This is a genomic window from Pseudomonas sp. M2 (assembly GCF_015751845.1).
In the GTDB taxonomy this organism is placed as follows: domain Bacteria; phylum Pseudomonadota; class Gammaproteobacteria; order Pseudomonadales; family Pseudomonadaceae; genus Aquipseudomonas; species Aquipseudomonas putida_E.
On the sequence record NZ_JADOUD010000001.1, the window covers coordinates 1,074,108 to 1,130,288 of the forward strand.

Consider the following 56,181-nt stretch of genomic DNA (forward strand, 5'->3'; position numbering starts at 1 on the left):
CCAACCCCTGCTCGTTGTACTCCTTGTAGGTACTCTCGAGCCCCTCGAACTGCGGCGCAAACCCGCAATAACTGGCCGTGTTGATCACCACCAGTGGCTTGCCGCCAAAACGCTGGCAAAGGTCGACCTGACCCTTGCCACGCAACTCCGGCAGGCTGCCCTGCAGCAATGCCGGGCAATCCGCCGCCCCGGCAGAACCGGCAGCGAACATAGCCAGCAACGGCATCATCAACCCATATGCACGCATCAAAAAACTCCCCTGCAAAACGATCCTCGAACTTGCAGAGTAGCGCTTAACAAACGCCCATGCCCAGTTGCATGAGGGCCATGCCGCCCCGATGCCAGCCCCACCACGCCAGCACCAGCAGCAGTGCGGCCCCCAGGGCCAGCAACCCGCAAGCAAGGTAGCGGTTCATGCCGCCTGAGCCTGCAGACGGGCGACCGGGCGTTCACTCACCGGCCAGTTGAGCGCCGCTGCCAGCAGACTGAGCAGAATCGAGATCTGCCAGACCAGGTCGTAGTTGCCGGTACGGTCATACACCACACCACCCAGCCAGCCGCCGAGGAAGGCACCCAACTGATGGAACAGGAAGACGATGCCACCCAGCATCGACAGGTTACGCACACCGAACACAGTAGCCACGGTGCCGTTGGTCAACGGTACGGTCGAAAGCCACAGCAGGCCCATGGCAATGCCGAACAGATAGGCACTGAACTGGGTCACCGGTGCCCAGAGGAACAGCACGATCACCACCGCGCGCAACAGGTACAGTGCCGTGAGCAGGCGCGGCTTGGACATGCGCCCACCCAGCCAGCCCGCCGTGTAGGTGCCTACGATGTTGAACAGCCCGACCAGCGCCAGCACGGTAGTACCGGTGGTTGCCGCCAGGTGCTGGTCGACCAGATAGGCCGGCAAGTGAACGCCGATGAACACCACCTGGAAGCCGCAGACGAAAAAGCCCAGCGCCAGCAGCCAGAAACCCGAGTGCGAGCAGGCTTCATGCAACGCCTGGCCAAGCGTCTGTTCGCCACCGTAGGCAGGCAATGGGCGGTCACGCAGCAGCCCGACAAAGGGCACGATCAATGCCACCAGCAGGCCGAGCACCAGCAGCGCTGCCGACCAGCCAAGCCACTCGATGAGGCCCAGCGTGCCGGGCAACATGGCAAACTGACCGAACGAGCCTGCTGCGCTGGCAATGCCCATGGCCATGCTGCGTTTTTCAGCCGGTACCGCCCGGCCGACCACGCCCAGAATGACCGAGAACGAGGTGCCGGACAGGCCGATACCAATCAGCAGACCGGCACTGAGTGACAGCGACCAGGCCGAGTCGGCCGTACTCATCAGCAGCAAACCGGCGGCATACAAAATGCCGCCGATGATGACCACCCGGGCCGCGCCCAAGCGGTCGGCCAACGCGCCGGCAAACGGCTGCGCCAAGCCCCAGATCAGGTTCTGCAGGGCGATGGCGAACGCGAAAACCTCACGCCCCCAACCAAAATCGGCGCTCATCGGCGCCAGGAACAAGCCGAAGCCGTGCCGGACACCAAGGGACAACGCCAAGATCAACGCCGCCCCCGCCAGTACCCACCCGCTGGTTCGCCAAACCGAAGTCATTGTCGTTATCTCCAGCACATCGCAAGGTTATGCGGGTATATACCCGCTTATGATCGTATGAATCAGGCCAGTTGGCCCAGCAAACGCACCAATTCGTCACGCTGCCCTTCGCCCAGTTGATCCACCAGCAGCCGCTGCGCGTGTTCCCAGGCAGGGTATGCCGCTTGCAAGCGCTCAGCACCCGCCGCAGTCAATAACACCACGCGGTTGCGCTGGTCGTCACCGTCGGCCAAGGCCACCAAGCCTTCGGCCTCCAACACTCGCACGTTGCGGCCCAGGGTGCTGCGCTCCAGGCCCATGGCTTCGGCCAAGGCAGTGATACTAGGACGGTCGAGGCGCTGCAGATGGCGCAGCAGGGAAAATTGGGCGACATTAATGCCAAAACCAACGAGGGCTTCGTCGTAATGCCGGCTCACCCCACGGGCGGCACGACGCAGGTGCGTGCAGATGCATTCACTGGTCAACATGATTACGTGTATATACCCGCACTATGGATGTTGCAAGAAGTTTCAATTGTGCCAAGCAGCCACTCAAGTCGCTAACGCCAGCCCCAACACCACGGTGAGCTCCAGCAACTCCAGCATCGCCCCGGCAGTATCGCCGGTTGTCCCGCCTAACCGCTGACACATCAATCGTCGCAACCACCAGAACACGCCAAGCGCCAGCGCCATCGGCCAGATCGCGCTCCAGCCGCCCAGCACCAGGCACAGCAGCAGACTGCCCAGCAGCACCCAGCCAGCAGCCTGGCGCGGCAGGTGCTCGGCCAGCGCCTGCCCAAGCCCGCCTGGGCGCACGTACGGCGTGCGCAGGAACAGCCCCAGCATCGCTGCCCGCCCGATCACAGGTGCCAGCACCAGCAGCGCACCGGCGCCGCGCTCGACAAGTACCCAAAGCGCACAAAACTTCAGCAACAACACCAGCACCAGGGTGACCACGGCAATCGGCCCGCTGCGCGGATCCTTCATGATCTTGAGCGTGCGCTCGCGATCGCCGAACCCACCCAGCCACGCGTCAGCACTGTCTGCCAGGCCGTCCAGGTGCAGCGCACCGCTGAGCAATACCCACAGCGTCAACAGCAACGCCGCGTGCAAAGGCGCCGGCGCGCCTTGCAACAGATGGCTGGCAAGCCACAGCAGCAGACCGAACAGCAAACCGACCAGCGGATAGCACAGCAGCGAGCGCCCCACCTCACGCGGTTCGGGCATACCGGGCAAGCTTACCGGCAGGCTGCTGAGAAACTGCAGGGCAATCCATAAAGGCAGCATCTCAGTGCACCTCGGCCAGTTGGCCGTCTTCGCCCAGGCTCAGACGTACAAGCGCGCCGTGGCCCACCTCCACCTGCAGCAACTGCTCCTTGGGCAAACCGCGCGCGCGCGCCAGCAGCAGGCGCATGACGCCGCCATGGGTGACCAGCAACACCCGCTTGCCGGCATGCTGCTGGTGCAGGCGGGCGACAGCACCCAGCACCCGCTCTGCGAAGGCACTGACGGCCTCACCGGCGGGCGGCGTGTAACTGTAAGGATCGGCCCAGAAACGCCCGAGCTCATCCGCTTGCGTCTGCATGATCTGCAAGGCGCTGCGCCCTTCCCACTCACCGAAATGCAACTCTTGCAGATCGGCCTCGCGCTGCACCGTCAAACCCAGCCGTTCACCCAGCTCATCGGCAAACCGCGCACAGCGCTGCAAGGGTGAGCTGACCAATACGTCCCAAGGGGCGCACTCACCCACGGCCCTGCGCATCTGCGCCCAGCCCAGCTCGGTGAGGGCATCGTCCAGGCTGCCGCGCAAGCCGCCACCCTGCTCGGTTTCACCGTGGCGCAGCAGGTCGAGGATCATGCCGGGCGGTCCGCTACGGCTGCTTCGGCAAAGGTCGCCATCTGCCCGTGCAGCACGCAGGCCAGGCGCAACAGTGGCACCGCCAGCGCCGCACCGCTGCCCTCGCCCAGGCGCAGGCCCAGGGCCAGCAGCGGCTCGGCCTGCAAGGCATCGAGCAACGCCTTGTGCCCTGGTTCGGCACCTTGGTGGGCAAACAGCAACCAAGCCCGGCATTGCGGGTTGAGGCGCACGGCTACCAGCGCGGCGACGCTGCAGATGAAACCGTCCACCAGCACCGCAATGCCCTGCTGTGCACAGGCCAGGTACGCGCCGGCCAGGGCGGCGATCTCAAAACCACCCACACAGGCCAGCGCCTGCAGCGGGTCGTCGGCACGCAGACCGTGCAGCACCAGGGCCCGCTCGATCACTTCAGCCTTGTGGCGTACGCCTGCGGTGTCCAGGCCAGTGCCCGGGCCACTCAGTTCGCGCGCCGGGCAGCCCAGCAGGGTGCTGGCCAGCGCCGCAGCAGCGGTGGTATTGCCGATGCCCATCTCGCCACCGATGAACAACTGCGCGCCGCTCTGGGCAGCGCGCAGGACGCTGTCACGGCCGGCTTGCAGGGCTGAGCGCAGCTGCACCTCGGTCATCGCCGGCTGGCGGGCGAAGTTGGCGGTACCGCCCCCCAGGCGCAGGTGGCGGACACCCGGCAATTCCAGATGCGGGTCGATGGTGCCGAGGTCGACCACTTCCAGGCTTGCCTGCAGTTGGCGCGCCAGCACGCTGATCGCCGCGCCGCCGCCGACGAAGTTGCGCAACATCTGCCCGGTCACCGCCTGCGGATAGGCCGAAATGCCCTCCTCGACCACGCCATGGTCACCGGCAAAAATAGTGATGGCCACCTGATCCAGGTTCGGCCGCTCAACCCCCTGCAGCCCGGCCAGGTGCACTGCCAGGGCTTCCAGCTGGCCGAGCGACCCGGCAGGTTTGGTCAGCTGCTGCTGACGGGCGCGGGCCTGATCCATGGCGGCGGTGTCGAGAGGTTGGCAGGCGTCACGCCACCAGGTCGGGTTCATAGAGCAGGTCCTTTGAGCATCAGGGGTAGGCCGGCGACGGTGAGTACCACGCGCTGGCAACGTTCGGCGACGGCCTGGTGCAGCCAACCGGCCAGATCGACATAGCGCCGGGTCAGCTCGCCCATGGGCACTACGCCCAGGCCGGTTTCATTGCTGACCAGAATGATCACGCCGGGCAATTGCACCAGGCAGTCGAGCAGTGCATCGCGCTCTTGAGCCAGGCGCTGATCGTCATCGAGCATCAGCAGGTTGGTCAGCCACAGGGTCAGGCAGTCCACCAGCAGGCAGCGCCCTTCGGCAGCTTCGGCGCGCAGCACGGCTGCCAGGGCGAGCGGCTCTTCGATCAGCGCCCAATCGCTTGGCCGGCGCTGGCGGTGCAGGCGTACCCGTTCGTTCATTTCGCCATCCAGGGGTTCGCTGGTGGCGATATAGGTCACCGGCAGGCCGCTGTCGGCTGCCAACTGCTCGGCCAGGCGGCTCTTGCCCGAACGGGCACCGCCGAGGATCAGGTTGCGCATGTCAGGCGACCCCACAAAGTTTTCGCAGCTGCGCGGTGTCCAGGTGCTTTTCCACCAGGTCGGCCAGGCGCTCGATATCCCGCTCGCGCAGGGCCTCATAATCGATCTGCTGCACGTGCGCCAGGCCCGCCCAGCGCAGCAGCGCTGCGCACGACTGGCGGCCTTCGAACAGGCCATGCAGGTACGTGGCGAGGATCTGCCCGTCGGCACTGATGGCGCCGTCGCTGCGGCCATCGGCCAGCTGTACGGCGGGGCGCTGCAGCGCAGGGCCTTGGGTGACGCCGGCATGGATCTCGTAACCGGTCACGGGCGACTGTTCGAGGCTCAAAGCCCCCGCCACGTTGCGCAGTTGCTTCTGGGCCTCAAGCACCGTGGCGTAATCGAGCAGGCCCAGCCCCGGGCTGGACCCGGCAGGCCCCTCGAGGCCGAGCGGATCATGCACCTCACGGCCCAGCATCTGCAGGCCGCCACAGATACCGATGAGCTTGCCGCCGTAGCGCAGGTGCCGGGCGATGGCGGTGTCCCAACCGCGCTCGCGCAGTTGCGCCAGGTCGCCACGCACGCTTTTGGAGCCAGGCAGGATGATCAGGTCGGCAGGCGGAATCGGCTGGCCAGGGCCGATGAACTGCAGGTCCACCTGGGGGTGCAGGCGCAACGGGTCGAAGTCGGTGTGGTTGCTGATGCGCGGCAGCACCGGCACGATCACCTTGAGCACGCGCTCATCCTTGGCCGCCTGGCGTACATCGATGCCGTCTTCGGCCTCAAGGTGCAGGTCGCTGACATAAGGCAGCACACCCAACACCGGCTTGCCCGTGCGCTGCTCCAGCCAGTCCAGGCCTGGCTGCAGCAGGGCGATGTCGCCACGGAAACGGTTGATGACGAAGCCCTTGACCCGGGCCTGCTCGGTCGGCGACAGCAGCTCCAGGGTACCGACCAGGTGGGCGAAGACGCCGCCGCGATTGATGTCGGCAACCAGAATCACCGGGCAGTCGACCGCTTCGGCAAAACCCATGTTGGCGATGTCACCGGCACGCAGGTTGATCTCGGCAGGCGAGCCCGCACCTTCGACCATCACCACCGGATACGCGCCACTGAGGCGCTGATGGGAGGCCAGCACCGCCTGCATGGCGATAGCCTTGTAGACGTGATAGGCCACCGCGTTCATGCTGGTGACCGCGCGGCCACGGATGATGACCTGGGCGCCGGTGTCACTGTTGGGCTTGAGCAGCACCGGGTTCATGTCGGTGTGCGGCGCCAGCCGGCAAGCCTGGGCCTGCACCGCCTGGGCGCGACCGATCTCACCGCCATCGGCAGTCACCGCGCTGTTGAGTGCCATGTTCTGCGGTTTGAACGGCACCACGGCCACCCCCTGGCGCAGCAGCCAACGGCACAGGGCGGTAACCAGCGTGCTCTTGCCGGCGTCGGAGGTGGTGCCTTGCACCATGAGGGTGGTCATGCCGTTTCCTTCTGATAATCGGCCAGGGCCTGGGCCAGGCGCTGCTCTTCAGCGGCGCTGGCGGGCAGGCCCAGGCGCACGGCAGGCGGCTGTTCGAACAGGCGCACCAGGATGCCGCGGCGGGCGAGAAAGTCATGCAGGTGCGCTGCGCGCTCGCAGCGTACGTACTGGAACAGGTCGCAACCACCCGCGGGCGCAAGGCCGGTGCTTTTCAGCAGCGTGGCAAGCCGTTGGCTGGCGTGGGCACAGCGCTCGATCTGCAGCGGGTGGGCTACCAGGTCGGCGAAACACGCCTGGGCCAGCACCCGGGTCGGGCCGCTGACGGTCCATGGGCCAAGCAGCTCGGCCAGGCGCTGCAACAACGGCAGTTCGGCCGCCACGCAGCCCAGCCGCACACCGGCCAGGCCGAAGAACTTGCCGAACGAGCGCAGCACAATCAGCCCGGGGCGGTCGGCACAACCGACCACGCTGTGCTCGGGCGTGTTGTCCATGAAGGCTTCATCGACCACCAACCAGCCGCCACGCTCGGCCAAGCGGGCATGCCATGCAAGCAGGCGGTTGGGGGGCACGCGATGACCGGTCGGGTTGTTCGGGTTGACCAGCACCAGCACATCGAGGCTGTCCAGATACGCCTCGACCTGGCTTTCATCCAGCTCGATCAGCTGATGCCCGGCCCGTTGCCAGGCCTGCGGATGCTCGGCATAACACGGCGACAGCACCCCCACGCGACCGCTCGGGCGCAGATGCGGCAGGGCCTGGATCGCTGCTTGCGAGCCCGCTACCGGCAGCAACTGGCCAACACCGTAATACTGGCGGGCCGCCTCTTCGAGGCCGTCTTCGGTCTCGGGCAGTCGCGCCCAGGCGTGCGCCGGGATCGCCGGCACAGGATAAGCCCACGGCGCAATACCGCTGGACAGGTCGAGCCAGGCCTCCCGTGCAATCCCGTATTGCCGTACTGCCCTGAGCAGTCGGCCGCCATGTTCAAGCATTGCAGTAGGCTCCCACGCAGATCACCAGCAACCACAACCACACGCCACGCTGTACCAGGGCCCAGCCGCGCTCGATGGCACCGGCATCGGCCATCGGCCCTTCGCCCAGGCGCGGGCGCTCGTGCAGCTCGCCGTGATACACCGCCGGGCCACCGAGTTCGACACCCAGCGCACCGGCACCGGCCGCCATCACCGGCCCGGCGTTGGGGCTGTCCCACAACGGGCCCTGCTTGCGCCAGCAGGCCAGGGCCAGGCGGGTCTTGCCGAGCAAGGCGTAGGTCAATGCCACCAGCCTTGCGGGAATATAGTTGAGTACATCGTCGATGCGCGCCGCGCACCACCCGAAGCGTTCAAAACGTTCATTGCGGTAGCCCCACATGGCATCCAGCGTATTGCTCAAGCGGTACAGGACCACGCCCGGCGCACCGGCCACGATGAACCAGAACAGCGCGGCGAACACTGCATCGCTGCCGTTCTCCAGCACCGATTCGGTTGCGGCCCTGGCCACGGCCGGCTCATCGAGTTCGCGGGTCTCGCGGCTGACCAGGTAACCGACGCGGCGCCTGGCCTCCTCCAGATCACCCTGGCGCAAGGCACTGGCCACCGGCAACACATGCTCGCCAAGGCTGCGCAGGCCCAGCGCGCAATACAGCGCCAGCACGTCAACCAGCCAGCCAATGCCGGGCAGCCAGGAGAGGATCAGCGCCACCAGGGTCAAGGGCACCACTGCCAGGAACCAGGCACTCACGCCGTGGCTGCGCCAACCGCGCCCGCCGGCATTCAGGCGCTGCTCCAGGCTCGACGCCAGGTTACCGAAGGCCACCAGCGGATGGCGCCGCTGCGGCTCGCCGAACAACGCATCCAGGGCCACGCCGGCCACGGTCAGCAAGGCGACGCTCATGGGCGCTCCCCCCATTGGTTTTCATACAGCATGTCGCTCAAGGGCCGTTCTTCGGCCCAGTTTTCCATCACCAGCATGGGTGCCGGATAGAATTCGGTGACAGGCCCCAGGCACAGCACCGCCACCGGTTTGGCGCCGGCTGGCATCCCCAGCAGCGCGGCCAGTGCCTGTGGGTCGAACAGCGAGACCCAGCCCAGCCCCAGCCCTTCGGCGCGGGCCGCCAGCCACAGGTTCTGAATGGCGCAGGCGAGCGAGGCGAGGTCCATTTCCGGCAAAGTCCGCCGGCCGAAAATGTGTGGCTCGCGGTTGTCCATCAACGCCGCCACCCACACTTCGGCGCAGTCGCTGATGCCTTCTACCTTGAGCTTCATGAATGCGTCGGAGCGCTCGCCCAAGGCGTGGGCCGTGCGCACCCGCTCCTGCTCCACCAGCGCCTGGATACGCCCGCGCAGCTCACCCTGGGTGATGCGAATGAAACGCCAAGGCTGCATCAGGCCAACGCTGGGGGCCTGGTGCGCGGCAGCGAGCAGGCGGCCGAGCACTTCAGGCGCAACGCTGCCGCCGGCGAAGTGGCGCATGTCGCGGCGCTCGCCGATTGCCCGGTAGACGGCCGCGCGTTCGGCATCACTGAAGGCGTGCTCGCTCATGGCCGCAACAGCGCCGCCGCCGCCTCAGGGTTGGAGGGAAAATAGAAGTGCACATAGGATGCCGTGAGCCGACCAAGGCGATAGACCGCCTCGTTGCCGCGCCCGCCGTTGGGGCTCTGGCCGCGGGCGATGGGCTGCAGTTCGGTGCTGGTCAGCGAGTGGTGGTAGGTGTGGCCGCGCAGGGTGCCTTCGGGCAGTTCCACAGCCTGCAGGGCCAGCGCCGCCAGGCGTTTCTGCATGGTCGCCTCGCCGGGCAGCAGGCCAAGCAGTGCGGCACGCTCGCCGGCCACATCGGTCAGGGCATCGAGCAGGTAAAGCATGCCACCGCACTCGGCCAGCAACGGCTTGCCTGCGCCGTGGTGCGCACGGATCGCGGCGCACATCGGTGCGTTGGCGGCCAGCGCATGGTGATGCAGCTCAGGGTAGCCGCCCGGCAGGTACAGGCTATCCACGGCGGGCAGCTCGCGGTCGTGCAGCGGCGAGAAGAACGCCAGCTGTGCGCCCAGGTTGCGCAGCAGGTCGAGGTTGGCGCCGTAGGTGAAGGCAAACGCTTCGTCCCGGGCGATGCCAATGCGCACACCCGCCAGCGAGGCGCTGCACGTCGGTACGTCCGGCGCGGCGAATGCTACCGGCGGCGGCAATGCGGCATCGCAGCTGCTGCCCAGTGCTTGGGCGGCGGCGTCCAGGCGCGCGTCCAGGTCATTCAGCTCGCTGGCCTGAACCAACCCCAGGTGGCGGCTGGGCAGCTCGATACCGCGCTCGCGCGACAGCCCGCCGTACCAGCGCAGGCCCTCGGTCAGGCTACCTTCGAGCAACTGCGCGTGGCGCAGGCTGCCGACACGGTTGGCGAGCACGCCAGCGAACGGCAGGTCGGCCTGGTAGCGCGCCAGCCCCAGGGCCAGTGCGCCAAAGGTCTGGGCCATGGCCGTACCATCGATCACGGCAAGAACCGGCACGCCGAAGTGGCGCGCCAGGTCGGCACTGGAAGGAGTGCCGTCGAACAGGCCCATGACGCCCTCGATCAGGATGAGGTCGGCCTCACCCGCCGCTTCCCACAGCAGGCGCCGGCTTTCCTGCGCACCGATCATCCACAGGTCGAGCTGGTACACCGGCGCCCCACTGGCACGCTCGAGGATCATCGGGTCGAGAAAATCAGGCCCGCATTTGAACACACGGACCTTGCGCCCCAGGTTGCGGTGCAGGCGGGCCAGGGCCGCAGTCACGGTGGTCTTGCCCTGGCCAGATGCCGGTGCTGCGATCAGAACGGCTGGGCAGTGGCGCGTCTGACTCACAGTTCGACGCCCTTCTGCGCGCGGATACCGGCCTGGAAGGCATGCTTGAGCATACCCATCTCGGTGACGGTGTCGGCCAGCTCGACCATTTCGGGCTTGGCCGCGCGGCCGGTGACGATCACATGCTGCATGGGGGGGCGCGCCTGGATATCGCCAAGCACCTGATCGAGGTCAAGGTAGCCGTGCTTGAGGGCGATGTTCAGCTCGTCGAGCACCACGAACTGGACGCTCGGGTCCTGCAGCAGCTGGCGCGAAACCGCCCAGGCTGCCTCAGCGGCGGCAATGTCGCGCTGGCGGTCCTGGGTTTCCCAGGTAAAGCCTTCGCCCATCACGTGGTAGCGCACCTGCTCGGGGAAGCGCCGGAAGAACAGCTCCTCGCCGGTGCTGTTGCGGCCCTTGATGAACTGCACCACACCACACTGCATGCCGTGGCCCAGGGCGCGTGCGAGCATGCCGAACGCCGAGCTGCTCTTGCCCTTGCCATTGCCGGTCAGCACCAGCAGCAAGCCGCACTCGTTAGGGGAATTGGCGATGCGCTCGTCGATGATCGCCTTCTTGCGCTGCATACGCGCCAGGTGACGTTCGTCGCGTTCGGTGGTTTCGCTCATGGGGGTCTCCGCAGGCTGTCGCCCCGCAAAATACGGTGACAGGTCGATAGGCGGGCAGACGGAGAACGCGCAGGAGCCGTGGCCAGATGCCACGGTGCACCGCGCATCACCCTCCGTGATGCCGTTGGCAGTGACAGGCCGGTCTCCGGGCTCGTGAGCGGGCGTTGGCCCGGGCCTGCGCGCCTTCCCGGATACTGGTATCCAGTGGCCGTGCGCGGCTTTTGACTCACCTACCGTTGCGGGGGCAGCGCCGGACTCGCACCTTGCAGGCGCACACCGGCTTCCCAGTTTCACCCTGCCCAGACGAGCTGGCAGGGCACCTGAAACACGCGCGAAGGTTAGAGTGTTGCACCGGGAGCGTCAATCGAAGGGCGGGGATTTCGCTTGAGGGTTCAGGCGCTCTTGATAGGGAGCGCGGCCCGCGCGGCGCGCATCGGCCACCTTGCGAGTGGCCGGTTTCGCCATCAGGGGTTCTGTGCCAGGTGCCCCTGGGTAATCACCCGTTTTGCCTGCAGGTAGGCTTTGGACCAGTAGCTGTTGGACAGGTAGTCCAGGCGCACGGTGCCACCGGTGGACGGAGCATGCACGAACCGCCCTTCGCCCACGTAGATGCCGGCGTGGCTCACCTGCGAGCCACCGCTGGTAGCGAAGAACACCAGGTCGCCCGATTGCAGTGAGTGAACGTCTACGGTCGGCGCACGCATGACGATCATTTCTCGCGTGGAGCGAGGCAGGCTGATGCCCGCCGCGTCCCGGTAGACGTAGTTGATCAAGCCACTGCAATCGAAACCGGAGTCGGGAGTGTTGCCGCCCCAACGATACGGCGTACCCACCAGGCCGATTGCGCGGATCAGCACGTCGTTGGCAACCGGGGACGCTATGGGTTGGCTGTACGGGACCTGTGGCTGTACCACAGGCGCCGGTGCCGGGGCACGGCCGGAGCAGGCGGCAAGCAATGCCACCAAGGAAAGGAATGCGAAGCGCGCCATCATCACCATGGCCAGAACATCCTGTCTGAGATCGCTGGGCTGCAACCGAAAAGTGTTGAGAATTTAGATTAGACGCATTCTGTAAATGCGCACGGCGACGAGCTTTTCAAGCATCGTCGCCGCGGCAGGGTACATCATTTTGACATCAGTTGCGTGCGATATTGCTCGCTGGCGCCATGGCCAAGGCGCGCTTGGCTTCGATGAAGGTCTTGCTCCAGTAGCGATCACCGAGGTTGTCGATGCGCACACCACCGCTGCGGCGGCTGCTGGAATGGATGAACTGGTTGTCGCCCAAGTAGATGCCGGCATGGCTGACACGGCCACGGCCATTGGTGCTGAAGAACAGCAGATCACCTGGCTTGAGCTTGTTGCGGGCAACTTTGGGCGCATCGACCTTGATCATTTCGCGGGTCGAGCGCGGCAGGTTCATGCCGGCCTCTTCGCGGAACAGATAGCCGATGAAACCGCTGCAATCGAAACCGGACGCCTGCGAGGTACCACCGAAGCGGTAACGGGTACCGATCAGGGACATGCCGCGCTCCAGGATGCTGTCGGCCAATACTGGCAACTGATAAGGCTTGCTGTTGCTGGAGAACGCCTGAAGGTCATCTTCAGTGGCCAGCTCTTGCTGCTCGCCGAATACGGACGATACCGAAGCCTTGGCCTCGGGCGCCGACTGGGAGGCGACCGGGGTGTGATCCTGGGGCTGGGAAACAGGGCCTTGGGCCGCGCAGCCAATCAGCAGGGTCACGAGTGCGAGGGGCACGAGGGGTGCGAAGCGCTTGAGCATGGGCACGACCGTGTCTGTAGTCCTTTAGAAGGGGGAAACTATGCCTTCTATCAGGACCATTTGCAAATTTTATCGAAAAAGATGTGACTTTTCCGTTTTGCCGCTCAAAGCCCCGTATTTAAGGGCTTACCAGCCGAGCGTTTCTTTCAGGAACGGGATGGTCAGCTTGCGCTGCGCCTGCAAAGAAGCCTGATCGAGCCGCTCGAGCAGGTCGAACAGCGCACTCATGCTGCGCGTACCACGGGTAAGGATGAAATGGCCGACTTCGTCGGTCAGGTGCAGGCCACGGCGCGAGGCGCGCAATTGCAGGGCGCGCAGCTTGTCTTCATCAGACAGGCCGCGCATCTGGAATACCAGCGCCAGGGTCAGGCGGGACTTGAGGTCGGGCAGCTTGATCGGCAGTTCGCGCGGCGAGGCCGAGGCCGCCAGCAGCAGGCGCCGGCCGCTGTCGCGCAGGCGGTTGAACAGATGGAACATCGCCTCTTCCCACTCCGCCTTGCCGGCAATCACATGCAAGTCATCGATGCACACCAGCTCGTACTGCGCCAGGTAATCGAGCAACCCGATGCCCCGGTCGAGCAACTGCGCCAGCGGCAGGTACACAGCGGCCTCGCCACGCTGCTGGAAGCGGTGTGTGGCAGCCTGCAACAGATGGCTACGGCCGACACCCTGCTTGCCCCACAGGTAGATGAGGCTCTCGGTCCAGCCGGCGTCGGCTTCGCACAGCCGCTCGACGTAGCCCAATGCCGCTGCATTGGCGCCCGGATAGTAGTTGATGAAGGTGGCGTCATCGCGCAGGCGCACACCCAGGGGCAACTGGATCGGTGGTTTCATGCTCGCGGGCGGTCGGGGGACCACAGGGGGCCTAGGGTGATCGGTGTGCAAAGTCTATACCCGCAATGCGGGGGGCACAATCGCGAAGGCACGTAGCACAAGCAAAATCAACGAGTTGCAAGGCAGTCTGGCTTATAGATCGGGGTCGACCTCCCCCGCGTACATGTCCGATTCCTTGTACAGGTCATGCACATGGCGCAGCAGCACCATGACCACTGCCGCCACCGGCAAGGCCAGCAGCACGCCGGTAAAGCCGAACAGTTCGCCCCCGGCCAGGATGGCGAAGATCACCGCCACCGGATGCAGGCCGATACGGTCACCCACCAGCAACGGTGTCAGCACCATGCCTTCCAGCGCCTGGCCGACCATGAACACTGCAACGATACCCAGCATCGGGTACAGATCGCCGCCAAACTGGAACAGCCCGGCCACCAGCGCCGCACCGATGCCAATGATGAAGCCCATGTAGGGCACGATGGCCGCCAGGCCGGCCAGCATGCCGATCAGCAGCCCCAGCTCCAGCCCCACCAGCATCAGCCCGGCGGAATAGATCACGCCGAGCGCCAGCATGACCATCAACTGGCCACGCACGAACGCCCCCAGCACCTCATGGCATTCTGCGGCCAGCCCGACCACCTGCGCCTCGCGCTGGCGCGGCAGCAGGCTGCGCAACTTGGCCATCATCAGGTCCCAGTCGCGCAACAGATAGAAGCCCACCACCGGGATCAGCACGAAGTTGGCCAGCCAGGCCAGCAGCGCCAGGCTCGACGCAGTGGCCTGGGACAGCAGCATGCCGACGATGTCGGTGGTCTGGCCCATGTGTTCACTGACGGCGGCCTTGATCTTGTCGAACTTCCAGAACCCGTCGGCCAGGCCCAGGCGGCTCTGTACCCAGGGCAGCGCCACATGTTGCAACCAGTCGAGCATCTGCGGCGTCAGTTCGTACAGGCGCACCAGCTGTTTGGCCAGCATCGGGATCAGGATGAGCAGCAGAACCAGCAGGATCAAGGTAAACAGGCTGAATACCACCACCACGCCCCAGGTCCGCGACAGCCCCATGCGCTCCAGGCGATCGACCAGCGGGTCGGCCAGATAAGCCAGCAGGATACCCACCAAAAAGGGTGAGAGGATGTTGTGCAGGCCATAAAGAAGCAGGGCAATCAGCAGGGCGGCACCCAGCCAGATCCAACGGCGCATATCAGTCATGGTCGCTCTTCCTTACCAGCGAAAACGCAGGCCGTCGAACGGTTTGGGGGCTACGGCAGCCGTTGCAGGTTGCCCTGCCGCAGCCTCGGTTGCGGGTGCAGGCGTTGCCGGGGACGGGACGGGAGGCGCCTGCTCAGCCGGGACTTCCTGCAACTTGGCCAGGCCCAGCTGCGCGCGCAACTGCTCAGCGTTGGCAGTGACGCCGTAGGTCAACGTCTTGCCATCGGCCATTTGCAGGCGCGGGCCGTAAGGTTCGAGAACGCGGTTCAGCTCAGCGTAACGCTGCAGGTTCGCGCCTTGCACCTGCACTTGCAACTGGCTGCTGGCACCTGGCCGGGTTACGTAACGTGGCGCCAGGCGGTTGCTGACGGCCAGCATCACGGCATCGGCCAATGCGGCCTGGTCAGCGCCTTCGGCACTACCTTCCTCGCGCTTGTCGCCCAGCCACAACTGCCATTTGCCCTGCCACTTGCCATCGGTTTCAAGCGCGTGCACTGCCAACAGGGCGTCGGCGCCATAACGCTCGGAAGCTTCGCGCAGTGGCGCCGGATCGCTGCCTTCGAGCTGCTTGGCGTTGGCCACCAGTTGTTCCTGCAGGTCGGCCAGCGGCAGGCGCAATGGCAGGCCGCGGTGCTGGGCGGCACGGCGCAGGGACTGGGCGCTGGCCTGGCCATCGCCAACCAGGCTGCTGCCCTCGACACTGTCGTTGAGCCACCAGCCGAGGATCGACGGCCGGTTGCTGCCCCACAGCGCCAGCCCGGCCTTGCGCAAGGCCCGCTCGGTGCTGCCCGGGTCGAACTCGACCATCACCGACTCAGGCGGGCCGGCCTCGGTACCGACCTGGTTGATGACCTGTTGCGGGTCCTTGCGCAGTTCGGCCAGCGCCGGTTTTTGCGGCGCCTTGGGGTCGCCGGTCAGGCGCAGCACCAATGTATCGAGTGCCTTGGTGGTGGCTGCGGCGCGGGCTTCAGCGCCCTGCCCTTCGAGCGGTTCGCGCACCTGATAGAGCCCGGCAACGTTTTCGGCCTGGGCGGCAATACTGACCAAGGCAAGGCAGCCGGCTGACAGATAATTGAGAAGACGCATTGAGGATTCCTGTCCAGTCGAGCTTCAAGCTGCAAGCTTCAAGCTGTAAGAAAAAGCAGTCAGAACCCCAACGCTTTCGCTTGCGGCTTGGGGCTCACTGCTTGCAGCTTATACAGAAGGAACTGCATCAACCACCCGCGAGCCTTTTTCAGCAATTTACTGCCCTGCCCGTCGGCCTGAGGATGGCCGCTGCACGGCAACCCTGATAAAATCGCGCGCCTTCACAGACCTCTGACGTTTCAGGCAGCCGCCGCTCCCCAGCCGGCCTTGGCCGTCACGGTCGTTTTTACGAATCCCTCCCTCTTAAAGGCCTGGATCAATGAGCAAGCAACCCTCCCTGAGCTACAAGGACGCCGGTGTAGACATCGACGCCGGCGAAGCACTGGTCGAACGCATCAAGGGCGTGGCAAAACGCACCGCACGCCCTGAAGTCATGGGTGGCCTGGGTGGCTTCGGCGCCCTCTGCGAGATCCCGGCCGGCTACAAGCAGCCGGTGCTGGTCTCCGGCACCGACGGCGTCGGCACCAAGCTGCGCCTGGCGCTGAACCTGAACAAGCACGACAGCATCGGCCAGGACCTGGTCGCCATGTGCGTCAACGACCTGGTGGTCTGCGGCGCCGAGCCGCTGTTCTTCCTCGACTATTACGCCACCGGCAAGCTCAACGTCGACGTCGCTGCGACCGTGGTTACCGGCATCGGCGCCGGCTGTGAACTGGCCGGCTGCTCCCTGGTTGGCGGCGAAACCGCCGAAATGCCGGGCATGTACGAAGGCGAAGACTACGACCTGGCCGGTTTCTGCGTCGGCGTGGTGGAAAAGGCCGAGATCATCGACGGCTCCAAGGTCGCTACCGGCGACGCGCTGATCGCCCTGCCGTCTTCGGGCCCGCACTCCAACGGCTACTCGCTGATCCGCAAGATCCTCGAAGTGTCGGCAACCGACATCGAGAACACCCAGCTCGACGGCAAGCCGCTGACCGACCTGCTGATGGCGCCGACCCGCATCTACGTCAAGCCACTGCTGCAACTGATCAAGCAGACCGGCGCCGTCAAGGCCATGGCCCACATCACCGGTGGCGGCCTGCTGGACAACATCCCGCGCGTTCTGCCGAAAAACGCCCAGGCCGTGGTTGACGTGGCCAGCTGGCAGCGCCCTGCGGTATTCGACTTCCTGCAGGAAAAAGGCAACGTCGACGAGCACGAGATGCACCGCGTACTGAACTGCGGCGTGGGCATGGTCATCTGCGTGGCGCAGGACCAGGTCGAAGCAGCACTGAATGTTCTGCGCGCAGAAGGCGAGCAGCCTTGGGTCATCGGCCGCATCGAACAAGCCGCTGAAGGCGCTGCCCAGGTCGAGCTGCAGAACCTCAAGGCACACTGATGCCGAGCAAGCCCTGTAATGTTGTGGTACTGCTGTCGGGTTCGGGCAGCAACCTGCAAGCCTTGATCGACAGCAGCCGTGGTGAACACAGCCCGGTACGCATCGCTGCGGTGATTTCCAACCGCGCTGACGCCTACGGCCTGCAACGCGCGGCGGCGGCGGGTATCGCCACCGCCGTACTGGACCACACCGGCTTCGACGGCCGTGAAGCCTTCGATGCGGCGCTGATGGCGCGCATCGACGGCTTCGCGCCCGACCTGGTGGTGCTGGCCGGCTTCATGCGTATCCTCAGTGGCGGCTTCGTGCGCCACTACCAGGGCCGCCTGCTCAACATCCACCCGTCGCTGCTGCCCAAATACAAGGGCCTGCATACTCACCGACGGGCCCTGGAGGCAGGCGACGCCGAGCACGGCTGCAGCGTACACTTCGTCACCGAGGAACTCGATGGCGGCCCTCTGGTCGTACAGGCTGTGGTACCGGTAGTGTCAGGCGATAGCGCCGAAAGCCTGGCCCAGCGGGTACACCAACAGGAACACCAGATCTACCCGCTGGCAGTGCACTGGTTTGCCGAAGGGCGCTTGCGCCTGGGCGAACAGGGTGCATTACTGGACGGCCAGCCACTGCCGGCCAGTGGTCATTTGATCCGACCCTAGGAGAATTTATGCGTCGCGCCCTGCTCTTGGCTCTCGCCGTGCTCGCCCTGCCCCTCCAGGCAGCCGACTTGAAACCCTTCTCGGCCAGCTACACCGCCGACTGGAAGCAACTCCCCATGAGCGGCACTGCCGAGCGCAGCCTGGTCAAGAATGCCAACGGTACCTGGGACCTTAATTTCAAGGCTTCCATGATGATCGCCAGCCTGACCGAGCAAAGCACCCTGCGCATGGACAACGACACCCTGCTGCCGCAGAAGTATCACTTCGAGCGTGGCGGCTTGGGCAAAGCCAAGAAAGTCGACCTCACCTTCGACTGGAACGGCAAGAAAGTCACCGGCAGCGATCGGGGCGATGCCGTCAGCCTGCCGCTCAACCGCGGCGTGCTGGACAAGTCCTCCTATCAGCTGGCGCTGCAGCATGATGTGGCCGCCGGCAAGAAAAGCATGACCTACCAGGTGGTCGATGGTGACGAGATCGACACCTACGATTTCCGCGTGCTGGGCACCGAGAAAGTCACCACCAAGACTGGCCAGGTCGAGGCGGTCAAGGTCGAGCGCGTGCGCGACCCGAGCCAGAGCAAGCGCATCACCGAGCTGTGGTTCGCCAAGGACTGGGACTACCTGCTGGTACAACTGCGCCAGGTCGAGACCGATGGCAAGGAGTATGTGATCGTGCTGCAGGATGGTACGGTCGACGGCAAGTCGGTCAAAGGCAACTAAGCCGCAGCCCGCAAGATCCGTAGCCCCGCCCTGTGCGGGGCTTCTTTTTGCCTGGGCCACATGAAACTTGTTTCATGGTCATTTTATTTACTTAGGCAGCTAACAAACTCTATAAAAGAAGTGCGCGACATTATGTCGCAACCAACTGAGCAGTGGAGTTTAACGATGACAGTCCAAGTAACCGAACGCGACGAATCGAAAATGTCCCACGAAGGCCTGGCCGCTGGCGTGCGGATCTGGGATGTGCACCAGCAAGGTGAATTGGTCGGGATGTTCCATAACGAACACGAAGCCCACCAATACCGGGCAGAGCTTGAAGTGCTGGAAAACCAGCGCGCTACGCAATGACCCACACAGTCTTTTGATTTGGGGCCGCTTTGCGGCCCATCGCCGGCAAGCCAGCTCCTACAGGTACCGCGCAGGCCTCAAGTACTGCGAAATTCCTGTGGAGCTGGCTTGCCGGCGATGGGCTGCGAAGCAGCCCCAATAGGGGTTACCGCTTAGGCGGGGGTTTTCATGCTTACCACATCAAGTCGTCAGGGATCTTGTACGCAGCGTACGGATCGTCCTCATCCGCTTCCTCGACATGGGTGTTGAGCAGCAGGATGCGATGGGGGTCGCGCTCCTGGATCTTCACCGCTGCCTCGCGAGGGATGACTTCGTACCCCCCACCAAACGACACGATCGCCAGCGCGCCATTGCTCAGCTTGCTGCGCATCAGGGCGTTCACCGCAATGCGCTTGACCTTCTTGTCGTCGACGAAGTTGTAGTAGTCCTCGGTGGTGAGCTTGGGCAGGCGAGTCGCCTCGATCAACTGCTTGATCTGCGCGGCACGGGCCTTCTGTTCGGCCTTTTCCTGCTGCTGACGGTTCAGTTCCTGGTCACGCTTGGCCTTCTCGGCCATGGCTTCCTTGGCCAGGCGCTGCTGGGTATCGTCGACTTCGACCTGGCCCTTGTGCTCCAGGCGTTTCTGTTTCTTTTGGGCCTTGTTGGCCTGAGAGACCTGCTTCTGGTTGACCAGACCGGCCTTGAGCAATTGATCGCGAAGGGAAAGACTCATGGATGTTCACTCACTTATTCAGCCACTCAGCCGCAGCTGGGCAGGTTCTTTTCCTGACGTTTGGCTTCCCCCCAAAGGGCGTCCAGTTCGTCAAGGTTACACGATTCGATGGGGCGACCGCTGTCGCGCAATGCCTGTTCGATAAAGCGAAAACGCCGTTCGAACTTGCGGTTGGCGCGACGCAGTGCGTTTTCCGGGTCTTGCTTGAGATGGCGGGCCAGGTTGACGGCGGCGAACAGCAGGTCGCCGACTTCATCCTCGAGGGCCTCGGCATCACCGTCGGCCATGGCCTGCAGCACTTCGTCGAGCTCCTCGCGGACCTTGTCCAGCACCGGCAAGGCGTCTGGCCAGTCGAAACCGACGGTGGCGGCACGCTTTTGCAGTTTGGCCGCCCGCGACAGGGCAGGCAGTGCAGCTGGCACATCATCGAGCAGCGACAGCTGTTCGGGCTCGCTTTTCTCGGCGCGCTCCTGGGCCTTGATTTCTTCCCAGCGTGACTTGACCTGGGCCTCGCTCAGGCTAGGCGTGTCCAGCGGTGCGTACAACTCACCGGTGGGAAATACATGGGGGTGACGGCGGATCAGCTTGCGGGTAATGGCATCGACCACACCGTCGAACTCGAAACGCCCCTCCTCCCGGGCCAGCTGGCTGTAGTAGACCACCTGGAACAGCAGATCACCGAGTTCGCCCTGCAGGTGCTCGAAATCCCCGCGCTCGATGGTGTCGGCAACCTCATAGGCCTCTTCGATGGTGTGCGCCACGATGCTGGCGTAGTTCTGCTTGAGGTCCCACGGGCAACCGTACTGCGGGTCGCGCAGCCGGGCCATGAGGTGCAGCAGGTCTTCGAGGGAATAGGTCATGTAAGCAGGTCCTTCGGCGGTGACTTCGTCGCGGGCAAGCCCACGAGAAGCCACCGCAGTTTCAAGGGGTACGATTACGCCGCGTCTCGATGATGTTCGGCAACTGCGAAATCCTGCCCAGCAGACGCCCCAGCGCATCCAGGCCCGGGATCTCGATGGTCAGCGACATCAGCGCGGTGTTGTCTTCCTTGTTCGAGCGGGTGTTGACCGCCAGCACGTTGATCTTCTCGTTGAGCAGCACCTGCGACACGTCACGCAGCAAACCTGGGCGGTCGTAGGCACGGATAACGATATCGACCGGGTAGGTCTGCACCGGTATCGGCCCCCAACTGACCTGGATCATGCGCTCCGGCTCACGCCCTGCCAACTGCAGCACCGAGGCACAGTCCTGGCGGTGAATGCTCACGCCGCGGCCCTGGGTGATGTAGCCGACGATGGCATCGCCCGGCAGCGGCTGGCAGCAGCCGGCCATCTGCGTGAGCAGGTTGCCGACGCCTTGGATCTGAATGTCGCCACGCTTGCCAGTGCGCGGGCCGGTAGGCTTGCGCGGTACCAGCTCGATCTGCTCGATACGCTCGGGTTCGAGCAACTGCTGGGCAGCGTTGACCAAATGCGCCAGGCGCAGGTCACCGGCACCGAGCGAGGCGAACATGTCCTCGGCGGTCTTGACGTTGGTCTTCTCGGCCAGGCGTTCGAAGTCTACCTGCGGCAGGCCCAGGCGGCTGAGCTCGCGCTCGAGCAACGTCTTGCCGGCGGCGACGTTCTGATCGCGGGCCTGCAGCTTGAACCAGTGGACGATCTTGGCCCGGGCCCGCGAAGTGGTGACGTACCCCAGGTTGGAGTTCAGCCAGTCACGGCTCGGGTTGCCGTGCTTGCTGGTGATGATCTCCACCTGCTCGCCGGTCTGCAGGCTGTAGTTGAGCGGCACGATGCGCCCGTTGATCTTGGCGCCACGGCAGTTGTGGCCGATCTCGGTGTGCACGCGGTAGGCGAAGTCCAGCGGCGTGGCGCCCTTGGGCAGGTCGATGGCATGGCCGTCGGGGGTGAATACATAGACCCGGTCCGGCTCGATATCGACCCGCAACTGCTCGGCCAGGCCACCGATGTCGCCCAGTTCCTCATGCCATTCGAGCACCTGACGCAGCCAGGAGATCTTTTCTTCGTAGTGGTTGGAGCTGGGCTTGACGTCGGTGCCCTTGTAGCGCCAGTGGGCGCAGACGCCAAGTTCGGCCTCTTCGTGCATGCCGTGGGTACGGATCTGCACTTCCAGTACCTTGCCCTCGGGGCCGATCACGGCGGTGTGAAGCGAGCGGTAGCCGTTCTCCTTGGGGTTGGCGATGTAGTCGTCAAACTCTTTGGGAATGTGCCGCCACAAGGTGTGGACGATACCCAGCGCGGTATAGCAGTCGCGCACTTCCGGTACCAGTACGCGCACCGCACGTACGTCGTAGATCTGGCTGAACTCCAGGCCTTTGCGCTGCATCTTGCGCCAGATCGAATAGATGTGTTTCGCCCGCCCACTGATGTCGGCGTTGACCCCGGTGGCCAGCAGTTCGTTTTGCAACTGGTTCATCACATCACTGATGAAGCGCTCACGGTCCAGACGGCGCTCGTGCAAAAGCTTGGCGATCTGCTTGTACTGATCGGGTTCCAGGTAGCGGAAGGACAGGTCTTCCAGCTCCCACTTGATGTGGCCGATGCCCAGACGATGGGCCAGCGGCGCATAGATGTCGAACACCTCACGCGCCACACGCAGACGCTTCTCGTCATCGGCGGACTTCACCGCACGGATCGCGCAGGTACGCTCGGCGAGCTTGATCAGCGCCACGCGCACATCGTCGACCATCGCCACCAGCATCTTGCGCAGGTTCTCGACCTGCGCCTGCGAGCCCAGCACCAGTGACTGGCGCGGGCTGAGGCTGGCACTGATGGCAGCCATGCGCAGCACGCCGTCGATCAGCTTGGACACTACCGGGCCAAAACGCTGCCCGACCTCGGCCAGGGTCACCTTGCCCTCGCGCACGGAGCGGTAGATCACCGCCGCCACCAGCGAATCCTGGTCGAGCTTGAGGTCGGCGAGGATTTCGGCGATTTCCAGGCCGGCCTGGAAACTGGAGGTACCATCGGCCCAGGAATGCTTGGCCGGGTTGCCCTTTTTCTCGATTTCCTGGGTGAACTCGCAGGCCTCTTCGAGTGCCGCGCGATCCAGTGCCGAATCGACGCTCACCACATGATCCAGCCATGCTTCGAGATTGATACTGCCGTCCGTATTGACCGGCTGGTGCACTCTCACCTGTACCATCTTTGTTTTACCTTTCCATACAGCGCACCACTCGGAGCGCTGGCTATCACCGTACGGCTCCCAGTCCATGGGAACCGCACCAAGGGGCCAGCCTGCTAGCCCGCTTCGAATAACGCCATGGCCTCGACATGCGCCGTCTGAGGAAACATGTCGAGAATCCCGGCCCTTTTTAACCGGTACCCTTGGCCGACCAGCACCTGGGCGTCTCGCGCCAGCGTGGCCGGGTTGCATGATACATAAACCAGCCGCTTGGCCTTGAGGCGTGCGATGCCTTGCACCACCTCGAAAGCACCGTCGCGCGGTGGATCCAAGAGTACCGCAGAAAAGCCCTCGGCGGCCCATCCGGCGCCTGCCAAAGGCTGGGATAAATCGGCCTGAAAAAACCGTGCGTTATGCACATTGTTGTCTCGGGCATTGGCCGCAGCCCGATCGACCATGGCCTGCACACCTTCGACCGCCACCACTTCCCGCGCCTGGCGGGCCAGCGGCAGGGCGAAATTGCCCAGGCCACAGAACAGGTCGAGCACTCGCTCGTCGGCCTGCGGAGCGAGCCAGGCCAGAGCCTGCTCGATCATTGCGGTATTGACCTGCGCGTTGACCTGAACGAAATCACCCGGGCGCCAGGCCAGCTCCAACTGCCAAGGCTGCAAGGTGAAGCCCAGCTTCGCGCCAGCATCCACCGGCACCGGTTCACCTTCACCCTGCAGCCACAGCTGCGCCTTGGCCTCGCTGCAGAATGCCTGCAGACGCGCCAGGTCATCGGCCGGCAGCGGCGCCACGTGGCGTACCAGCAGCGCTTCGGCCGTGCCGCTGAACAGCTCGACGTGGCCGATGGCCTGGGGCTTGCCCAACGAACGCAGCACGGTCGGCAGATGCCGCAGAATCGACTGCAAAGGCTGTACCAGCACGGCGCAGTCGTCGATGGCGACGATGTCCTGGCTGGCCTCGGCACGGAACCCTACCTCCAGCTGACGCGCTTTGACATCCCAGCGCACCGCCACACGCGCCCGCCGCCGATAGCCGAATTCCGGCCCGCTCAATGGCGCCGCCCATTCTTGCGGTTGCACACCGGCAACCCGTTGCAGCTGTTCGGCCAAGGTACGCTGCTTGAGCGCCAGCTGCGCCTCATGCGGCAGGTGCTGCAAGTTGCAGCCGCCACACCGCTCGTAATGGCGGCACGGCGCCTGGCGGCGCTCGGGGCTGGCCTGCAGCACACGCTCCAGGCGCGCCTCGACTACCTTGCCACGGGCATTGAGCACGCGTGCCTCGACCGCTTCACCGGCCAGGGCGCCGCTGACGAACCAGGTGCGCCCGTCGTAAAAAGCGATGCCACGGCCGTCACCGGCCAGGCGCTCGATCTCCAGGCGCTGCTTTTTGCCCACGGGGACCTGGGGCGTGCGGTTACCGCCGGCCGGCTGGAAGCGCAGGCCGCTGTTGGTTTTCTTTCTGGACATTTAGCTCGGGTCGAACAGGCCGGTGGACAGGTAACGGTCGCCACGGTCGCAAATGATCGCGACCATTACCGCGTTTTCCACTTCACGGGACAGGCGCAGCATGGCTGCCACTGCACCACCGGAAGACACGCCGCAGAAAATGCCCTCTTCACGGGCAAGGCGGCGCATGGTGTCCTCAGCTTCGTGCTGGGACATGTCCATGACGCGGTCAACGCGGGTGGCATCGAAGATTTTCGGCAGGTACTGCTCGGGCCAGCGGCGGATGCCCGGAATGGCCGAGCCTTCCATCGGTTGCAGGCCAACGATCTGCACCGCCGGGTTCTGCTCCTTGAGGTACTGCGAGCAGCCCATGATGGTGCCGGTGGTGCCCATGGAACTGACGAAATGGGTGATGGTGCCCTGGGTCTGCTGCCAGATTTCCGGGCCGGTGCTGTTGTAGTGGGCAATCGGGTTGTCGCCGTTGGCGAACTGGTCCAGAACCAGGCCGCGGCCTTCGGCCTGCAGCTTCTCGGCCAGGTCGCGGGCGCCTTCCATCCCCTCTTCCTTGGTCACAAGGATCAACTCGGCACCGTAGGCAGTCATCGCTGCCTTGCGCTCTGCGGTGGAGTTGTCGGGCATGATCAGGATCATCTTGTAGCCCTTGATCGCAGCCGCCATGGCCAGGGCAATACCGGTATTGCCGGAGGTGGCTTCGATCAGGGTGTCGCCGGGCTTGATCTGACCGCGCAGTTCGGCGCGGGCGATCATCGACAGGGCCGGGCGGTCCTTCACGGAGCCTGCCGGATTGTTACCTTCGAGCTTGAGCAGGAGGGTATTGCTGGTTTCTCCAGCGATGCGCTGCAGGCGAACCAGGGGCGTATTGCCGACGCAATCGGCGATGGTTGGGTACTGCAAGGTCATGGTGTATTTCACAATCCGGACGGCAGGGGCGCCTATCATACCGGCAAACCGTTCGCGGCCATATCACGCAATCTGTGGTGGGTATAGCTACAAGCTATAAGCGGCAAGCTTCAAGCTGTAGCTAGCGCCTGTGGCTGCGGGGGTTCCCGCGAGGGGGCGGGCAGGTGTAGCGGCAAGCGCATGCAGAGCTTCAAGCCGCGTTTGCCGTTTTCTGCCCACAGGGTTCCGCCCTGGCGCTGGATCGCACTGCGGGCGATGCTCAGGCCCAGGCCGAAACCGCCGTCACCGGGGCGCGAGCCATCGAGCCGGGTGAAGGGGGCAAAGATTCGCTCCAGATCCTCGTTAGCCACGCCACCGCCTTGATCTTCCAGCCACAGGTGCCAATAGCCACCTTCACGCTGCCCGGCCAAGTACACCAGGCCGTTTTCCGGGGAGTGGCGGATGGCGTTGCGCAGCATGTTTTCCAGGGCCTGGGCCAGATAATTCAGATTGCCCTGCACCCAGCAGTCGACTGGCAGCTCGCAGCGCAAACGCTCGGGCGACCAGCCGCTTTCGTAACTGGCATCCTCTGCCAGCAGGTCCCACAGGGCCTGCACCTGGATCGGCTCAAGGTTCATCGGCGCACGCTCGGCATCCTGCCAGGCAAGCTGCAAGGTGTCCTCGACCAACTGCTGCATGCAATCCACCTCGCGCCCCAGCCGCTCGCGCAGGCGCTGCAGGTCGGTTTCACCGTCGCAGGCCACGCGCAAGCGGCTCAACGGTGTGCGCATTTCATGGGACAAGTCCCGTAGCAACTGCTGTTGCATGGCCACCGTGCCCTGCAGCCGTTCGGCCATCTGGTCAAAGGCACGGGCCAGCTCGCCCAGTTCGTCATGCCGGGCGATGGTGCGCGAATCCAGCCGTGCCGACAGCTGGTCGGCACGCCAGGCATTGGCCTGCTCGCGCAACTGGTTGAGCGGCACGATCAGCATGCGGTACAGGCCGACGCACAGCAGCAAGGTGAACAACCCTGGAATGACACCGTTGGTCAACACCCGCCACAGCACTCGGTACTGGCCAGGGTTGAAACGCTCGGGCAACTCCATCACCAGCATGCCCTGCTCCGGCGCCCCCGGGAACGGTATGCGCAGCCAGGGCTGGTCGGTACTGCGCCGGCTCATGGGCCAGTCGACACCACGCAGGCGTGTGAGCCGGTGCATGACATCGGGGCCGAGCGTGGCGCTGGCGAGCGGTTGCAGATTGATGTCGAGCACGCCTATCCAGCCACGTTCACGCTGGTGCATGGCCGCAACCCAGTGGTCCAGCCCGCTGCGGCCACCGCTGCGCCACGCCTCCTCGGCCTCGCCGGCATAGCTGCGCAGCACTTGCCGGGCAGGCTCATCGAGAAAGGCATTCTGAGTTTCCATATGGCGGCCCCAGGTGTAACTCAGGCCGATCATCAGCAGGCAGAAGCCCACCAGCAGGATGGCCAGCTTCCAGAACAGCGAGTGGCGGTCCAGCATGGCCTACTCCGCTTCGCCGGCACTGAGCACGTAGCCCTTGCCCCACACGGTGCGGATCTGCCGGTCCTGGTAGCCGATGCCCTTGAGCTTGCGGCGGATCTGGCTGACATGCATGTCCAGGCTGCGGTCATGCCGCGAATAACCCCGTTGCAGCACCTGCTGGTAGAGAAAAGGCTTGCTCAGCACCTCGTCGACGTTGCGGTTGAGGATTTCGAACAGGCGATACTCGCTAGGGGTAAGGCCTGCCTGGCGGCCGCCGAAGCTGACATCGCAAAGGGTCTCGTCGAACCACAGCTCGCCACAGGCAACACCCGATGGCGGCTGGTGACGACGCTCGAGGGCAACGCGGCGCAGGATGGCCTCGATGCGCACCTGCAGCTCGACCATGCTGAAAGGCTTGGGCAGGTAGTCGTCGGCACCGCGCTGGAAGCCATTGATACGGTCGGCCTCAGCACCCAACGCCGACATCAGGATAACCGGCGTGGCGCTGCGTCGACGCAACTGGGCCAGGGCATCCAGGCCGTTGAGCCCAGGCAGCAGGATATCCATCAGGACCACGTCGAAGGCTTGGCGACCAGCGGTTTCCAAACCTTCCAGGCCGTTGCGGCACCAGGTCACCTCAAAGCCGCCTCGCTGCAGTTCTTCGTGCAGATAGGCACCCAACACCGGATCATCCTCGATGGCGAGGATGCTGGAAGCATTAATAGTTACGGGATTCATTGGCAACTGCCACATATTCTCAATTGCGCGATTATTGAGCATGCGTACGCCATAGGCAACCGTCCTGCGATCAACGCCCGCCGGCTGGGTGAAAACAGCCATATAAAGGGTGCATTAGGCAGGCAGGCGGAGTAACTTTCCGCTTTGGTCCGTTACCCCGGTAACGGCGTCCAGGCACATCACAGGAGGCGAGTGTGCTCGATCGTTTGGGAATCAGAAGCCGGGTACTGCTGCTGGCCGTGCTGCCTGCCAGCTTGATGGCTCTGGTGCTGGGCAGCTATTTCACGTGGCTGCAGCAAGACCAGTTGCGCACTCAACTGCTGCAACGCGGCAAGATGATTGCCGAACAACTGGCCCCCCTGGCCGCGCCCGCCATGGCCCGGCAGACGCCTGCGCAGCTGGAGCGGATTGCCGCGCAAACCCTTGAGCAAGCCGACGTCCGTGCAGTGGCCTTCCTCGCCCCGGACCGCTCCCGCCTGGCCCACGCCGGCCCCACCATGATCAACCGGCCACCCAGCGGCGGCACGGGCACTCAACTGTTGGAGCGCAGCGGCAACGATGCCACACGCTACCTGATGCCGGTGTTCGGCCACCACCGCGACCTGGCCACCGAGGCTGTCCCGGCCGAAGCCGAGCGCCTGCTGGGTTGGGTCGAGATCGAGCTGTCGCACGACGGCATGCTGCTGCGCGGCTACCGCAACCTGTTCACCAGCATGCTGCTGATACTCGCTTGCCTGGTGCTCAGCGGCCTGTTGGCGATGCGCATGAGCCGCACCATCAATGACCCGATCGCGCGCATCAAGCATGCAGTCAACCAGCTCAAGGACGGCCACCTCGAAGAACGTCTGCCGGCCATGGGCAGCCACGAGCTGGACGAACTGGCCCGGGGCATCAACCGCATGGCAGAAACCCTGCACAGTGCCCATGAAGAGCTGCAGCACAGTATCGATCAGGCCACCGAGGATGTCCGCCAGAACCTGGAAACCATCGAGATCCAGAACATCGAGCTGGACATGGCGCGCAAGGAGGCCCTGGAGGCGAGCCGCATCAAGTCTGAATTCCTGGCCAACATGAGCCACGAGATCCGCACCCCGCTCAACGGTATCCTCGGCTTCACCCACCTGCTGCAGAAAAGCGAGCTGACCCCGCGCCAGCTGGACTACCTGGGCACCATCGAAAAATCGGCCGACAACCTGTTGGGGATCATCAACGAGATCCTCGACTTTTCCAAGATCGAGGCCGGCAAGCTGGTGCTCGACAGCATTCCGTTCAACCTGCGCGACCTGGTCCAGGACACCCTCACCATCCTGGCGCCCGCCGCCCACGCCAAGCAGCTGGAACTGCTCAGCCTGATCTACCGCGACACCCCGTCATCGCTGGTTGGCGACCCGCTGCGGCTTAAGCAGATCCTCACCAACCTGGTGAGCAATGCCATCAAGTTCACCCGCGAGGGCACCATCGTCGTGCGGGCGATGCTCGAGGACGAGCAGCAAGACAGCGCGCAGCTGCGCATCAGCGTGCAGGACACCGGTATTGGCCTGTCGCCTCAGGATGTGCGCACGTTGTTCCAGGCGTTCAGCCAGGCCGACAATTCGCTGGCCCGCCAGCCGGGCGGCACCGGCCTGGGGCTGGTGATCTCCAAGCGCCTGATCGAGCAGATGGGCGGCGAGATCGGGGTCGACAGCACACCGGGCGAGGGTTCGCAGTTCTGGATCAGCCTGAGCCTGCCCAAGGCCCACGACGACAGCGAGGCGCAGTCGTCGCAGCCGCTGCTGGGGCGGCGCGCGGCGATCGTCGACGGGCATGACCTGGCACGCCAGGCCCTGGAGCACCAGTTGCAGGATTGCGGCCTGAGCGTCAGCCTGTTCGCGTCCTATGAGCAACTGCTGCAGGGTGTACAGGCTGGCTTGCAGGCTGGGATGCCCTTCGATTTCGCGGTGCTGGGTGCCAACCTGGGCAATCTCACGCCCGAACAGCTGGGCCAATACCACCAGCAACTGGAGCGCTACCACTGCCATTGCGTGGTACTTTGCCCGACTACCGAGCAAGCGCTGTACCACCCTCACCTGCCTAACGGCCACGGCCAACTGCTGTCCAAACCGACCTGCACGCGCAAGCTGCGCCGCCTGCTGCTGGAGCTGCTGCAACCGCGCCGCACGCGGGGCGAACCGGCCCCGCCAACGCGCGGCCAGCGCCAGCCGAAAATCCTCTGCGTCGACGACAATGCGGCCAACCTGCTGCTGGTACAGACCCTGCTGGAAGATCTCGGCGCCGATGTGCTGGCGCTCGACAACGGCCATGCTGCGGTGCAGGCGGTGCAGAGCGAACACTTCGACCTGGTGCTGATGGACGTGCAGATGCCAGGCATGGATGGCCGTGCCTGCACCGAGCAGATCCGCTTGTGGGAAAACACCCAGAGCGGCAGCCCGCTGCCGATCGTCGCCCTTACCGCTCACGCCATGGCCAACGAGAAACGTGCACTGCTGCACAGCGGCATGGACGACTACCTGACCAAACCGATCAGCGAGCGCCAGCTGGCCCAGGTGGTGATGAAATGGACCGGCCTGAGCCTGGGTGTCGGGCCACTGGAGCGCCTGGACGAACAGCAGGCCGAGGGCCAGGATCTACCGGTGCTCGACCCTGAGGAAGGCTTGCGCCTGGCGGCAGGCAAGCCGGATCTGGCGGCAGACATGCTGACCATGCTGCTGGCATCGCTGGCATCGGACCGTGAAGCCATTCGTGCTGCACGGGAGGGCGACGATCACGGCGCACTGATCGAGCAGGTGCATCGGCTCAACGGTGCCTCGCGCTATTGCGGCGTGCCGCAGTTGCGTGCAGCCTGCCAGCGCAGCGAGACCTTGCTTAAACAGGAGCATCCGCAAGCCCAGCAGGCGCTCGACGAGCTGGATGGCGCAATTGTCCGGCTGGCGGAGCAGGCACGCCAGAACGCCTGACCTTCAGGGCCTCATCGCCGGCAAGCCGGCTCCCACAGGGTTCAGCAGCGCTGCGAATTGGGAGCCGGCAAGCCTCGATGAGGCCGGTGCAGATCAACTTCCCTGCACGCCCGGGTGGCTACAATCCCCCAACCACGATAAAGGAAGCCCGACCATGCGCGCCCTGTTGTTCAGCAGCCAGCACTATGACCAGGAAAGCTTCACGCGGGCCACTTGCGATAGCGCTCTGGAGCTGCATTTCCAGCCCGCCCGCCTGACCCTCGACACCGCAGCCCTGGCTCAAGGTTTCGAGGTGGTCTGCGCGTTCATCAACGATGAGCTCGACGCGCAGGTACTGCAACGCCTGGCCGCTGGCGGGACGCGCCTGATCGCCCTGCGTTCGGCCGGCTACAACCATGTGGACCTGGCCGCCGCCCAAGCCCTGGGCCTGGCAGTGGTGCGCGTGCCCGCGTATTCACCGCATGCCGTGGCCGAACATGCCGTGGCGCTGATCCTGGCGCTCAACCGGCGCCTGCACCGGGCCTACAACCGTACCCGCGAAGGTGACTTCACCCTGCATGGCCTGACCGGCTTCGACCTGCACGGCAAGACCGTCGGCGTGGTCGGTACCGGCCAGATCGGCGCCGCCTTCGCCCGGATCATGGCTGGCTTCGGTTGCCAGTTGCTGGCTTACGACCCCTACCCCAACCCTGAGCTGCTGGCGCTGGGTGCGCGTTATGTGGAGCTGCCCGAACTGCTGCGTGAGGCGCGGATCATCAGCCTGCATTGCCCGCTCACCGAGCACACCCGGCACTTGATCAACCCGCAAAGCCTGGCCCAGTTGCAGCCCGGCGCCATGCTGATCAACACCGGTCGTGGTGCGCTGGTCGACACTCCGGCACTGATCGACGCCTTGAAAAGCGGCCAGCTCGGGTACCTGGGCCTGGACGTTTATGAAGAAGAAGCCCAACTGTTCTTCGAGGACCGTTCCGACCTGCCGTTGCAGGATGATGTGCTGGCGCGGCTGCTGACGTTCCCCAACGTGATCGTCACTGCGCACCAGGCGTTCCTGACCCGCGAAGCGCTGGACGCCATTGCCGCGACCACGCTGGACAACATCAACCGCTGGGCGGCGGGTAATGCGCAGAATCTGGTCACAGGTTGATGCTAGGATACGCGGCATTTCTGGAGGACCCATGGTCGAGCACGATTTCCGCTACACCCTTTTCAACCCGCAACACACCTTGATCGAGTGCCGCGCCCTGGTACCGGGCCGCTACCAGGTGACCGGCAACGGTGGCTCGATGCACAAGGGCGACACCCTGCTGGTCACCCTCAAGGGCAGCAAGGATTTGTCCATGCGCCTGACCGTCGAGAGCGTGCGCCACCTGATCAACCCGCGTGGCCAGTGGGTGGCCGTGGCCAGCGGCCCGCTGTTCAACGAGCTGGAAATCCTTAACTGGCAGGCTGAATGCGACAGCTGCGATGCCGTGCTGGACTTCGAGTTCGCCGTGGACGCAAAGCTTGGCAAGAAAGCCCGCCAGCCGGCTGCTACTGCGCGCATCGCCGAGCTGGGCTGGGCCAGCCGTGGCGACAAGCACGTGTGCCCGCGTTGCCAGGAGAGCGCCGAGTGAAGAATCTGCTGACCGGCGCCCTGATTGCCACCGGCCTGCTCGGTTGCGCTGCCGAACCCTCGAAGCTGCAACTGGAACGCAGCTATGTGCTGGAGTGGATCGGCGAGCGGCCGCTGATCGACTACAGCCACCTGACACTGACGCTGGCCAGCGATGGCCGGGCCTATGGCAATGCGGGCTGCAACCATTGGTTTGCACCGTACACGCTGGACGGTGAGCACCTGAGCTTCGGCAAGGTCGGCAAAACCCGCAAGCTGTGCGCGCCGGCGTTGATGGAGCAGGAAAAGCGCTTCCTGCAGGCGCTGGAGACGGTGCAGCGCTGGGATGTATCGCCCATCGAGCAGATGCGCTTCTGGCCGGCCGAGGGCAAGCCGCTGCGGTTCTGGCCTGAGGAGGGCTAGCTTCAAGCCGCAAGCTGCAAGAAAGGGCGGATCGGTGCACGGCCAGCTTTTTCTTGTAGCTTGCAGCTTGCAGCTTTCAAGCCCCCTTGAGCGCCTTGATCTTGGCTTGCAGCCCTTCCAGGGTCTGCTCACCCAGCAGCTGCTCGCGCACCTTGCCCTTGTCATCGATGATGTAGGTCACCGGCAACGCTTCGCTGCGTGGCAGGTCATAGCGCTCGGCCGGATCTTGCGCCAGCACGGTAAAGCCGATGCCCAAGGTATCGGCCGCCTGCTTCAGCTCCTGCCCCTGCAGGCCATCGAAGTTCACCCCCACCACCTTGATGCCATCGGCCGCCCACTGCTTGGCCGCAGTGTTCAGTTCAGGCACCTCGGTACGGCAAGGGCCGCACCATTCAGCCCAATAGTTGAGCACCAGCCAGTGCCCGTCGATCTGCTCGGCCTTCACCGTGTTGCCGTGCTGGTCCACGCCGTAGTCGGCACCGCAGCCACCTAGCAAAAGGCCTGCAGTAATGGCCAATGCTGCTGCCAAACGCCTTGCCATGGGTCAATCCTTCTCGAAGTTTCAAGCGAATGGGTCAGTTCCTGCGGTTAGAATAGCCGCCACACCCAGCTGGATGCGACCCGACATGACTGACTTGACGCTCTATCATAACCCGCGCTGCTCGAAATCCCGCGGCGCACTGGAACTGCTCGAACAGCGCGGCCTGGCACCGACCATCGTGCGCTACCTCGAAACCCCGCCCGACGCTGCCACCCTCAAGGCTCTGCTCGGCAAGCTGGGCATCGGCCCGCGCCAACTGCTGCGCACCGGTGAAGACGAGTACAAGGCACTCGAGCTGGCCAACCCGGCCTTGAGCGATGCGCAACTGATCGACGCCATGGCGCAGCACCCTAAGCTCATCGAGCGCCCGATCCTGGTTGCCGGTGACAAGGCGGTGATTGGCCGGCCACCTGAGAAAGTGCTGGAGATCCTGCCGTGAGCGCGCCCTATATCCTGGTGCTGTATTACAGCCGCCATGGCTCGACCAGCGAAATGGCCCGGCATATCGCCCGCGGCATCGAGCTGGCCGGCATGGAAGCGCGCCTGCGCACGGTGCCGGCGATTTCCACCGAGTGCGAAGCCGTGGCGCCGGACATTCCGGCCAGCGGCGCGCTGTACGCCACCCTGGACGACTTGCGCCACTGCGCAGGCCTGGTGCTGGGCAGCCCGACCCGCTTCGGCAACATGGCCGCACCGCTCAAGTACTTCCTCGATGGCACCAGCAGTTTGTGGCTGGGTGGTGAACTGGTCGGCAAGCCGGCTGGCGTTTTCACCTCCACCGCCAGCCTGCATGGCGGCCAGGAAACCACCCTGCTGTCGATGATGCTGCCACTGATGCACCACGGCATGCTGGTGATGGGCCTGCCCTACAGCGAATCGGCGCTGCTCGAAACCTGCGGCGGCGGCACGCCTTACGGCGCCAGCCACCATGCCGGCGCAGACGGCAAGCGCGAGCTGGATCAACACGAGATCACCCTGTGCCGCGCCCTGGGCCAACGCCTGGCAACCACGGCCAAGGCCCTGGAGGCCTCGCGTGGCTAAGAAGCCGAAGGTGTTGCCACAACTGGAGTGGCTGGCACCGCGCCTGCGCCTCACACGCGCCCTGAGCCTGGCGTTCTTTTTTGGCCTGATCGCATTGCTGGTGGTGAACAACCTGTGGTTCGCCAACCTGCACGGGGCGCGGGTCGAAGTGATCCTGGCGATCGAGCTTGTGCCACTGCTGTTGCTGCTGCCAGGCATGTTGCTGGGCAGCGCCCGGGCGCATGCCTGGACCTGCTTTGTGGTGAATATCTATTTCATCAAAGGGGTGCTGGCAGCGTTCGACCCGGCGCGGGCAGTGTTCGGCTGGGTTGAGGTGCTGCTGAGCCTTGGGCTGTTCGTCAGCGGGCTGCTGTTCGTGCGCTGGAAATTCCAGCATGAACGGCGCATGGCGGGCGAAGGGCTTTGATTCCGGGGGCTGCTATCGCAGCCCCGGGCTTTTCAATGGTTGACGGTATGCGCCAGCATCACCGACAACTGGCACAGCGGCCGCCCGCTTTCGGCATGCCACTGGTTGAACGCCTGCTGTACCAGCGCCAGGTCGCGCTGGCTGGTCGGCTGCTTGTCGATCACCTTCTGGGCAATCAGCGCAGCGGCCATGTCATCGGTGGGGATGAACGTGTCCTTGCCAACCATGCGCAAAAAGCGCGGCGCTGACAGCCCGCCCAGCTGGTTGCCATGCTTGGCCAGGTATTTCCACAACCCGACGATATCGGTCACCGGCCAATCGGCGATGAACGCACCAAAGCTGCCCTTCTCCTTCGCCACATCCAGGATCATCTGCGCATTGCGCGGCACGCTCTTGAGCTTGCCCAGGTGGCGGATGATGCGCTCGTCCTGCATCAACCGCTCCAGGTGCTCTGCGCCCATCAGTACGACCTTCTCCGGGTCGAAGCCGAAGAACACCTGCTCGAACGCCGGCCATTTGGCATCTACCAGGCTGTGCTTGAGCCCGGCGCGGAACACGCGCAAGGCCAGGGTCGACAGGTAGCGGTCGTTGCGGATGTCGCGCAGCTGCGCCGGCGTGCGCGGCTGCGGCAGGAAGGCCTCCAGGGCCTGGGCCGAGCCGAAGCGGTTCAGGCAGTACTCATGCAACCACTGGTAATCGCGCATGGGCTCAGATGTTCAGTACATCGAGAAAACGCGGGGTGGCGCTTTCGTCGATCTTGAGGCTGGTGAAGTCGAACAGGTTGCGGTCGGCCAGCTGCGACGGGGCAACGTTCTGCAGGGCGCGGAAGATGCTCTCGGTACGGCCTGGGTGCTTGCGCTCCCACTCCACCAGCATGTCCTTGACCACCTGGCGCTGCAGGTTCTCCTGCGAACCGCACAGGTTGCACGGGATGATCGGGAATTCCTTCATGTCCGAGTAGGCCTGGATGTCCTTCTCGTTGCAGTACGCCAGCGGGCGGATCACCACGTTACGGCCGTCGTCGGCGCGCAGCTTGGGCGGCATGCCCTTGAGCGAGCCGTTGAAGAACATGTTGAGGAAGAAGGTCTCGACGATATCGTCGCGATGGTGCCCAAGGGCCATCTTGGTCGCGCCGATTTCGTCAGCGAAGGTGTACAGGGTGCCACGGCGCAGGCGCGAGCACAGCGAACAGGTGGTCTTGCCCTCGGGCACCAGCTCCTTGACCACCGAGTAGGTGTCCTTCTCGACGATGTGGTACTCGACGCCCAGCTCTTTCAGGTAGGCCGGCAGCACATGCTCGGGGAAGCCCGGCTGCTTCTGGTCCATGTTCACCGCGACGATCTGGAACTTGATCGGTGCCACCTTCTGCAGGTGCAACAGAACGTCGAGCATGGTGTAGCTGTCCTTGCCGCCGGACAGGCAGACCATGACCTTGTCGCCATCCTCGATCATGTTGTAGTCGGTGATGGCTTCGCCGGCGAGACGACGCAGGCGTTTTTGCAGTTTGTTCTGGTTGACCGAGAGGGTGCCCATAGCGCTTGGATCCGCGAGGTGTGACAAAAGCCGGCTATTTTACGCACAAACCACGCGCACCTGTAGGGATTCCGATAAAGACTTCAAGGGAATCAGCAGCCCGCCTTACAGCGCAATTTGCTCTAAAAAGCACAGTTTGTGCAGGTAACGGCTTCCTATACTGCGACATAAGGCCACATTACCGCTTGCATCGGTGCCCTGGCCTCGGGCCGCTTGCGCTCCATCTGGGGGGCGATTGGCAACAACGAGAGGAGTGACCGGCATGATTCATCACGTTGTGGGGCTGTTTACCCACCCTGACCAGGAATGGCGGGAGATACGCGGGGAAGACGAAAGCATCAGCCACATGTACCTGACGCACACGCTGATCCTGGCGGCGATACCCGCCGTTTCGGCGTTCATTGGCACTACCCAGGTCGGCTGGGTGATCGGCGACCGGCCAGCGGTAATGTTGACGATGGAAAGCGCACTATGGATGAGCATCATGTCCTACCTGGCGATGCTCGCCGGGGTCGCGGTAATGGGCGCTTTCATTCACTGGATGGCACGTACCTACGACGCCAACCCGTCCATGGCGCAATGCATCGCCTTTGCCACCTACACCGCCACCCCGCTGTTCCTCGGCGGCCTGGCAGCGCTTTACCCGCACCTGTGGCTGGGCATGCTGGTGGGGACTGCGGCCATTTGCTACACCGTTTACCTGCTGTACGTCGGTTTGCCGACATTCATGAACATACCGACCGATGAAGGCTTCCTGTTCTCCAGCTCGGTGCTGGCAGTGGGCCTGGTGGTACTGGTAGCGATCATGGCTGCGACCGTGATCATCTGGGGACTGGGCGTGGGGCCCGTCTATACCAACTAGCTTGGAAAACACCTAGATCCAACACTGGGGCATCAAACCGGAGGCCGCCGCAAGGCGGCTTTTGGCTGTGTGCTGACCGGTGGGCTCGGCAGCCTGCCGGTGCTTGCGGCATAATGCCCGGTCAGGAGAATTACCCCGCCATGCCCGAGCTGCTCAAACAACGCGTCGAAACCTGTTACCAGCAAGCCGAAACCTTTTTCAAGCGCCCCTTCCCGCGCCCGGAAGTCAGCTTCAAGCTGCGCGGGCAGAAGGCGGGCGTCGCCCACCTGCACGAGAACCTGCTGCGCTTCAACCTGCAGCTGTACCGCGAAAACCAGGAAGACTTCCTGCGCCAGACCGTGGCCCATGAAGTGGCGCACCTGGTGGCTCACCAACTGTTCGGGGACCGCATCCAGGCCCATGGCGAAGAGTGGCAGTTGATCATGCGCGGGGTGTATGAACTGCCGCCCAATCGCTGCCACAACTATGAAGTGCAGCGGCGGGTCGCGACGCGGTACATCTATCGCTGCCCATGCCCACAGGGTGAGTTTGCGTTTACCGCGCAGCGGCACAAGCTGGTGAGGCAGGGGCGGCGGTATCTGTGCAAGCGGTGCAGGGAGACGCTGGTGTACAGCGGTGAGACTCGGGTCGAATGACAGCCAGCGCACTGATAGACCAGGCACAAAAAAGGCGACCCGAAGGTCGCCTTTTGCTTTACTGCAGCAGGCTCAACGAGCCACGCCTTCAGCCACGCCCAGGTCGTCGGTCGGGCGGGTGTCAGCCAGCGGCGCACCACCGGAGGCCAGCTCCGACGCCAGCTTGTCGTTGTCCATCTCCTTGACCCACTTGGCCACCACCACGGTAGCAACGGCGTTGCCCACCAGGTTGGTCAGGGCGCGGGCTTCGGACATGAAGCGGTCGATACCCAGGATCAGCGCCAGGCCGGCAACCGGCAGGTGGCCGACAGCCGACAGGGTGGCGGCGAGGACGATGAAGCCCGAACCGGTAACGCCGGCAGCACCTTTGGAAGCCACCAGCAGCACCAGCAGCAGGGTGATCTGGTGGGTGATGTCCATGGTGGTGTCGGTGGCCTGGGCGATGAACACCGCGGCCATGGTCAGGTAGATCGAGGTACCGTCCAGGTTGAACGAGTAACCGGTCGGGATCACCAGGCCAACCACCGACTTCTTGGCACCCAGGCGCTCCATCTTGGCCAGCATGCGTGGCAGCGCAGATTCCGAGGACGAGGTACCCAGTACGATCAGCAGCTCTTCACGGATGTAGCGGATCAGCTTGAGCACGCTGAAGCCGTGGGCGCGGCAGATACCGCCCAGCACCACCAGCACGAACAGCAGGCAGGTGATATAGAAGCAGGCCATCAGGTAGCCCAGCTGTACCAGCGAGCCAACGCCGTACTGGCCGATGGTGAAGGCCATGGCACCGAAGGCACCGACGGGGGCCAGCTTCATGATCATGTTGATGATGTTGAACATGACATGGGCAAAGCGATCGATCAGGTCCAGCAATGGCTTGCCGTAGCTGCCCAGGCGATGCAGGGCGAAGCCGAAGACCACCGAGAACATCAGTACCTGCAGGATGTCGCCATTAGCGAAGGCACCTACCACGGTATTGGGGATGATGTTGAGCAGGAAGCCGATGGTGGTCTGCTGCGCACCTGCGGCGGCGTAAGCGGCCACGCTGCTGGCGTTCAGGGTGCTGACGTCGATGTGCATGCCAGCGCCCGGCTTGACCACGTTGACGACGACAAGGCCGATGATCAGGGCGATGGTGGAAACGATTTCGAAGTACAGAAGCGCGTAGCCGCCGGTCTTGCCGACCGACTTCATGCTCTGCATGCCGGCAATGCCGCTGACCACGGTACAGAAGATGATGGGCGCGATGACCATCTTGATCAGTTTGACGAAACCATCACCCAAGGGTTTGAGGGCGACGCCGGTTTCTGGATAGAAGTGGCCGAGCAGGATGCCGATGGTGATGGCAACGATCACCTGGACATACAGGGACTTGTACAGCGGCTGACGTGTCGTCATGGCTAATTTTTCCTCAAGTGTGCCGGCTTCACCCTTCCCAGGATGTCGGGGCACCTGAATCGCTAACCCTCCTGCACCCGGAGGGATTTGTCGTTGTGTTCGAGCTGCCTGGGCAGGCCTCTGCCAAGTCAGATAGCAAGGGCGATGCCAAAACGCCCATGAAGGGTGCAAAGGCCGTATTTGCTGGAGGAAAATGCCCAACGACAGGGCGAATTGCCTGAGAAAGGATGGCGGATTTCCGCCCGATGGCGGGATTTGTACAGGCACCTTGGCGGGAATCCGCCCTGCTTGTTGCGAGCGATGAGGCAGGGGCTGCCTGAACATCAATCAAGATAAAAGGTGATCCGGAATGCCGCCCCGCCCAGCGGCGAATCACCCAGGCTCAGTTCAGCGTCATAGCTGTCGACGATATCTTTGACCACCGCAAGGCCAATCCCCTGCCCCGGATGCTGGCGGTCCAGGCGCTCGCCCCGTTCGAGAATCCGCTCACGCTGATCCGCCGGCACACCCGGCCCGTCATCTTCGATGCACAACGTCTGCCGCCCGGGAGCTTCCTGCAAGCTCACCCGCACCAGCCCCAGGCTAAGCCGGAAGGCGTTTTCCAGGAGGTTGCCCAGCAACTCGAGCAGCGCGCTCTGCTCCATCGGCACTTGTGCCTGCGCCGGCACCTCAAGCAGCACTTCGACGCGCTTGTCGCGGTACACCTTGGCCAGGGTGCTGCACAGGCTGTCCAGCACCGCAAGCAACTGTACGCTGTGGCGCACCAGGCCGCTCTTGCGCAGGCTGGCGCGCTGCAACTGGTAGTCGATCTGCTGGCTCATGCGCTCGATCTGGCTCTGCAGTACCCGCGCCTGCTCGCGCTCGGTGACGCGCTGCTGCATGCTCTCCCCCACGCCTTGCAGCACCGCCAACGGCGTCTTGAGGCTGTGTGCCAGGTCACCCAGCGAGTCACGGTAACGCTGGCGCTGTTCCCGCTCGCTGCGCAGCAGGCGGTTGAGCGAGCCGGTCAGGCGTAACAGCTCACGCGGGTGCTCGGCACTTAGCCCATCGCGCGCACCGGCCTCCACCTCGTCCAGCTCGCGGCTCAGCCGGCGCAACGAACGCAGGCCCCAGGTCAGGCCGGCCCAGAGCAATGCCAGCAACGCCAGCAGGGCCGCACCAAAACCTAAGTAGAGCTTTTCACGCAGGCCATCGAGGGTTTGCTGGTACTCGCGCACCGGCTGCAGGGCAACGATGCTGTAGGCGGCGCTCTGGCCACCCAACAGCTTGATTTCGACGTCATAGACGAAGAATTCCTCGCCGTCATCCTGGTGCATGCGGGCGAATTCATTGCCGCGCCCATCGTAGCGCGGCTGGTAGTTGATGTGCTGGTCGGCGGTGGCGCGGGAGCGCCAGACCAGCTTACCTTCGCGGTCGAAGATGTAACCGAGCAAACCGGTATAAGGCAGGTTGTAACGCTCGTCCGGCAGCAGTGCGGGCATCTGCAACTGGCCATGCTCGATGCGCGCCGAAGAAATCAGCGAGGTCACGTCCGAAGCCAGGCGCTGTTCGATCGATTCCTGCAAGGCCAGGCTGAAGGCCTTCTGCAGGGCGGGCAGCAGCGCCAGCATGAACAGCACTGCCAGCACCGCTGCCGCGAGCATCAAGCGCACCCGCAGCGAACGAATCATCGGCAGCGCTCGGTGAACAGGTAGCCGAGCCCACGCACAGTGTCGATCGGCTTGAACCCGCGCTCACCTTCGAGCTTGCGACGCAGACGGCCGACCAGCACCTCGATGACGTTGGGGTCACGCTCCTCATCGCCCGGATACAACTGTTCCATCAGGCGCTCCTTGGCCACCACCTGCTGGTGATGACGCATCAGATACTCAAGGATGCGGTACTCGTAGGCGGTCAGCGCCAGCGGCTGCTCATCGAGGGTCGCCTGCTTGCGGTTGAGGTCCAGCACCAAAGGGCCTGCGGCGATGGTCGACTGGGTGAAGCCGCTGGAGCGGCGCAGCAGGGCATTGAGGCGTGCCTCAAGCTCTTCGAACTGGAAGGGCTTGACCAGGTAATCGTCGGCACCGGCGGCCAGGCCTTCGACCTTGTCCTGCCAGTTGCCGCGGGCGGTGAGAATCAGGATGGGAAAGGTCTTGGCCTGGGTACGCAGGCGGCCGATCAGCTCCAGGCCGCTCATGCCGGGCAGGCCGAGGTCGATCACGGCCAGGTCGAAGTGGAATTGCTCGGCCTGGTACAGCGCTTCTTCGGCGTCAGCCACGGCCTGGACCACATGGCCGCTTTCGCCCAGGCGTGTATAGAGGTGGTGCCTTAACAGGGCTTCGTCCTCTACCACCAGCAGTTTCATGTGACGCTCCTTTCAATTATTGCCTGGGCCGGCCTCGTCGCCGGCAAGCCGGCTCCTACAGGAAGCTCCACACGCCTGAAAGCAGTGGTGAACCCGGGGGAGCCGGCTTGCCGGCGACGAGGCCAGTAGAGGATAACTCGGCTCGCAGATCAGAACTTGTAGTTCGCCGACAGGTAAGTCTGAGCACTGCTGGTCAGGCGCAGGGTACCCTCTTTCGGCCCGCCGCTCGCCCCCACCTCGGTCGCTGCATTGGTGCGCAGATAACGGTAACCCAGCTCAACCGAAGCTCGGTCGGTGATCTCCTGGATTACGCCGGCCTGCAGGCCGACTGCGTAGCCATAGTCGGTATCACGGCTGGCCCCTGGCGAGTCCTGGGTCAGCTTGGTCATGCCCAGGCTGCCACCACCGAACAGTTTGGTGGTATCGCCTACCGGCAGGAACAGGTCGTAGCTGCCCAGCAGGTTCTCCTGGCGCAGCTTCAGGCCGCTGTGGTCGCCCGAGACATTGTCGTAGGTCATGTAGTAGCGACCCTGATCATTGATCTTGCCCAGGCGCACGCCCCAGGTGTCATCCTTGCCGATGATGCCGTCGGCGTTCAGGTGGTCGGTGTTGCGTTGCAGCAGCCCGGACTTGCGTACCTTGTCGCTGGTCTGGCCGTAGGTCAGGCTGGCGAAGTTGTCGTCGGCGGCCTGGGCGGTGGTGATGCCAGCGGCACAGACGGCCATGGCGGCCAGCAGGGTATTGAAGGTTTTCATGGCGTTATACTCCAGTTGAATGCGCTGTTTCGGTCTGGAAGCTAGAGTAAGCAGAACGCCCTGAACCGCGGCTGAACCCTGGCTGAACCTGGGCTGAACGATACGTTTGCAAAACAAGGAGTAGTGAACATGCGTGCCCTGCTGGTTTTGACCCTGATGTGCAGCGCCGCTCTTGCCCAGGCGGCAGTAGTGACCCGCGAGATCCCCTACCAGGACGACGATGGCAACCGCCTGGTCGGCTACTACGCCTATGACGATGCACTGGAGGGCAAACGCCCGGGCATTGTCGTGGTGCATGAATGGTGGGGGCTTAACGACTACGCCAAGCGCCGTGCCCGTGACCTGGCGGCACTGGGCTACAAAGCGCTGGCCATCGACATGTACGGCGACGGCAAGCACACCGAGCACCCGCAGGATGCCCAGGCATTCATGGCCCAAGCGCTGAAGGACCCGGCCGCGGCGGCCGCACGCTTCGACGCAGGCCTTGAATTGCTGAAAAAGCAGCCGAACGTCAACAAGCACAAACTGGGTGCCGTAGGTTACTGCTTCGGCGGCAAGGTGGTACTGGACGCGGCACGGCGCGGCGAAAAGCTGGACGGCGTGGTGAGCTTCCATGGTGCGCTGGCCACCCAGACGCCGGCCAAGCCTGGCGTGGTAAGGGCTGACATCCTGGTGGAGCACGGTGCGGCGGACAGCATGGTCACTGATGAGCAGGTCGCCGCGTTCAAGGCTGAAATGGATGCGGCCAAGGTCAATTATCAGTTCGTCAGCATTGCCGGCGCCAAGCATGGCTTCACCAACCCGGATGCCGACCGCTTGAGCCACGGCGCCCATGGTGGGCCGGATATTGGCTACAACAAGGCCGCAGACGAGCGTTCGTGGGCGGACATGCAGGCGTTCTTCAAGAAAGCATTCGACTGAAGATTGCCGGGGCCGCTTCGCGGCCCATCTCCCACACAGCCACATCGGCTGGCACAATACCGCCATGAACAGATTGCCTTCCTGCTGCGCCCCGCTCCAGCACCACTGGCCCCTGCCCCGCCCGTTGCCTGGCGCGGTGCTGGTCAGTTGCGCCTTCGACCCCGGCCGCCTGGCCGCCGATGACTTCCAGCGTGCCGGTATCGAACCCAGCCCCAGCCTGCAACGCTCGGTGGCCAAGCGCCAGGCCGAGTATCTGGCCGGCCGGGTGTGCGCGCGCGCCGCGCTGCAACGCCTGGATGGCCGCGACCATGTGCCCGGCACCCATGAGGACCGCTCACCGATCTGGCCCGCTGGCATTCACGGTTCGATCACCCACGGCAAAGGCTGGGCTGCGGCCGTGGTTGCCGCGCAAGACAGCTGCCGCGGCCTGGGGCTGGACCAGGAAGCATTGCTGGACGACGAGCGTGCCGAACGGCTGATGGGCGAAATCCTCACCCAGGCAGAGCTCGAGCGCCTGGACCGCAGCCAGCTGGGGCTGGCGGTTACCCTGACTTTTTCGCTCAAGGAAAGCCTGTTCAAGACCCTCTACCCACTGACCCGCCAGCGCTTCTACTTCGAGCACGCCGAGGTGCTGCAGTGGTCACCTGAAGGCCTGGCACGCCTGCGCCTGCTCATCGACCTGTCGCCAGAATGGCGCCATGGCGTCGAGCTGGAAGGCCAGTTCTGCCTGCAGGACGGCCATCTGCTCAGCCTGGTCAGCGTCTAAGCCTTACAGCGGCGCCTGCTCGCGTGGCCAGTTGAGGCTGAAGCAGGCACCGCCCAGCGCTTCACTGCGCCCTACCGTGGCCCGGCCGGCGTGCCAGTAGATGATCCGCCGCACGATCGACAGGCCCAGGCCATGCCCTCCCGAAGCCCGGGTACGGCTGTCGTCGAGCCGGGTGAAAGGCGTGAAGATACGGTCCCAGTAACCTTCGGGGATGCCCGGCCCGTCATCTTCCACTTCGATGCGGCAGCGCTGCTGGCCCAACTGATAGCTCAACCGTACTTCAGCCCGGGCATGGCGCAGGGCATTGCTGACCAGGTTCTGCAGCGCCCGATGCAGATAGCGCGGCTCGGCCTCGACCCAGGCGTCTTCGCCATCCTGAAGCTGACAGGCACCACGCACCAGCCTGACGCCGGCATTGAGCGGGGCCAGCTCGTCGATCACCCGGTCAAGCAAGGCATCCAGGTCGACGCGCTGGAACTTCAGGGCCGGCGCGCCCTGCTCCAGGCGGGCGTAGGTCAGCATCTCGTCGACCAGCTTGTCCAGGTCCTGGATATCGCCGTCCATGCCCGCCAGGTGCTTGGCCCGGGCCTGTTCGGTCGGTGCGCTTTCAATCATTTCCAGGCCAAAGCGCAAACGCGCCACCGGCGTGCGCAACTCATGGGACACCGCCCGCACCAGCTCGCGCTGCATGTTCAACGAACGCTGCAGGTGTTCGGCCATGCCGTTGAACGCCGCCGCCAGGCGCCCGACCGAATCGGCATCGCCGGCGGGCACACGGGTTTCCAGGCTGCCCTGGGCGATGCGCGTGGCGGCCATTTCCAGGCCCGACACCCGCCGTTCCAGCTGGCGCACCAGCAGATAGACCACCAGGCCAATCAGGCACAGGCCGAGGAACGCGATCAACACCAGCAATTGCGGCGGATAGGGGTTGAGCTGATACAGCGGGCCAATCTCCAGCACCCAGGGCGAACCCGGCAAGCCTGCGAACACGCGGATCGAATCGCCATCCTTGCCCAGCGCCATGACCGTGTCGCCCTCCTCTACCCGGCGCCGCTGGTCATCATCCAGGCCGACCCGCTCCAGGCGCTGCAGGGCGATACCAAAACCGAACCCCTTGCTCTGCCTGATCTGCGCCAGGCGCTGTTGCTGTTCGGTGACCGGGAAGCGCACCAGTTCATCGGCGAGCAGATAGAGCGTGGCCCGCGCCAGCTGCTCGCTGACCTGCTTGACCTCGGCCACCAGCAGCAGGTCTTCCTGGCCCACCTTGCGCAGCACCTGGGCGGCGTGCGGGCCGGTTTTCTGCACCACCACCAGGGCGCGATTGAGCCGCGCGCGCTGGCCGCCATCAAGGGTGCGCGCCGACAGGGGTTGCAAGTCCAGCGGCACGCCCAGCAAGCGCTCCCACATCAACAACGAGCGTTTGCGTTCGGTTTCATTCTGCTGGGCCAGGTTGTCAGCCATCAGGCTGAAGGTGCCCTGGGCCAGGCGCTCGCGGTGCTGGGCGGCGCGCACCTCGTTGACCAGGTGCAGGCTGAGCACACCAAGCAGGGCCACCAGCACCAGCACCGCGAGCATGCCGCCATAAATACGCAGGAAGATCGAGTTGTTCATGGTGCATCGCCGACGAACAGGTAGCCCTTGCTGCGCAGGGTCTTGATAAGACGGGGGTGGATCGGGTCGTCGCCGATCTTGGGGCGGATCTTGGAAATGCGCACGTCGATGGAGCGGTCCTGGCCGTCGTAACCGACACCGCGCAAGGCGGTGAAGATCTGCTCACGCGACAGTACCCGCCCGGCATTGCTGGCCAGCAGCCAGAGCAGGTCGAACTCGGCACCGGTAAGTTCGATCAGCTGTTCGCCGAGCCGGGCTTCGCGCAGGCGGTTGTCGATGCGCAGGTCACCAAAGGCCAGCTCCTGGGTTTTGCCTTGTGCCGGCTCGCTGCGCCGCAGCAGGGCCTGGATGCGTGCCAACAGCAGGCGTGGGCGCACCGGCTTGCACACGTAATCGTCAGCACCAAGGTCCAGGCCCTGGACCTGGTCGAGCTCGTCGCTGCGGGCGGTGAGCATGAGGATGGGGCCTGCGTACTGGCCACGTACGCGGCGGCAGATGCTCAGGCCGTCTTCACCGGGCAGCATCAGGTCGAGGATGACCATGTCTGGCTGGCTGTCGACGATACGCCGGGCGGCGCGCGCACCATCGCCCTCCACTGCCACCTCGAAACCGTTGGCCTGCAGGTATTCAGCCGTGAGTTCGGCGAGGCGCTGGTCGTCTTCGACGATCAGGATGCGGGGTACGGGTTGGTCCATGGCGTTTGCCTTGATTGTTGTTTTTGCGTTGCCTGTTCCGGCCCCATCGCCGGCATTGCCACCTTAACCAAAAGGCAACATCCCCTGCCGATACTACGTCCCGCACCCGGCACTGCCAACCTCAGCGGAAACACCCCTGGACTGAACCGTTTTTTGTGCTAGGGTTCGCGCCCTGAAAAATCTGCACCGGGGCAACGAGCCGCAGAAAAATACTGCAAACCACTTGGTACAAGGCCTACAGCGAATACCCACTATTCACTCACAAAGTACGCACAACTTATCCACAGGCGCTCGCCTTGCAAAGCCCCCGATACCGCATTATCTTGTATCCCCAGCGCAGCGAACCACTAGATGTTGGGTTTCACACACCAACGCCAAGCATGAGTCAGCAGACAAATTCAAGCGATTTTTCTGCCTGAACTTATTGTGGTTTCAACAACCAAATCGCTCCAGCGGAGATGGAGAGCAACAGCTTTTGGGCTAGCCCCATAGCCTTTGACTTCGGCCAGGGAGCGGCATGTTCTTTGCCCCTTATTCCTGAGTCTGTCCCGAAGTCGGTACGCCCGAGCGGGCGGATGCGCGCGCATGACGCATCCCCGCCAGGGCCGTCGAACAAGTGGACAGAACGGTGGGCGCCCAAAAGGCGCCTGAACATATAGAAACTGTGGAGACACCCACCCATGCAAACCGACACAACTCGCGAGAACCCGCAGGCTTTGGCGCCGCAGGCCGCCGATTCCAACCAGGATCTGGCCGCGACCGCTCCCGGCCAGCTGCGCGTGATCAAGCGCAACGGCACTGTCGTCCCTTACACCGACGACAAGATCACCGTGGCCATCACCAAGGCGTTCCTCGCAGTTGAAGGCGGCACCGCCGCTGCCTCGTCGCGCATCCACGACACCGTCGCGCGCCTGACCGAGCAGGTCACCGCCACGTTCAAGCGTCGCATGCCATCGGGTGGCACCATCCACATCGAAGAAATCCAGGACCAGGTTGAACTGGCCCTGATGCGTGCCGGCGAGCAGAAAGTCGCCCGTGACTACGTGATCTACCGCGACCAGCGTGCCAAAGAGCGCGCTACCCGCGCCAACACCGACGCCGCAGTCGAGCCGCACCCAAGCATCCGCATCACCCTGGCCGACGGCAGCCTGGCGCCGCTGGACATGGCGCGCCTGAACACCATCATCAGCGAAGCCTGCGAAGGCCTGGCCGAAGTCGATGGCGACCTGATCCAGCGCGAAACCCTGAAGAACCTGTACGACGGCGTGGCCATCAAGGACGTCAACACCGCCCTGGTGATGACCGCACGTACCCTGGTAGAGCGCGAGCCGAACTACTCGTTCGTCACCGCCCGCCTGCTGATGGACACCCTGCGTGCCGAAGGCCTGGGCTTCCTGAACGTTGCCGACAGCGCCACCCACCACGAGATGGCCGACCTGTACGCCAAGGCACTGCCGGCCTACATCGCCAAGGGTGTCGAGTTCGAGCTGCTGAACCCGGCCCTGGCCGCCTTCGACCTGGAAAAACTGGGCAAGGCGATCAACCACGAGCGCGACCAGCAGTTCACCTACCTGGGCCTGCAGACCCTGTACGACCGCTACTTCATCCACAAGGATGGCGTACGCTTCGAGCTGCCGCAGGTGTTCTTCATGCGTGTGGCCATGGGCCTGGCGCTGGAAGAGAAAGACAAGGAAGCCCGTGCGATCGAGTTCTACAACCTGTTGTCGTCCTTCGACTACATGGCCTCGACCCCGACCCTGTTCAACGCCGGTACCCTGCGCCCGCAGCTGTCGAGCTGCTACCTGACCACCGTGCCGGACGACCTGTCGGGCATCTACCACGCGATCCACGACAACGCCATGCTGTCGAAATTCGCCGGTGGCCTGGGCAACGACTGGACTCCTGTGCGCGCACTGGGCTCCTACATCAAAGGCACCAACGGCAAATCCCAGGGCGTCGTACCCTTCCTGAAAGTGGTCAACGACACCGCCGTCGCCGTGAACCAGGGTGGCAAGCGCAAAGGCGCTGTGTGCGCCTACCTGGAAACCTGGCACCTGGACATCGAAGAATTCATCGAGCTGCGCAAGAACACCGGTGATGACCGTCGTCGTACCCACGACATGAACACCGCCAACTGGATCCCTGACCTGTTCATGAAGCGCGTCTTCGATGACGGCAAGTGGACCCTGTTCTCGCCCTCGGAAGTGCCAGACCTGCACGACCTGACCGGCAAGGCCTTCGAAGAGCGCTACGAGTACTACGAAGCCCTGACCGAGTACAACAAGATCAAGGTGTTCAAGACCATCCAGGCCAAAGACCTGTGGCGCAAGATGCTGTCGATGCTGTTCGAGACCGGCCACCCATGGCTGACCTTCAAAGACCCGTGCAACCTGCGCTCGCCGCAGCAGCACGTGGGCGTGGTGCACAGCTCGAACCTGTGCACCGAGATCACCCTGAACACCAACAAGGATGAGATCGCGGTCTGCAACCTGGGCTCGATCAACCTGCCGAACCACATTGTCGACGGCAAGCTGGACACCGCCAAGCTGCAACGCACCGTGAACACCGCCGTGCGCATGCTCGACAACGTGATCGACATCAACTACTACTCGGTGCCGCAAGCGCGCAATTCGAACTTCAAGCACCGCCCGGTCGGCCTGGGCATCATGGGCTTCCAGGACGCACTGTACCTGCAGCACATCCCTTACGGCTCCGACGCTGCCGTGGAGTTCGCCGACAAGTCGATGGAAGCGGTCAGCTACTTCGCGATCCAGGCGTCCTGCGACCTGGCCGATGAGCGCGGCGCGTACGAGACCTTCCAGGGTTCGCTGTGGTCCAAAGGCATCCTGCCGCTGGATTCGCAACAGATCCTGATCGAGGCCCGTGGCCAGAAGTACATCGACGTCAACCTGGAAGAAACCCTGGACTGGGCGCCGGTACGTGCCCGCGTACAGAAAGGCATCCGTAACTCGAACATCATGGCCATCGCGCCGACCGCGACCATCGCCAACATTACCGGCGTGTCGCAGTCCATCGAGCCGACCTACCAGAACCTGTACGTGAAATCGAACCTGTCGGGCGAGTTCACCGTGATCAACCCGTACCTGGTGCGCGACCTGAAAGCCCGCGGCCTGTGGGACTCGGTCATGATCAACGACCTGAAGTACTACGACGGTTCGGTGCAGCAGATCGAGCGAATTCCGCAGGAGCTCAAAGACCTGTACGCCACCGCGTTCGAAGTCGAGACCAAGTGGATCGTCGATGCCGCCTCCCGTCGTCAGAAGTGGATCGACCAGGCGCAGTCGCTGAACCTGTACATCGCCGGCGCTTCGGGCAAGAAGCTGGACGTGACCTACCGCATGGCCTGGTACCGTGGCCTGAAAACCACCTACTACCTCCGTGCCCTGGCCGCGACCAGCACCGAGAAGTCGACCATCAACACCGGCAAGCTCAACGCCGTGTCCAGCGGCGGCGACAGCGCCCCGGCCCAGGCCGCAGGCCCGGCGCCAGTGCCGAAGGCTTGCGCGATCGACGAGCCGGACTGCGAAGCCTGCCAGTAAGGCCTGCTGATGCCGCAAGGGGTGCCCCAACGGGTGCTCCTGGCGGGCATTTTCTTATCTGCGCAAGCGCAGCTTTTGCAGGAGCGGCCTTGTGTCGCGAAGGGGCTGCAAAGCAGTCCCGGAATCCTTGTGAAAATAGTGGATTCCAGGGGCCGCCTTGCGGCCCTTTCGCGACACAAGGCCGCTCCTACAAAAAACGCGCCAACCCAACATGATGTATCGATAAAATAAAAAACCACAACATGTAGTGCCTCGCGCTATTTGCCGCTAAACTCCCTTCCCGTAAAAGACGACACGAGATACCGTGAACGGACGCGCTTAAAACCGGTCGAAAAATTACCCTCGCCCGCAAGACGCGCACCCCGATCGAAAGCGAATTCCGGTATACTCCGCCCCCTCTGAAAAGGGCACCTATTCAAGTCCCTGGCCCCTCCCCGAGGCCTGGCCAGGCACGAATCCAGATGTAACGAGAGTCAGCCTCTCGAGCTGTCCATTCGCCGTAACGGCCTTGCGTCAGGCATCACATTCTTAAAATCCAACCGGTTGCCTCAGGGCAATCCTCAAGCAGGAGCCAAACCATGCTGAGCTGGGACGAATTCGACAAAGAAGACGGCGAAGTAGCCGCCAAAGGCAACACCCCTGCGCAGGCCAACGCCGCCGCCACCCTCGACAAGCTCGACAGCGCCGGCGGTGCTGCCGCCCTGGAAGCCCGTGCTGCCACCGCTGCCGACTCCGACGCTGTTAAGCGCGCCAAGGCCGCGCTGGACGCCCTGGACATCGCCGAAGGCCTGGCCGAGCTGGAAGGCTCCTCGGCCCGCGTCGCCGTTGACGAAAAGCGCATGATCAACTGCCGCGCCGACCTGAACCAGCTGGTACCGTTCAAGTACGACTGGGCCTGGCAGAAGTACCTCGACGGCTGCGCCAACCACTGGATGCCGCAAGAGGTCAACATGACCGCCGACATCGCCCTGTGGAAGAGCCAGGACGGCCTGACCGAAGACGAGCGCCGCATCGTGATGCGCAACCTCGGCTTCTTCTCCACCGCCGACTCGCTGGTTGCCAACAACCTGGCCCTGGCCGTGTACCGTCTGATCACCAACCCGGAGTGCCGCCAGTACATCCTGCGCCAGGCTTTCGAAGAGGCGATCCACACCCACGCCTACCAGTACTGCATCGAGTCGCTGGGCATGGATGAAGGCGAGATCTTCAACATGTACCACGAGATCCCGTCGGTCGCGAAGAAAGCCGCCTGGGGCCTGAAGTACACCCGCGCCATCTCCGACCCGGAGTTCAACACCGGCACCGTCGAAACCGACAAAGAGCTGCTGCGCAACCTGATCGCCTACTACTGCGTGCTGGAAGGCATCTTCTTCTACTGCGGCTTCACCCAGATCCTGTCCATGGGCCGCCGCAACAAGATGACCGGCGTTGCCGAGCAGTTCCAGTACATCCTGCGTGACGAGTCGATGCACCTGAACTTCGGTATCGACGTGATCAACCAGATCAAGATCGAGAACCCGCACCTGTGGGACGCGGCGATGAAGGAAGAAGCGACCCAGATGATCCTGCAAGGGACCCAGCTGGAGATCGAATACGCCCGTGACACCATGCCACGCGGCGTACTGGGCATGAACGCGGCAATGATGGAGGACTACCTCAAGTTCATCGCCAACCGTCGTTTGACCCAGATTGGTTTGAAGGAAGAGTACCCAGGGACGACCAACCCGTTCCCATGGATGAGCGAGATCATGGACTTGAAGAAAGAGAAGAACTTCTTTGAGACCCGCGTGATCGAGTATCAGACGGGTGGGGCGTTGAGCTGGGACTGATTGTCCGGGCTGATCATCAAGGAGGCTGCCGATTGGCAGCCTTTCCTTTACGCCAGTACTTTCCTGCCAACAGAAATTTAACGCTTCCACCCCCAAACATCCTGCCGAACTTCACTCGACTTTTTCGAGTGCCCGAGAAAACGCCCAGACAAAAAGCTAGAGTCAACAACTTTAAATTGGAAGGCCCGGTTTCAAAGGCTGAGTGCAACACCGGGCTTCATTGAATTAAGGATGAGCCCTCATGATGCCGAGCCATCATCTGCGTCATCATCTCGATTGGGCATTGGTAATCAAAACGCTGGCGCGGCCGAATATTCAGTTCATACGCAATGGCATCCAGCTGCTCCTGGCTATGCCCAGACAAGTCGGTGCCCTTGGTCAGGTACTGCCTAATCAGGCCGTTGATGTTTTCGTTGCTGCCGCGCTGCCAGGGGCTATGCGGGTCGCAGAAGTAAACAGCCACTCCGGTACGCTGGGTGATCTCGGCGTGACGCACCATTTCCCGGCCCTTGTCATAGGTCAACTTTTTACGCGCTGCCAGAGGCATGCGGTTCAAGGCGGCACTGAAACCTTCGACCGCCGAAGTCGCTGTGGCGTCATGCATCTTGATCAGCATCAGGTAACCCGTACTGCGCTCTACCAACGTACCGACCGCAGAAGCATTGGCTTTGCCCTTGATCAAATCGCCCTCCCAGTGGCCGGGCGTCAGACGATCTTCTGCCTCAGGCGGACGAACATGGATGCTGACGAGATCAGGGATTTGGCCACGGCGGTCTACCCCGCCAGTGCGGGGGCGACGACTGGTTTTACCTTGCCGCAAGCAAATGATCAGCTCCTTGCGAAGCTCACCCACCGGCAATGCATAGATGGCGTTGTAGATCGTTTCGCGGCAGACGTAAGCGTCTTCAAGCTTTGGGAATTCCATGCGTCGGAGTTTGCCGGCAATTTGCTGAGGAGAAAAGCGCTGTCGCAGCAGGTAGGCCACCAGATCGAACAGTTCGCCACCTGGTTCAAGCTTGCGCGCAGGTCGGCACGCCTTGGCGGCGCAGGCGCATCTGTTGCTGAGCCTGGCTGTCAGAATAGGGCGAGGTACTGGCGGCGTTACGGCGAAGCTCACGACTAACGGTCGAGGGGCTGCGATCAAGCATCCGGGCGATCGCTCTTTGGCTCAGGCCCTGAAGCTGGCCGAACTGGATCGTGATGCGTTCTTCAATACTGAGTTCTTGGTAAGACATAGGGACACCGTACCGGATTGGTCAGGTGTTGCACTCAGTTTTTGCCGCCGCCATGCTTATAGAGACGTTAAATGCTGAAGTCTTATGGGCTCGCTGCCTACCTCGAATGCTCTGCAGAACCCAGCGCAAGACGTAGCATCCATGATTCGTCTGCCCATACATCGGGTAGGTATCCAGTCACTCGGTTTTTTCAGCAAATATAAGCAGTGCTATAGTGACACTTATCGATGATAAGAACGCTTATAGAAGATCTTAAAATGCTGGTTTTCCCCTTGATGTGTGCCGACCGCCTGACAAAAATCGGGCTTCTGATCAAAACCAGACGGCTAGAACGCCGAGTCCGTCAGAAGGATCTTGCAGCTCAATCCGGCCTATCCATCACCACGCTGAGCAAAATCGAAGCAGGTACGCCTACCGTGGAAATGCGCAGCTATATGACCGCACTGTGGCATCTCGGCCTGCTTGAGGATGTCTTCAAAGAAATCCCAGAGACCTCCCCCGCGCCCTACACCACCGAGCATCGAGTGCGGCTCAAGCGTATCTCAGAGGATGATTTCTAATGCCTTTACTGTACATCTATATCCAGCAACCCGGATCGCTTGAGGTCACCACGCTCGGGCGCCTTACCGTGGAGAAGGGTGTGGGTGAATTCGTCTACAGCCCTCTCTATTACAAGGCAGGGGGCTGGGTGCCTGATCCACTGCACTACCCTCTGCGCGCGGAGCCCTACACCAACATCACCAAGAACGGCGGTCTTCCTGGCTTCATCAGGGATGCAGCACCGGATGGTTGGGGCGAGCGGCTGGTCATCCGCGAGCACGGCGGCGAGCTGGACGCAATCAGTTACCTGCAGAAGTCGCCCAACCATGATCGCGCCGGCAGCCTGATGGTGGGTAGCAGCAAAGTGCCACCTGAAGGTATCGGCCAGGCAGGTCTGGGCACACTCACTCAACTGGATGCGTTCATCCAGTTTGCAGACGGAGTCCAGGGCGGCTTCCCACCTGGCACGGATAGAGCGACCAAGGCTACGTTGCAGCAACGCTCCTCGCTCGGTGGTGCGCGCCCCAAATGTACCTTGGTCGAGGCAGACAGACTTATCCTGGCCAAACCTCGAGATCGCCACGACAACTACGACATCCCTTCGCTTGAGTATGCGTGCATGGTATTCGCCGCCAGCAAAGGCTTGAATGTTGCCAACGTTCGCTTGCACAAAGGGCGGGTCAACACATTGCTGGTCGACCGTTTTGACAGAGCGCCGGCAGCTAACGGCCAATACGCACGCGTTCCGATGCTAAGCGGCTTGACCTTGCTTGACAGCAACTGGCTCGGGCAGGGGGATTGGAAGAAATGGCATTACGGGGTGCTGGTAGACGAAATGAACCGCCGTGGCGTGCCGGAAGCGGACCGCCAGGAGCTGTACAAGCGGATCTGTTTCAACATTCTTGTCGGTAACGATGATGACCATCCAAAGAATGTCGCCGTGCTGTTTACGAACGGCTGCTGGCGACTGTCGCCGATGTATGACGTAGTGCCGACTACCGAGGGAGCCCCGCCTTCACGGCTGGCAATGGCTATCGGGAGTTATGGGCATGAAATTTCACGACGAAACCTGTTGAGCCAAGTTGAACACTATGGGCTCTCCCAGGCGCAGGCCATTGAGGTAATTGATGAAGTGGCAAGCTGGGCACCGGATCTCGAGGAGCATTATCGTAGCAGCCTCGAAGTGCCGGAGCGGGACCTTGCCATAATGGCCATGGGTGCAGGCAACCTGCTTGAATGACCTGCAGGCACAGTATTCGATTGTGGACCGGGGGGGGAAACTGGATAAGGGAGAGGCCTCGCCCACGCCGACAAGGGGCAGAAGTGTGCCCGACATGGAACAAGCCAGTCACGTGGTCGAGGGCGAGGCCGTAGATAAGTATAGGGCCGGTTGGCGGAGACGCCAAACCCTCTCGAAGCGCTTCAATTCAGGCTTAGCTTAATCAGGAGCCGCCAAGCGGCTCCGATACCTAGCGTCAGGCAGTGACGGCGTTGTCCGCCTGCGCTTGCGGTGCGTCTAGCAGGTTGTGCAAGGTATTGAGGAACAGATCAAAGCTCATGATCCCGTTACCGACGGTCGACAGCAGTGTTTGACCGCTCTCGTCCTTGATAACGACCAACTCGGTCCACTGATTGAGATCGACATTGCCCAGGCTGTTCAACGAGACCTTGCGGCCATCGATGTCGAGCGCGTCGCGGGTGAGGGTCAGGGCCTTGGTGGTGACGTTAAAGAAGTCGCCACTGATCCGCTTGCCCCATACCTGTTTGGTGTCGAGATAGTTGAACTGCACCCCGCCACCATTTTGAAGCGTGGCGTATACCACTGGCAGCCGTTCGTTCAGATGCTGGTCGCGCACCTGTTCGATAAAGGCGAACAGGCCCTTGAGGTGCGGATTGACCCGGCGGAAAGGCTCGCTTGCGTTGCGCCGATAAGCCAGGTTGTTGGTGAGGCCTGCGAAGGCTGTCTGGCCAGAGGCGAACAGGTACAAGTCATTCATCTCGCTGAAAGGCACGTAGTCACGTTCGCTGCCGATGATCTGGCAGATGCCTTTTTCGTAGACCTCGTAACGCGCTTTGCGCAGCTTTGTCTGCCACAGGGCCAGGGCAAACATGCTCAGCCCGAGCACAGCCAGCAAGGCGACGGTGAAGTAGAAGATTTGCTTGGGTCCGTTGAATTGCAGGTCGCTGGCGACACTCAGGTAGCCGACGAAAGCGGCCAAGCCGAAGAAGATGCTGCCCAAGATGAGCATGCTGATGATCAGCGCCTTGCCGTAGCCATAGGTGCCCAGCAGGTTACCGGTGGCTATAGGTGGGGTTGATTGCATGATGGAGCCTCCTTGCGTGTGAAATGACATCATGTCGATGATGGCAGTAAGACATGTCCTGTTAGCAATGGTTCACGGGGAAGTGGGGTCCGCTCGGTACGCACGCTTGCAGAGGCGCTCAACAATCTTGCCGGGTCTTAAATCCAACATAACGCGTCTTAAACCCCCTGATCCGGTCCTAATACACAAAATTCCAGGGTTACCAGCCAATCAACGCCCTTCACACCGACTTTAGTCGTAGTATCTCTTTCAAGGCAGGGAGATGCCCGGGCTAGAGCTTCTGTTGATGAAAGGTGCCTCTCAGAAAGGTGCTAAACCAGGCGTTATTCGCCTTAGTAGGCGTTGACATTACCGCCTGCGCTTGCTAAAAAATCGCCACAGTTGTACGACAACACATAACAAAAACAACAATCAGTGGACACTCTCCCATGTCGACCCCCATCGCGCTACACCCCAGCCTCTCGCCGCCCCTCATTCCAGCATGCACGGCCACCTAGTGCCGTAACCCTGTTTCACCCTACCCGGCCTTCACCGGCCCGTACCCACCCGCCCCTGCCGCAGGCCGCTTGCGCGTGCCCGGTGGACGGGCTGCCACACCCTTTTGCGGAGCACAACAATAATGAAAATCTGCCAGACCCTTCCTTTTGCCCTGCTGGGCGCCGGCATGATCGGGAGCTTGCCGGGCACCAGCGTGGCCGCAGGCTTCATCGAGGATTCAAAAGCCACGCTTGGCCTGCGCAACTTCTATATCAACCGCAACTTCACCAACCCCAGCAACCCGCAGAGCAAGGCTGAGGAGTGGACGCAGAGCTTCATCCTCGATGCACGCTCAGGCTTCACCGAGGGGCCGATC

At 63.3% G+C, this 56,181-nt stretch carries 56 protein-coding genes, 1 pseudogene and 1 riboswitch (2 of these 58 running past the window's edge); of the genes and pseudogenes, 20 read left to right on the top strand and 37 right to left on the bottom strand.

Annotated features, from left to right (window positions below):
- The 19 genes from IWW33_RS05085 to IWW33_RS05170 form a co-directional block, all read right to left on the bottom strand.
- Positions 1–247, bottom strand: partial view of a glutathione peroxidase gene (locus IWW33_RS05085; protein WP_161871344.1) — the start only. The gene continues 305 nt to the left of window position 1, outside the view; the window shows 247 of its 552 coding nt (coding positions 1–247); it begins with the start codon at positions 245–247; its stop codon lies beyond the left edge, outside the window.
- A gap of 46 nt (positions 248–293) precedes the next feature.
- Entirely contained in the window at positions 294–416 is a 123-nt protein-coding gene (locus IWW33_RS26845) for a hypothetical protein (protein ID WP_256345742.1), read from the bottom strand.
- A complete protein-coding gene (locus tag IWW33_RS05090) occupies positions 413–1,615 on the bottom strand; it encodes an MFS transporter (RefSeq protein WP_046787435.1) in 1,203 nt (400 codons plus the stop codon). The genes IWW33_RS26845 and IWW33_RS05090 overlap by 4 nt, the downstream gene beginning before the upstream one ends.
- A 62-nt stretch (positions 1,616–1,677) precedes the next feature.
- On the bottom strand, positions 1,678–2,082 hold the full coding sequence (locus tag IWW33_RS05095) for a MarR family winged helix-turn-helix transcriptional regulator (RefSeq protein ID WP_119688408.1): 405 nt from the start codon (positions 2,080–2,082) through the stop codon (positions 1,678–1,680).
- A 63-nt stretch (positions 2,083–2,145) separates the two neighbouring features.
- Positions 2,146–2,880 carry an adenosylcobinamide-GDP ribazoletransferase gene (locus tag IWW33_RS05100; protein WP_119688407.1) on the bottom strand — a complete coding sequence of 245 codons (735 nt, stop codon included), beginning with the start codon at positions 2,878–2,880 and terminating at the stop codon, positions 2,146–2,148.
- Between the two features lies 1 nt (position 2,881).
- The gene (gene cobC / locus IWW33_RS05105; RefSeq protein WP_174142128.1) at positions 2,882–3,451 is read right to left on the bottom strand and encodes an alpha-ribazole phosphatase family protein; all 570 of its coding nucleotides are present in this window, start codon (positions 3,449–3,451) and stop codon (positions 2,882–2,884) included.
- On the bottom strand, positions 3,448–4,503 hold the full coding sequence (cobT, locus tag IWW33_RS05110) for a nicotinate-nucleotide--dimethylbenzimidazole phosphoribosyltransferase (protein ID WP_115272972.1): 1,056 nt from the start codon (positions 4,501–4,503) through the stop codon (positions 3,448–3,450). The genes cobC and cobT overlap by 4 nt, the downstream gene beginning before the upstream one ends.
- Positions 4,500–5,021, bottom strand: coding sequence for a bifunctional adenosylcobinamide kinase/adenosylcobinamide-phosphate guanylyltransferase (gene cobU, locus IWW33_RS05115; protein ID WP_046787440.1), 522 nt, complete (start codon positions 5,019–5,021; stop codon positions 4,500–4,502). The genes cobT and cobU overlap by 4 nt, the downstream gene beginning before the upstream one ends.
- A 1-nt stretch (position 5,022) precedes the next feature.
- Positions 5,023–6,477 (bottom strand): cobyric acid synthase, encoded by a 1,455-nt coding sequence (locus tag IWW33_RS05120; RefSeq protein WP_174142127.1) that lies wholly within the window; start codon positions 6,475–6,477, stop codon positions 5,023–5,025.
- Complete coding sequence (gene cobD / locus IWW33_RS05125; RefSeq protein ID WP_174142126.1) at positions 6,474–7,466, bottom strand: threonine-phosphate decarboxylase CobD; 993 nt, start codon at positions 7,464–7,466, stop codon at positions 6,474–6,476. Before cobD ends, IWW33_RS05120 begins: the two co-directional genes overlap by 4 nt.
- On the bottom strand, positions 7,459–8,367 hold the full coding sequence (cbiB, locus tag IWW33_RS05130) for an adenosylcobinamide-phosphate synthase CbiB (protein ID WP_115272975.1): 909 nt from the start codon (positions 8,365–8,367) through the stop codon (positions 7,459–7,461). The genes cobD and cbiB overlap by 8 nt, the downstream gene beginning before the upstream one ends.
- Entirely contained in the window at positions 8,364–9,014 is a 651-nt protein-coding gene (bluB, locus tag IWW33_RS05135; protein WP_119688404.1) for a 5,6-dimethylbenzimidazole synthase, read from the bottom strand. The genes cbiB and bluB overlap by 4 nt, the downstream gene beginning before the upstream one ends.
- A complete protein-coding gene (locus IWW33_RS05140) occupies positions 9,011–10,306 on the bottom strand; it encodes a cobyrinate a,c-diamide synthase (protein ID WP_046787445.1) in 1,296 nt (431 codons plus the stop codon). Before IWW33_RS05140 ends, bluB begins: the two co-directional genes overlap by 4 nt.
- Entirely contained in the window at positions 10,303–10,914 is a 612-nt protein-coding gene (gene cobO / locus IWW33_RS05145; RefSeq protein ID WP_012313146.1) for a cob(I)yrinic acid a,c-diamide adenosyltransferase, read from the bottom strand. The genes IWW33_RS05140 and cobO overlap by 4 nt, the downstream gene beginning before the upstream one ends.
- 118 nt (positions 10,915–11,032) lie before the next feature.
- Positions 11,033–11,253: riboswitch (cobalamin riboswitch) on the bottom strand.
- A gap of 125 nt (positions 11,254–11,378) precedes the next feature.
- Positions 11,379–11,912, bottom strand: a complete 534-nt coding sequence (locus IWW33_RS05150; protein WP_115272978.1) for a C40 family peptidase — start codon at positions 11,910–11,912, stop codon at positions 11,379–11,381.
- A 136-nt stretch (positions 11,913–12,048) separates the two neighbouring features.
- Positions 12,049–12,693 (bottom strand): C40 family peptidase, encoded by a 645-nt coding sequence (locus IWW33_RS05155; RefSeq protein WP_046787447.1) that lies wholly within the window; start codon positions 12,691–12,693, stop codon positions 12,049–12,051.
- Positions 12,694–12,819: 126 nt separating this feature from the next.
- Positions 12,820–13,527 carry a DnaA regulatory inactivator Hda gene (gene hda / locus IWW33_RS05160; protein ID WP_039601502.1) on the bottom strand — a complete coding sequence of 236 codons (708 nt, stop codon included), beginning with the start codon at positions 13,525–13,527 and terminating at the stop codon, positions 12,820–12,822.
- Between the two features lie 132 nt (positions 13,528–13,659).
- Positions 13,660–14,733: an AI-2E family transporter gene (locus IWW33_RS05165; protein WP_046787448.1), complete on the bottom strand. Its 1,074-nt coding sequence runs from the start codon at positions 14,731–14,733 to the stop codon at positions 13,660–13,662.
- A 12-nt stretch (positions 14,734–14,745) separates the two neighbouring features.
- Positions 14,746–15,819, bottom strand: coding sequence for a DUF2066 domain-containing protein (locus IWW33_RS05170; protein ID WP_174142125.1), 1,074 nt, complete (start codon positions 15,817–15,819; stop codon positions 14,746–14,748).
- A 319-nt stretch (positions 15,820–16,138) separates the two neighbouring features.
- On the opposite strand from IWW33_RS05170, the gene purM reads away from it, so the two are divergent.
- From purM to IWW33_RS05190, 4 genes are all read left to right on the top strand, one after another.
- Entirely contained in the window at positions 16,139–17,197 is a 1,059-nt protein-coding gene (gene purM / locus IWW33_RS05175; RefSeq protein WP_012313138.1) for a phosphoribosylformylglycinamidine cyclo-ligase, read from the top strand.
- Positions 17,197–17,850 (top strand): phosphoribosylglycinamide formyltransferase, encoded by a 654-nt coding sequence (gene purN, locus IWW33_RS05180; RefSeq protein ID WP_046787450.1) that lies wholly within the window; start codon positions 17,197–17,199, stop codon positions 17,848–17,850. The genes purM and purN overlap by 1 nt, the downstream gene beginning before the upstream one ends.
- A gap of 8 nt (positions 17,851–17,858) precedes the next feature.
- A complete protein-coding gene (locus IWW33_RS05185; RefSeq protein ID WP_012313136.1) occupies positions 17,859–18,569 on the top strand; it encodes a DUF3108 domain-containing protein in 711 nt (236 codons plus the stop codon).
- A gap of 165 nt (positions 18,570–18,734) precedes the next feature.
- The gene (locus IWW33_RS05190) at positions 18,735–18,917 is read left to right on the top strand and encodes a hypothetical protein (protein WP_119688400.1); all 183 of its coding nucleotides are present in this window, start codon (positions 18,735–18,737) and stop codon (positions 18,915–18,917) included.
- Between the two features lie 172 nt (positions 18,918–19,089).
- On the opposite strand, the gene IWW33_RS05195 is transcribed toward IWW33_RS05190, so the two are convergent.
- The 7 genes from IWW33_RS05195 to IWW33_RS05225 form a co-directional block, all read right to left on the bottom strand.
- On the bottom strand, positions 19,090–19,629 hold the full coding sequence (locus IWW33_RS05195; RefSeq protein WP_012313134.1) for a DUF2058 domain-containing protein: 540 nt from the start codon (positions 19,627–19,629) through the stop codon (positions 19,090–19,092).
- A 26-nt stretch (positions 19,630–19,655) separates the two neighbouring features.
- Positions 19,656–20,489: a nucleoside triphosphate pyrophosphohydrolase gene (gene mazG, locus IWW33_RS05200; protein WP_012313133.1), complete on the bottom strand. Its 834-nt coding sequence runs from the start codon at positions 20,487–20,489 to the stop codon at positions 19,656–19,658.
- 61 nt (positions 20,490–20,550) lie between these two features.
- Positions 20,551–22,791: a GTP diphosphokinase gene (relA, locus tag IWW33_RS05205; protein ID WP_046787452.1), complete on the bottom strand. Its 2,241-nt coding sequence runs from the start codon at positions 22,789–22,791 to the stop codon at positions 20,551–20,553.
- Positions 22,792–22,886: 95 nt separating this feature from the next.
- A complete protein-coding gene (gene rlmD / locus IWW33_RS05210; protein WP_046787453.1) occupies positions 22,887–24,245 on the bottom strand; it encodes a 23S rRNA (uracil(1939)-C(5))-methyltransferase RlmD in 1,359 nt (452 codons plus the stop codon).
- Positions 24,246–25,145, bottom strand: coding sequence for a cysteine synthase CysM (cysM, locus tag IWW33_RS05215; protein ID WP_039602020.1), 900 nt, complete (start codon positions 25,143–25,145; stop codon positions 24,246–24,248).
- Between the two features lie 110 nt (positions 25,146–25,255).
- Positions 25,256–26,647: a sensor histidine kinase gene (locus IWW33_RS05220; protein WP_174142123.1), complete on the bottom strand. Its 1,392-nt coding sequence runs from the start codon at positions 26,645–26,647 to the stop codon at positions 25,256–25,258.
- A gap of 3 nt (positions 26,648–26,650) precedes the next feature.
- Entirely contained in the window at positions 26,651–27,367 is a 717-nt protein-coding gene (locus IWW33_RS05225; protein WP_115275445.1) for a response regulator transcription factor, read from the bottom strand.
- Between the two features lie 194 nt (positions 27,368–27,561).
- On the opposite strand from IWW33_RS05225, the gene IWW33_RS05230 reads away from it, so the two are divergent.
- The 4 genes from IWW33_RS05230 (at position 27,562) to IWW33_RS05245 (ending at position 32,335) form a co-directional block, all read left to right on the top strand.
- A complete protein-coding gene (locus IWW33_RS05230) occupies positions 27,562–30,321 on the top strand; it encodes a response regulator (protein ID WP_115272983.1) in 2,760 nt (919 codons plus the stop codon).
- 154 nt (positions 30,322–30,475) lie between these two features.
- On the top strand, positions 30,476–31,465 hold the full coding sequence (locus IWW33_RS05235; RefSeq protein ID WP_046787456.1) for a 2-hydroxyacid dehydrogenase: 990 nt from the start codon (positions 30,476–30,478) through the stop codon (positions 31,463–31,465).
- Positions 31,466–31,496: 31 nt separating this feature from the next.
- Complete coding sequence (locus IWW33_RS05240; protein WP_039602107.1) at positions 31,497–31,934, top strand: hypothetical protein; 438 nt, start codon at positions 31,497–31,499, stop codon at positions 31,932–31,934.
- Positions 31,931–32,335: an META domain-containing protein gene (locus tag IWW33_RS05245; RefSeq protein ID WP_046787457.1), complete on the top strand. Its 405-nt coding sequence runs from the start codon at positions 31,931–31,933 to the stop codon at positions 32,333–32,335. The genes IWW33_RS05240 and IWW33_RS05245 overlap by 4 nt, the downstream gene beginning before the upstream one ends.
- A 76-nt stretch (positions 32,336–32,411) precedes the next feature.
- On the opposite strand, the gene IWW33_RS05250 is transcribed toward IWW33_RS05245, so the two are convergent.
- On the bottom strand, positions 32,412–32,876 hold the full coding sequence (locus IWW33_RS05250) for a TlpA disulfide reductase family protein (RefSeq protein ID WP_046787458.1): 465 nt from the start codon (positions 32,874–32,876) through the stop codon (positions 32,412–32,414).
- A gap of 85 nt (positions 32,877–32,961) precedes the next feature.
- Here IWW33_RS05250 and arsC point away from each other — a divergent pair, with 85 nt between their 5' ends.
- The 3 genes from arsC to IWW33_RS05265 are packed head-to-tail and all read left to right on the top strand — an operon-like array spanning position 32,962 to position 34,323.
- On the top strand, positions 32,962–33,315 hold the full coding sequence (gene arsC / locus IWW33_RS05255) for an arsenate reductase (glutaredoxin) (protein ID WP_115272986.1): 354 nt from the start codon (positions 32,962–32,964) through the stop codon (positions 33,313–33,315).
- Positions 33,312–33,917: an NAD(P)H:quinone oxidoreductase gene (gene wrbA / locus IWW33_RS05260; protein WP_115272987.1), complete on the top strand. Its 606-nt coding sequence runs from the start codon at positions 33,312–33,314 to the stop codon at positions 33,915–33,917. The genes arsC and wrbA overlap by 4 nt, the downstream gene beginning before the upstream one ends.
- Positions 33,910–34,323 carry a DUF2069 domain-containing protein gene (locus tag IWW33_RS05265; RefSeq protein WP_046787461.1) on the top strand — a complete coding sequence of 138 codons (414 nt, stop codon included), beginning with the start codon at positions 33,910–33,912 and terminating at the stop codon, positions 34,321–34,323. Before wrbA ends, IWW33_RS05265 begins: the two co-directional genes overlap by 8 nt.
- A 32-nt stretch (positions 34,324–34,355) precedes the next feature.
- On the opposite strand, the gene IWW33_RS05270 is transcribed toward IWW33_RS05265, so the two are convergent.
- Positions 34,356–35,027 (bottom strand): DNA-3-methyladenine glycosylase I, encoded by a 672-nt coding sequence (locus IWW33_RS05270; protein ID WP_125924970.1) that lies wholly within the window; start codon positions 35,025–35,027, stop codon positions 34,356–34,358.
- Positions 35,028–35,031: 4 nt separating this feature from the next.
- Positions 35,032–35,856, bottom strand: a complete 825-nt coding sequence (ttcA, locus tag IWW33_RS05275; RefSeq protein WP_119688396.1) for a tRNA 2-thiocytidine(32) synthetase TtcA — start codon at positions 35,854–35,856, stop codon at positions 35,032–35,034.
- 262 nt (positions 35,857–36,118) lie between these two features.
- Between ttcA and IWW33_RS05280 the strand changes: the two genes are divergently transcribed.
- Together IWW33_RS05280 and IWW33_RS05285 are read left to right on the top strand one after the other, a co-directional pair.
- Complete coding sequence (locus IWW33_RS05280; protein ID WP_012313117.1) at positions 36,119–36,718, top strand: Yip1 family protein; 600 nt, start codon at positions 36,119–36,121, stop codon at positions 36,716–36,718.
- 140 nt (positions 36,719–36,858) lie between these two features.
- Positions 36,859–37,353 (top strand): SprT family zinc-dependent metalloprotease, encoded by a 495-nt coding sequence (locus IWW33_RS05285; protein ID WP_012313116.1) that lies wholly within the window; start codon positions 36,859–36,861, stop codon positions 37,351–37,353.
- A gap of 72 nt (positions 37,354–37,425) precedes the next feature.
- Here the strand turns inward: IWW33_RS05285 and IWW33_RS05290 are convergent, their stop codons facing one another.
- From IWW33_RS05290 to IWW33_RS05305, 4 genes are all read right to left on the bottom strand, one after another.
- Positions 37,426–38,748, bottom strand: a complete 1,323-nt coding sequence (locus IWW33_RS05290; protein WP_046787465.1) for a dicarboxylate/amino acid:cation symporter — start codon at positions 38,746–38,748, stop codon at positions 37,426–37,428.
- Positions 38,749–39,071: 323 nt separating this feature from the next.
- Complete coding sequence (locus tag IWW33_RS05295) at positions 39,072–40,418, bottom strand: ATP-binding protein (RefSeq protein ID WP_115272989.1); 1,347 nt, start codon at positions 40,416–40,418, stop codon at positions 39,072–39,074.
- Complete coding sequence (locus tag IWW33_RS05300; RefSeq protein ID WP_046787467.1) at positions 40,415–41,092, bottom strand: response regulator; 678 nt, start codon at positions 41,090–41,092, stop codon at positions 40,415–40,417. Before IWW33_RS05300 ends, IWW33_RS05295 begins: the two co-directional genes overlap by 4 nt.
- A gap of 149 nt (positions 41,093–41,241) precedes the next feature.
- On the bottom strand, positions 41,242–41,847 hold the full coding sequence (locus tag IWW33_RS05305) for an outer membrane beta-barrel protein (RefSeq protein ID WP_012313112.1): 606 nt from the start codon (positions 41,845–41,847) through the stop codon (positions 41,242–41,244).
- A gap of 129 nt (positions 41,848–41,976) precedes the next feature.
- Between IWW33_RS05305 and IWW33_RS05310 the strand changes: the two genes are divergently transcribed.
- Complete coding sequence (locus IWW33_RS05310) at positions 41,977–42,768, top strand: dienelactone hydrolase family protein (RefSeq protein WP_174142122.1); 792 nt, start codon at positions 41,977–41,979, stop codon at positions 42,766–42,768.
- A gap of 64 nt (positions 42,769–42,832) precedes the next feature.
- On the top strand, positions 42,833–43,534 hold the full coding sequence (locus IWW33_RS05315; RefSeq protein WP_119688394.1) for a 4'-phosphopantetheinyl transferase superfamily protein: 702 nt from the start codon (positions 42,833–42,835) through the stop codon (positions 43,532–43,534).
- Between the two features lie 3 nt (positions 43,535–43,537).
- On the opposite strand, the gene IWW33_RS05320 is transcribed toward IWW33_RS05315, so the two are convergent.
- Both IWW33_RS05320 and IWW33_RS05325 read right to left on the bottom strand, forming a co-directional pair.
- Positions 43,538–45,145, bottom strand: coding sequence for an ATP-binding protein (locus tag IWW33_RS05320; RefSeq protein ID WP_119688393.1), 1,608 nt, complete (start codon positions 45,143–45,145; stop codon positions 43,538–43,540).
- Entirely contained in the window at positions 45,142–45,840 is a 699-nt protein-coding gene (locus tag IWW33_RS05325; protein ID WP_039604244.1) for a response regulator transcription factor, read from the bottom strand. Before IWW33_RS05325 ends, IWW33_RS05320 begins: the two co-directional genes overlap by 4 nt.
- 680 nt (positions 45,841–46,520) lie before the next feature.
- On the opposite strand from IWW33_RS05325, the gene IWW33_RS05330 reads away from it, so the two are divergent.
- Positions 46,521–49,400 (top strand): ribonucleoside-diphosphate reductase subunit alpha, encoded by a 2,880-nt coding sequence (locus tag IWW33_RS05330; RefSeq protein WP_046787472.1) that lies wholly within the window; start codon positions 46,521–46,523, stop codon positions 49,398–49,400.
- 578 nt (positions 49,401–49,978) lie between these two features.
- Positions 49,979–51,229, top strand: coding sequence for a ribonucleotide-diphosphate reductase subunit beta (locus IWW33_RS05335; RefSeq protein ID WP_012313106.1), 1,251 nt, complete (start codon positions 49,979–49,981; stop codon positions 51,227–51,229).
- Positions 51,230–51,446: 217 nt separating this feature from the next.
- On the opposite strand, the pseudogene IWW33_RS05340 reads toward IWW33_RS05335, so the two are convergent.
- Positions 51,447–52,464, bottom strand: a pseudogene (locus IWW33_RS05340) (IS30 family transposase).
- Positions 52,465–52,721: 257 nt separating this feature from the next.
- Between IWW33_RS05340 and IWW33_RS05345 the strand changes: the two are divergent.
- Positions 52,722–53,024 (top strand): helix-turn-helix domain-containing protein, encoded by a 303-nt coding sequence (locus tag IWW33_RS05345; RefSeq protein ID WP_119688388.1) that lies wholly within the window; start codon positions 52,722–52,724, stop codon positions 53,022–53,024.
- On the top strand, positions 53,024–54,244 hold the full coding sequence (locus tag IWW33_RS05350) for a type II toxin-antitoxin system HipA family toxin (RefSeq protein ID WP_119688387.1): 1,221 nt from the start codon (positions 53,024–53,026) through the stop codon (positions 54,242–54,244). The genes IWW33_RS05345 and IWW33_RS05350 overlap by 1 nt, the downstream gene beginning before the upstream one ends.
- 235 nt (positions 54,245–54,479) lie before the next feature.
- Here IWW33_RS05350 and IWW33_RS05355 read toward each other — a convergent pair whose 3' ends face one another.
- The gene (locus IWW33_RS05355) at positions 54,480–55,328 is read right to left on the bottom strand and encodes a hypothetical protein (RefSeq protein ID WP_119688386.1); all 849 of its coding nucleotides are present in this window, start codon (positions 55,326–55,328) and stop codon (positions 54,480–54,482) included.
- A gap of 619 nt (positions 55,329–55,947) precedes the next feature.
- Between IWW33_RS05355 and IWW33_RS05360 the strand changes: the two genes are divergently transcribed.
- A protein-coding gene (locus IWW33_RS05360; protein WP_174142608.1) for an OprD family porin crosses the window boundary here: on the top strand, positions 55,948–56,181 show its start. The gene runs 1,005 nt beyond the window's last position; the window shows 234 of its 1,239 coding nt (coding positions 1–234); the start codon lies at positions 55,948–55,950; its stop codon lies off the right edge, out of view.

Bases quoted from the DNA above. Each gene is read 5' to 3' on its own strand.
- IWW33_RS05285 (WP_012313116.1), top strand. From the start codon at position 36,859: ATGCCCGAGCTGCTCAAACAACGCGTCGAAACCTGTTACCAGCAAGCC.
- IWW33_RS05330 (WP_046787472.1), top strand. From the start codon at position 46,521: ATGCAAACCGACACAACTCGCGAGAACCCGCAGGCTTTGGCGCCGCAG.
- ttcA (WP_119688396.1), bottom strand. From the start codon at position 35,856: ATGGGCACCCTCTCGGTCAACCAGAACAAACTGCAAAAACGCCTGCGT.
- rlmD (WP_046787453.1), bottom strand. From the start codon at position 24,245: ATGTCCAGAAAGAAAACCAACAGCGGCCTGCGCTTCCAGCCGGCCGGC.
- bluB (WP_119688404.1), bottom strand. From the start codon at position 9,014: ATGAGCGAGCACGCCTTCAGTGATGCCGAACGCGCGGCCGTCTACCGG.
- IWW33_RS05300 (WP_046787467.1), bottom strand. From the start codon at position 41,092: ATGAAACTGCTGGTGGTAGAGGACGAAGCCCTGTTAAGGCACCACCTC.
- IWW33_RS05240 (WP_039602107.1), top strand. From the start codon at position 31,497: ATGGTCGAGCACGATTTCCGCTACACCCTTTTCAACCCGCAACACACC.
- IWW33_RS05235 (WP_046787456.1), top strand. From the start codon at position 30,476: ATGCGCGCCCTGTTGTTCAGCAGCCAGCACTATGACCAGGAAAGCTTC.
- IWW33_RS05185 (WP_012313136.1), top strand. From the start codon at position 17,859: ATGCGTCGCGCCCTGCTCTTGGCTCTCGCCGTGCTCGCCCTGCCCCTC.
- IWW33_RS05350 (WP_119688387.1), top strand. From the start codon at position 53,024: ATGCCTTTACTGTACATCTATATCCAGCAACCCGGATCGCTTGAGGTC.
- IWW33_RS05090 (WP_046787435.1), bottom strand. From the start codon at position 1,615: ATGACTTCGGTTTGGCGAACCAGCGGGTGGGTACTGGCGGGGGCGGCG.
- IWW33_RS05100 (WP_119688407.1), bottom strand. From the start codon at position 2,880: ATGCTGCCTTTATGGATTGCCCTGCAGTTTCTCAGCAGCCTGCCGGTA.
- IWW33_RS05310 (WP_174142122.1), top strand. From the start codon at position 41,977: ATGCGTGCCCTGCTGGTTTTGACCCTGATGTGCAGCGCCGCTCTTGCC.
- IWW33_RS05315 (WP_119688394.1), top strand. From the start codon at position 42,833: ATGAACAGATTGCCTTCCTGCTGCGCCCCGCTCCAGCACCACTGGCCC.
- IWW33_RS05095 (WP_119688408.1), bottom strand. From the start codon at position 2,082: ATGTTGACCAGTGAATGCATCTGCACGCACCTGCGTCGTGCCGCCCGT.
- IWW33_RS05325 (WP_039604244.1), bottom strand. From the start codon at position 45,840: ATGGACCAACCCGTACCCCGCATCCTGATCGTCGAAGACGACCAGCGC.
- IWW33_RS05345 (WP_119688388.1), top strand. From the start codon at position 52,722: ATGCTGGTTTTCCCCTTGATGTGTGCCGACCGCCTGACAAAAATCGGG.
- IWW33_RS05295 (WP_115272989.1), bottom strand. From the start codon at position 40,418: ATGATTCGTTCGCTGCGGGTGCGCTTGATGCTCGCGGCAGCGGTGCTG.
- purN (WP_046787450.1), top strand. From the start codon at position 17,197: ATGCCGAGCAAGCCCTGTAATGTTGTGGTACTGCTGTCGGGTTCGGGC.
- cbiB (WP_115272975.1), bottom strand. From the start codon at position 8,367: ATGAGCGTCGCCTTGCTGACCGTGGCCGGCGTGGCCCTGGATGCGTTG.
- IWW33_RS05170 (WP_174142125.1), bottom strand. From the start codon at position 15,819: ATGCGTCTTCTCAATTATCTGTCAGCCGGCTGCCTTGCCTTGGTCAGT.
- cobC (WP_174142128.1), bottom strand. From the start codon at position 3,451: ATGATCCTCGACCTGCTGCGCCACGGTGAAACCGAGCAGGGTGGCGGC.
- IWW33_RS05225 (WP_115275445.1), bottom strand. From the start codon at position 27,367: ATGAATCCCGTAACTATTAATGCTTCCAGCATCCTCGCCATCGAGGAT.
- IWW33_RS05305 (WP_012313112.1), bottom strand. From the start codon at position 41,847: ATGAAAACCTTCAATACCCTGCTGGCCGCCATGGCCGTCTGTGCCGCT.
- IWW33_RS05220 (WP_174142123.1), bottom strand. From the start codon at position 26,647: ATGCTGGACCGCCACTCGCTGTTCTGGAAGCTGGCCATCCTGCTGGTG.
- IWW33_RS05280 (WP_012313117.1), top strand. From the start codon at position 36,119: ATGATTCATCACGTTGTGGGGCTGTTTACCCACCCTGACCAGGAATGG.
- IWW33_RS05335 (WP_012313106.1), top strand. From the start codon at position 49,979: ATGCTGAGCTGGGACGAATTCGACAAAGAAGACGGCGAAGTAGCCGCC.
- IWW33_RS05155 (WP_046787447.1), bottom strand. From the start codon at position 12,693: ATGCTCAAGCGCTTCGCACCCCTCGTGCCCCTCGCACTCGTGACCCTG.
- IWW33_RS05165 (WP_046787448.1), bottom strand. From the start codon at position 14,733: ATGACTGATATGCGCCGTTGGATCTGGCTGGGTGCCGCCCTGCTGATT.
- IWW33_RS05250 (WP_046787458.1), bottom strand. From the start codon at position 32,876: ATGGCAAGGCGTTTGGCAGCAGCATTGGCCATTACTGCAGGCCTTTTG.
- hda (WP_039601502.1), bottom strand. From the start codon at position 13,527: ATGAAACCACCGATCCAGTTGCCCCTGGGTGTGCGCCTGCGCGATGAC.
- cobT (WP_115272972.1), bottom strand. From the start codon at position 4,503: ATGAACCCGACCTGGTGGCGTGACGCCTGCCAACCTCTCGACACCGCC.
- IWW33_RS05190 (WP_119688400.1), top strand. From the start codon at position 18,735: ATGACAGTCCAAGTAACCGAACGCGACGAATCGAAAATGTCCCACGAA.
- IWW33_RS05150 (WP_115272978.1), bottom strand. From the start codon at position 11,912: ATGGTGATGATGGCGCGCTTCGCATTCCTTTCCTTGGTGGCATTGCTT.
- purM (WP_012313138.1), top strand. From the start codon at position 16,139: ATGAGCAAGCAACCCTCCCTGAGCTACAAGGACGCCGGTGTAGACATC.
- cysM (WP_039602020.1), bottom strand. From the start codon at position 25,145: ATGACCTTGCAGTACCCAACCATCGCCGATTGCGTCGGCAATACGCCC.
- mazG (WP_012313133.1), bottom strand. From the start codon at position 20,489: ATGACCTATTCCCTCGAAGACCTGCTGCACCTCATGGCCCGGCTGCGC.
- relA (WP_046787452.1), bottom strand. From the start codon at position 22,791: ATGGTACAGGTGAGAGTGCACCAGCCGGTCAATACGGACGGCAGTATC.
- cobD (WP_174142126.1), bottom strand. From the start codon at position 7,466: ATGCTTGAACATGGCGGCCGACTGCTCAGGGCAGTACGGCAATACGGG.
- IWW33_RS05270 (WP_125924970.1), bottom strand. From the start codon at position 35,027: ATGCGCGATTACCAGTGGTTGCATGAGTACTGCCTGAACCGCTTCGGC.
- cobU (WP_046787440.1), bottom strand. From the start codon at position 5,021: ATGCGCAACCTGATCCTCGGCGGTGCCCGTTCGGGCAAGAGCCGCCTG.
- IWW33_RS05120 (WP_174142127.1), bottom strand. From the start codon at position 6,477: ATGACCACCCTCATGGTGCAAGGCACCACCTCCGACGCCGGCAAGAGC.
- IWW33_RS05320 (WP_119688393.1), bottom strand. From the start codon at position 45,145: ATGAACAACTCGATCTTCCTGCGTATTTATGGCGGCATGCTCGCGGTG.
- IWW33_RS05355 (WP_119688386.1), bottom strand. From the start codon at position 55,328: ATGCAATCAACCCCACCTATAGCCACCGGTAACCTGCTGGGCACCTAT.
- IWW33_RS05195 (WP_012313134.1), bottom strand. From the start codon at position 19,629: ATGAGTCTTTCCCTTCGCGATCAATTGCTCAAGGCCGGTCTGGTCAAC.
- cobO (WP_012313146.1), bottom strand. From the start codon at position 10,914: ATGAGCGAAACCACCGAACGCGACGAACGTCACCTGGCGCGTATGCAG.
- IWW33_RS05290 (WP_046787465.1), bottom strand. From the start codon at position 38,748: ATGACGACACGTCAGCCGCTGTACAAGTCCCTGTATGTCCAGGTGATC.
- arsC (WP_115272986.1), top strand. From the start codon at position 32,962: ATGACTGACTTGACGCTCTATCATAACCCGCGCTGCTCGAAATCCCGC.
- IWW33_RS26845 (WP_256345742.1), bottom strand. From the start codon at position 416: ATGAACCGCTACCTTGCTTGCGGGTTGCTGGCCCTGGGGGCCGCACTG.